At 39.1% G+C, this 57,671-nt stretch carries 51 protein-coding genes and 1 pseudogene (1 of these 52 running past the window's edge); 8 read left to right on the top strand and 44 right to left on the bottom strand.

Features of this window, described 5'->3' with window-relative positions; genetic code table 11:
- On the top strand, positions 1-1,014 hold the 3' portion of the coding sequence (locus HC176_RS07240; protein ID WP_167917527.1) for an HpaII family restriction endonuclease. The gene continues 69 nt to the left of window position 1, outside the view; the window shows 1,014 of its 1,083 coding nt (coding positions 70-1,083); the start codon falls outside the window, past its left edge; it ends in the stop codon at positions 1,012-1,014.
- Between the two features lie 122 nt (positions 1,015-1,136).
- Here the strand turns inward: HC176_RS07240 and HC176_RS07235 are convergent, their stop codons facing one another.
- Together HC176_RS07235 and hflX are read right to left on the bottom strand one after the other, a co-directional pair.
- On the bottom strand, positions 1,137-3,383 hold the full coding sequence (locus HC176_RS07235; RefSeq protein ID WP_167917526.1) for a transglycosylase domain-containing protein: 2,247 nt from the start codon (positions 3,381-3,383) through the stop codon (positions 1,137-1,139).
- Between the two features lie 176 nt (positions 3,384-3,559).
- Positions 3,560-4,753, bottom strand: coding sequence for a GTPase HflX (hflX, locus tag HC176_RS07230; RefSeq protein ID WP_167917525.1), 1,194 nt, complete (start codon positions 4,751-4,753; stop codon positions 3,560-3,562).
- Positions 4,754-4,834: 81 nt separating this feature from the next.
- Between hflX and HC176_RS07225 the strand changes: the two genes are divergently transcribed.
- A complete protein-coding gene (locus tag HC176_RS07225; protein WP_167917524.1) occupies positions 4,835-5,803 on the top strand; it encodes an endonuclease/exonuclease/phosphatase family protein in 969 nt (322 codons plus the stop codon).
- Positions 5,804-5,940: 137 nt separating this feature from the next.
- Here HC176_RS07225 and HC176_RS07220 read toward each other — a convergent pair whose 3' ends face one another.
- From HC176_RS07220 to HC176_RS07210, 3 genes are all read right to left on the bottom strand, one after another.
- On the bottom strand, positions 5,941-6,333 hold the full coding sequence (locus HC176_RS07220) for a hypothetical protein (protein WP_245234859.1): 393 nt from the start codon (positions 6,331-6,333) through the stop codon (positions 5,941-5,943).
- 18 nt (positions 6,334-6,351) lie between these two features.
- The gene (locus tag HC176_RS07215; protein ID WP_167917523.1) at positions 6,352-7,788 is read right to left on the bottom strand and encodes a DUF5689 domain-containing protein; all 1,437 of its coding nucleotides are present in this window, start codon (positions 7,786-7,788) and stop codon (positions 6,352-6,354) included.
- A gap of 193 nt (positions 7,789-7,981) precedes the next feature.
- Entirely contained in the window at positions 7,982-10,783 is a 2,802-nt protein-coding gene (locus HC176_RS07210) for a carboxypeptidase regulatory-like domain-containing protein (RefSeq protein ID WP_167917522.1), read from the bottom strand.
- Between the two features lie 107 nt (positions 10,784-10,890).
- On the opposite strand from HC176_RS07210, the gene HC176_RS07205 reads away from it, so the two are divergent.
- Positions 10,891-11,952 carry an endonuclease/exonuclease/phosphatase family protein gene (locus HC176_RS07205; RefSeq protein ID WP_167917521.1) on the top strand — a complete coding sequence of 354 codons (1,062 nt, stop codon included), beginning with the start codon at positions 10,891-10,893 and terminating at the stop codon, positions 11,950-11,952.
- Positions 11,953-12,013: 61 nt separating this feature from the next.
- On the opposite strand, the gene HC176_RS07200 is transcribed toward HC176_RS07205, so the two are convergent.
- The 15 genes from HC176_RS07200 to HC176_RS07130 all read right to left on the bottom strand — a co-directional run bounded on the left by HC176_RS07200 (position 12,014) and on the right by HC176_RS07130 (position 28,230).
- A complete protein-coding gene (locus tag HC176_RS07200; protein WP_167917520.1) occupies positions 12,014-12,454 on the bottom strand; it encodes a hypothetical protein in 441 nt (146 codons plus the stop codon).
- Between the two features lie 106 nt (positions 12,455-12,560).
- Positions 12,561-15,101, bottom strand: coding sequence for a TonB-dependent receptor (locus HC176_RS07195; protein ID WP_167917519.1), 2,541 nt, complete (start codon positions 15,099-15,101; stop codon positions 12,561-12,563).
- Positions 15,102-15,260: 159 nt separating this feature from the next.
- Positions 15,261-16,880, bottom strand: coding sequence for a glucose-6-phosphate isomerase (gene pgi, locus HC176_RS07190; RefSeq protein ID WP_167917518.1), 1,620 nt, complete (start codon positions 16,878-16,880; stop codon positions 15,261-15,263).
- 2 nt (positions 16,881-16,882) lie between these two features.
- A complete protein-coding gene (locus HC176_RS07185) occupies positions 16,883-18,208 on the bottom strand; it encodes a peptidoglycan DD-metalloendopeptidase family protein (RefSeq protein WP_167917517.1) in 1,326 nt (441 codons plus the stop codon).
- Positions 18,166-19,083, bottom strand: coding sequence for a tryptophan 2,3-dioxygenase family protein (locus tag HC176_RS07180; protein WP_167917516.1), 918 nt, complete (start codon positions 19,081-19,083; stop codon positions 18,166-18,168). The genes HC176_RS07185 and HC176_RS07180 overlap by 43 nt, the downstream gene beginning before the upstream one ends.
- A 6-nt stretch (positions 19,084-19,089) precedes the next feature.
- Complete coding sequence (locus tag HC176_RS07175) at positions 19,090-19,872, bottom strand: DUF3108 domain-containing protein (protein ID WP_167917515.1); 783 nt, start codon at positions 19,870-19,872, stop codon at positions 19,090-19,092.
- Positions 19,873-20,075: 203 nt separating this feature from the next.
- Positions 20,076-20,918 (bottom strand): pseudouridine synthase, encoded by an 843-nt coding sequence (locus HC176_RS07170; protein WP_167917514.1) that lies wholly within the window; start codon positions 20,916-20,918, stop codon positions 20,076-20,078.
- Positions 20,919-21,013: 95 nt separating this feature from the next.
- Positions 21,014-21,916, bottom strand: coding sequence for a geranylgeranylglycerol-phosphate geranylgeranyltransferase (locus HC176_RS07165; protein WP_167917513.1), 903 nt, complete (start codon positions 21,914-21,916; stop codon positions 21,014-21,016).
- 65 nt (positions 21,917-21,981) lie between these two features.
- Positions 21,982-22,911 carry a mevalonate kinase family protein gene (locus HC176_RS07160; RefSeq protein ID WP_167917512.1) on the bottom strand — a complete coding sequence of 310 codons (930 nt, stop codon included), beginning with the start codon at positions 22,909-22,911 and terminating at the stop codon, positions 21,982-21,984.
- 66 nt (positions 22,912-22,977) lie between these two features.
- A complete protein-coding gene (locus HC176_RS07155; RefSeq protein WP_167917511.1) occupies positions 22,978-24,108 on the bottom strand; it encodes a diphosphomevalonate decarboxylase in 1,131 nt (376 codons plus the stop codon).
- Between the two features lie 214 nt (positions 24,109-24,322).
- Positions 24,323-24,859: a DUF1697 domain-containing protein gene (locus HC176_RS07150; protein ID WP_167917510.1), complete on the bottom strand. Its 537-nt coding sequence runs from the start codon at positions 24,857-24,859 to the stop codon at positions 24,323-24,325.
- A gap of 90 nt (positions 24,860-24,949) precedes the next feature.
- Positions 24,950-25,348: an endonuclease domain-containing protein gene (locus tag HC176_RS07145; RefSeq protein ID WP_167917509.1), complete on the bottom strand. Its 399-nt coding sequence runs from the start codon at positions 25,346-25,348 to the stop codon at positions 24,950-24,952.
- A 119-nt stretch (positions 25,349-25,467) separates the two neighbouring features.
- A complete protein-coding gene (locus HC176_RS07140; RefSeq protein WP_167917508.1) occupies positions 25,468-26,676 on the bottom strand; it encodes a BaiN/RdsA family NAD(P)/FAD-dependent oxidoreductase in 1,209 nt (402 codons plus the stop codon).
- Positions 26,673-27,341 (bottom strand): glycerophosphodiester phosphodiesterase, encoded by a 669-nt coding sequence (locus tag HC176_RS07135; protein ID WP_342448673.1) that lies wholly within the window; start codon positions 27,339-27,341, stop codon positions 26,673-26,675. Before HC176_RS07135 ends, HC176_RS07140 begins: the two co-directional genes overlap by 4 nt.
- Positions 27,342-27,363: 22 nt before the next feature.
- A complete protein-coding gene (locus HC176_RS07130; RefSeq protein WP_167917506.1) occupies positions 27,364-28,230 on the bottom strand; it encodes an acyl-CoA thioesterase in 867 nt (288 codons plus the stop codon).
- 133 nt (positions 28,231-28,363) lie between these two features.
- Here HC176_RS07130 and HC176_RS07125 point away from each other — a divergent pair, with 133 nt between their 5' ends.
- Entirely contained in the window at positions 28,364-29,176 is an 813-nt protein-coding gene (locus tag HC176_RS07125; protein ID WP_167917505.1) for a hypothetical protein, read from the top strand.
- On the opposite strand, the gene HC176_RS07120 is transcribed toward HC176_RS07125, so the two are convergent.
- The 7 genes from HC176_RS07120 to msrB all read right to left on the bottom strand — a co-directional run bounded on the left by HC176_RS07120 (position 29,173) and on the right by msrB (position 37,644).
- On the bottom strand, positions 29,173-30,462 hold the full coding sequence (locus tag HC176_RS07120) for a DUF2254 domain-containing protein (RefSeq protein WP_167917504.1): 1,290 nt from the start codon (positions 30,460-30,462) through the stop codon (positions 29,173-29,175). The genes HC176_RS07125 and HC176_RS07120 overlap by 4 nt on opposite strands.
- Positions 30,463-30,483: 21 nt before the next feature.
- The gene (locus HC176_RS07115) at positions 30,484-34,209 is read right to left on the bottom strand and encodes a metallophosphoesterase (protein ID WP_167917503.1); all 3,726 of its coding nucleotides are present in this window, start codon (positions 34,207-34,209) and stop codon (positions 30,484-30,486) included.
- 106 nt (positions 34,210-34,315) lie between these two features.
- Complete coding sequence (locus HC176_RS07110) at positions 34,316-34,837, bottom strand: peptide-methionine (S)-S-oxide reductase (protein WP_167917502.1); 522 nt, start codon at positions 34,835-34,837, stop codon at positions 34,316-34,318.
- A complete protein-coding gene (locus HC176_RS07105) occupies positions 34,830-35,090 on the bottom strand; it encodes a peptide methionine sulfoxide reductase (protein ID WP_167917501.1) in 261 nt (86 codons plus the stop codon). The genes HC176_RS07110 and HC176_RS07105 overlap by 8 nt, the downstream gene beginning before the upstream one ends.
- On the bottom strand, positions 35,091-36,653 hold the full coding sequence (locus HC176_RS07100; protein WP_167917500.1) for a protein adenylyltransferase SelO: 1,563 nt from the start codon (positions 36,651-36,653) through the stop codon (positions 35,091-35,093).
- Positions 36,654-37,193 carry a peptide-methionine (S)-S-oxide reductase MsrA gene (gene msrA, locus HC176_RS07095; RefSeq protein ID WP_167917499.1) on the bottom strand — a complete coding sequence of 180 codons (540 nt, stop codon included), beginning with the start codon at positions 37,191-37,193 and terminating at the stop codon, positions 36,654-36,656.
- On the bottom strand, positions 37,186-37,644 hold the full coding sequence (gene msrB, locus HC176_RS07090; protein WP_167917498.1) for a peptide-methionine (R)-S-oxide reductase MsrB: 459 nt from the start codon (positions 37,642-37,644) through the stop codon (positions 37,186-37,188). The genes msrA and msrB overlap by 8 nt, the downstream gene beginning before the upstream one ends.
- A gap of 154 nt (positions 37,645-37,798) precedes the next feature.
- Here msrB and HC176_RS07085 point away from each other — a divergent pair, with 154 nt between their 5' ends.
- Positions 37,799-39,076, top strand: a complete 1,278-nt coding sequence (locus tag HC176_RS07085) for a Pycsar system effector family protein (RefSeq protein ID WP_167917497.1) — start codon at positions 37,799-37,801, stop codon at positions 39,074-39,076.
- Here HC176_RS07085 and HC176_RS07080 read toward each other — a convergent pair.
- Positions 39,066-41,447, bottom strand: a complete 2,382-nt coding sequence (locus tag HC176_RS07080) for a GAF domain-containing protein (RefSeq protein WP_167917496.1) — start codon at positions 41,445-41,447, stop codon at positions 39,066-39,068. The two genes, HC176_RS07085 and HC176_RS07080, sit on opposite strands and share 11 nt — an antisense overlap.
- A 144-nt stretch (positions 41,448-41,591) precedes the next feature.
- The gene (locus tag HC176_RS07075; RefSeq protein ID WP_167917495.1) at positions 41,592-42,599 is read right to left on the bottom strand and encodes a PorP/SprF family type IX secretion system membrane protein; all 1,008 of its coding nucleotides are present in this window, start codon (positions 42,597-42,599) and stop codon (positions 41,592-41,594) included.
- 170 nt (positions 42,600-42,769) lie between these two features.
- On the opposite strand from HC176_RS07075, the gene HC176_RS07070 reads away from it, so the two are divergent.
- The 3 genes and pseudogenes from HC176_RS07070 to HC176_RS07060 all read left to right on the top strand — a co-directional run bounded on the left by HC176_RS07070 (position 42,770) and on the right by HC176_RS07060 (position 44,981).
- Positions 42,770-43,672 (top strand): NifU family protein, encoded by a 903-nt coding sequence (locus tag HC176_RS07070; RefSeq protein ID WP_167917494.1) that lies wholly within the window; start codon positions 42,770-42,772, stop codon positions 43,670-43,672.
- A gap of 191 nt (positions 43,673-43,863) precedes the next feature.
- A pseudogene (locus tag HC176_RS07065) lies at positions 43,864-44,081 on the top strand (DUF1304 domain-containing protein).
- 84 nt (positions 44,082-44,165) lie between these two features.
- Positions 44,166-44,981, top strand: coding sequence for a mechanosensitive ion channel family protein (locus HC176_RS07060; protein WP_167917493.1), 816 nt, complete (start codon positions 44,166-44,168; stop codon positions 44,979-44,981).
- A 53-nt stretch (positions 44,982-45,034) separates the two neighbouring features.
- Here HC176_RS07060 and tsaB read toward each other — a convergent pair whose 3' ends face one another.
- The 15 genes from tsaB to HC176_RS06985 form a co-directional block, all read right to left on the bottom strand.
- On the bottom strand, positions 45,035-45,709 hold the full coding sequence (tsaB, locus tag HC176_RS07055; protein ID WP_342448672.1) for a tRNA (adenosine(37)-N6)-threonylcarbamoyltransferase complex dimerization subunit type 1 TsaB: 675 nt from the start codon (positions 45,707-45,709) through the stop codon (positions 45,035-45,037).
- Positions 45,710-45,711: 2 nt separating this feature from the next.
- Positions 45,712-47,055 (bottom strand): TolC family protein, encoded by a 1,344-nt coding sequence (locus HC176_RS07050; RefSeq protein ID WP_167917492.1) that lies wholly within the window; start codon positions 47,053-47,055, stop codon positions 45,712-45,714.
- The gene (locus HC176_RS07045) at positions 47,048-48,184 is read right to left on the bottom strand and encodes an efflux RND transporter periplasmic adaptor subunit (protein WP_167917491.1); all 1,137 of its coding nucleotides are present in this window, start codon (positions 48,182-48,184) and stop codon (positions 47,048-47,050) included. Before HC176_RS07045 ends, HC176_RS07050 begins: the two co-directional genes overlap by 8 nt.
- A 12-nt stretch (positions 48,185-48,196) precedes the next feature.
- The gene (locus HC176_RS07040; protein ID WP_167917490.1) at positions 48,197-49,441 is read right to left on the bottom strand and encodes an ABC transporter permease; all 1,245 of its coding nucleotides are present in this window, start codon (positions 49,439-49,441) and stop codon (positions 48,197-48,199) included.
- Positions 49,442-49,443: 2 nt separating this feature from the next.
- A complete protein-coding gene (locus HC176_RS07035; protein WP_167917489.1) occupies positions 49,444-50,673 on the bottom strand; it encodes an ABC transporter permease in 1,230 nt (409 codons plus the stop codon).
- Positions 50,666-51,367, bottom strand: a complete 702-nt coding sequence (locus HC176_RS07030) for an ABC transporter ATP-binding protein (RefSeq protein ID WP_167917488.1) — start codon at positions 51,365-51,367, stop codon at positions 50,666-50,668. The genes HC176_RS07035 and HC176_RS07030 overlap by 8 nt, the downstream gene beginning before the upstream one ends.
- A gap of 90 nt (positions 51,368-51,457) precedes the next feature.
- The gene (locus HC176_RS07025) at positions 51,458-51,676 is read right to left on the bottom strand and encodes a hypothetical protein (protein ID WP_167917487.1); all 219 of its coding nucleotides are present in this window, start codon (positions 51,674-51,676) and stop codon (positions 51,458-51,460) included.
- Positions 51,677-51,767: 91 nt separating this feature from the next.
- A complete protein-coding gene (locus tag HC176_RS07020; protein ID WP_167917486.1) occupies positions 51,768-52,301 on the bottom strand; it encodes a DUF420 domain-containing protein in 534 nt (177 codons plus the stop codon).
- Positions 52,294-53,037, bottom strand: coding sequence for an SCO family protein (locus HC176_RS07015; RefSeq protein WP_167917485.1), 744 nt, complete (start codon positions 53,035-53,037; stop codon positions 52,294-52,296). Before HC176_RS07015 ends, HC176_RS07020 begins: the two co-directional genes overlap by 8 nt.
- Positions 53,024-53,746, bottom strand: a complete 723-nt coding sequence (locus HC176_RS07010; protein WP_167917484.1) for a hypothetical protein — start codon at positions 53,744-53,746, stop codon at positions 53,024-53,026. Before HC176_RS07010 ends, HC176_RS07015 begins: the two co-directional genes overlap by 14 nt.
- A gap of 121 nt (positions 53,747-53,867) precedes the next feature.
- Positions 53,868-54,248 (bottom strand): cytochrome C oxidase subunit IV family protein, encoded by a 381-nt coding sequence (locus HC176_RS07005; RefSeq protein WP_167917483.1) that lies wholly within the window; start codon positions 54,246-54,248, stop codon positions 53,868-53,870.
- Positions 54,249-54,266: 18 nt separating this feature from the next.
- Positions 54,267-55,235: a cytochrome c oxidase subunit 3 gene (locus HC176_RS07000; RefSeq protein ID WP_167917482.1), complete on the bottom strand. Its 969-nt coding sequence runs from the start codon at positions 55,233-55,235 to the stop codon at positions 54,267-54,269.
- A gap of 46 nt (positions 55,236-55,281) precedes the next feature.
- The gene (locus HC176_RS06995) at positions 55,282-55,863 is read right to left on the bottom strand and encodes a cytochrome c oxidase subunit 3 (RefSeq protein WP_167917481.1); all 582 of its coding nucleotides are present in this window, start codon (positions 55,861-55,863) and stop codon (positions 55,282-55,284) included.
- 3 nt (positions 55,864-55,866) lie between these two features.
- Positions 55,867-56,760 (bottom strand): heme o synthase, encoded by an 894-nt coding sequence (cyoE, locus tag HC176_RS06990; protein ID WP_167917480.1) that lies wholly within the window; start codon positions 56,758-56,760, stop codon positions 55,867-55,869.
- A 268-nt stretch (positions 56,761-57,028) separates the two neighbouring features.
- A complete protein-coding gene (locus HC176_RS06985) occupies positions 57,029-57,559 on the bottom strand; it encodes a hypothetical protein (RefSeq protein WP_167917479.1) in 531 nt (176 codons plus the stop codon).
- Positions 57,560-57,671: the final 112 nt, after the last annotated feature.

Below are 57,671 nucleotides of genomic sequence, written 5' to 3'. Positions count from 1 at the left end.
CTATTTTCAGCAGACGAAAACTTGCAAAAGACTAAATCTTTTGTCCAACTACTTTCAATCTACAGAAAAGATTCGGGCAAAAAACTAGATTACAATATTGCACCAGATAGAAACATAAATATCATTGACTCCAATTCAGAACAAACCATCTTATCATTTTCTCAAAAGAAAGCGGAGTTAATTGCCGATAGACTTTCAGATGAAATAAGAAGCAAGTCAGGTGTCTCTCAAGATTTAATAGAACTCATTCAAGAACTTTCAATTTCGCAAGTAGCAGACAAAACACTTGGTAAAGGAGATATCAATGTTCATATTTATGACCCTGTCCATGGCATAAGTTCCAATCAAGAGTTCAGTATTAAATCCTTTTTAGGAAGTGATCCAACCCTCTTCAATGCCAACAAAACCACTAACATCACCTATAAAATAACCGACAAATACAATCAACCTATTTCTGATGACGATTTGGCACTTGTAAACTCAATTACATCAGGGCACAAATACATTAAGCGAATGGCTAAATTATCTGAACTGGGATATTCTGTTGATTTTGATTCTTTTGATGATGATACTTTCAAACTGAACTTGCAAGTTATAGATAGTGATTTGCCCGAAATAATCGCCCACATCGTAAAGGATAAATTTGTTAGTAGTGTTGTACGAATGAATGAGGTCATAGAAAAAATAAACAAAGACAACCCTATGAACTATGACCTAAGCCAAGGACATAGGTTTTACGAATACCGTTTGGTTAACTTTTTAGTTGAGGCAGCACTGGGGATGACTTCAAAATCGGTATGGTCAGGAAAATATGATATTGTTGGCGGCATAATTATTATTAAGCAAAACACTGAAATGCTTTGTTATCACTTAATAGATTTTAATAAGTTTAAGCAATATTTAAAAAATGCTTCTAGACTTGACAACCCATCGGGCTCTAAAATGGGATACGGCAAGGTGTATAAAAATGACAATGGCTCATTTATTAAATTGAACTTTCAGATAAAAGCATAAAATTTGTAAAACTTAACTCGACTGTCATTCCGAACGAGGCACGAGGAGGAATCCCATAATCATGAGATTTCTCATCGTTCGTCCCTCACTTCCTTCGAAATGACAAAAAACTTAATATTCAGCTACTCAAACTTCCTACTCTTCTTCTTCCGCCCAAACAAGCGTTTAAAAAAGCCATCGCGTTTTTCGGGTTCGCAGTTTAGGTCTTCCAAAACAGCTTCCGAAGGATTTTTAAATCGAGCATTGGTAATGTTGTTAAACTGGCTGTCGGCATTCAGTTTTTGGTAAAACTTCGCAAAAATGGGCAATGCCGAGTTGGCGCCCTGCCCTAGCCCAGTGGTTTTAAAACCAATACTGTGGTTATCGTTACCCACCCAAGTTATGGTGACCAACTGGGGCGTGATGCCCACAAACCAGCCGTCTTTATTGTTTTGTGTAGTGCCTGTTTTCCCCGCGATGTCGTTGCTTAACCCGTAGCTGCTTCGCAAGCGTGCCGCCGTGCCACTGTTTACGGTTTCCTTCATAATTTCCAACATCACCTCGCGGGTGTAATCACTAAACGCATCGTTGGTGTTCACTTTGGGTTTAAATTGGGCAATCACCTTGCCGTGCCGATCTTCAATTTTGGTTATGCTGTAAGGCCTAACCGCCTTCGAGTCATTAACATAACTCGCATAAGCTCCCGTTAGGTTTTTAAGGTTGATTTCGGCCACGCCCAAAGCCAACGAGGGCTCATGGGGCAATTCTTTTTCAATGCCCAGTTTTTTTACCTGCTCGTGTACTTTGGCAATGCCCACTTTGTCCAACACCTTTACGGCAATAGTGTTGACCGATTGGCTTAGCGCTTTTTCTAAAGTGTAGTTGATGTGCGGATCTTCGTCGTCACTTCCCGAATTACTGGGCGTCCAATCGTCGTAATTGGTGTAAGTGACCTCTGCCAATGAAAAATAAGTACATGGTTTCATACCATCCTCAATGGCAGTCGTATAAACAAAAGGTTTAAACGTGGAACCGACTTGCCTTTCGCTTTGCGATACGTGGTCGTATTTAAAAAAACGGTAATCGATGCCCCCAATGTAAGTACGAATGGCTCCCGTGCTGGGCTCGATGCCCAACATGCCTGTATTTAAAAATTTGAGGTAATGCCGCAAACTGTCTTTTAGCGTGATGTTTTTCACGGTATCGCCCGACCAACTGAACAATTCCACTGGACGTTTTTTAGCTAATGAATCCTGTATGGTTTCTTCGGAAAACCTCTGTGCCTTTAGTTTTTTGTAAATGGGCAGATTTTGCATCGCCGCGTTGATGAGGCGTTCGTTGCTGTTCCATGGTGCGCCTTTTCCATAGGAGGCTTCAAAATCGGCTTGCAATTTCGCCATGTGTTCTTTCATGGCTTCCTCGGCCAAAACCTGCATATCGTAATCTAACGTTGTATAGACTACCAGTCCGTCTTTGTACAAGTCGTAAGCCTCGCCATTGGGCTTTTTTAGGGAATCCAAAACAGCGGACAGCTCTTTTTTTACCTGCTCCCGAAAATAGGGCGCCACGCCCAAATCGTGATTGAACGAACGATAGTTTAAAGCCAAGGTATCGGCTTGATACACATTCAATGAATCTTCCGAGATATAATCGTATTTATACATTTGATGCAGCACCACATTGCGGCGCTCTTGGCTGCGCTGCACATTCAACCGCGGATTGAAATAATGGTTCGCCTTGAGCGTGCCCACCAAAGTCGCGGCCTCGGGAATGCTTAATTCTGCAGTGGTTTTGTTGAAGAATTTTTGCGAGGCGCTTTCTACGCCATAAGTATTGTCGGAAAACGGTACGGTATTGAAATACAGCGTTAAAATATCGTTTTTGGAATAGATATCTTCAATTCGCTTGGCGATAATGGCCTCCTTAAATTTGTTAATGACCAAGCTTAAAAACGCATAATCTTTGCGCCCAAATAAATTCTTAGCCAATTGAAGTGTGATGGTACTGCCGCCTCCCGAAGATTTGTCCTGCAACAAAATACTTTTGAAGAACACCCGTAGTAAACTCACGTTATCTATGCCATCGTGTTCGTAAAACCGAACATCTTCTGTGGCTATCAAAGCTTCAATAAGGTGTTTGGGAAAGTCATGGAATTCCAACGGCTGTCGGTCGTAAATAAAGTATTTTCCAATCAATTTACCGTTTTTATCCAGTACTTCGGTGGCCTCTTCCTGCTTAATGGAACTCAGTTCTTCCTTGGTGGGAATTTTTCCGAAGGCGCCCAAATAAATACTGAAATACAACACGATGAAAAAACCAACAACCGTAACAGCCAAAATGAGCGACCTTTTAATCCATTTGTTTTTAAGTAGGTTTGAAATTCTGTTCATGAATAATAAACTCAATTAATGTCAGGTTGAGCCTTTCGGCTTCGCTCAAGATAAACTAAAATCGAAACCTATAAAAACAACATTATTTAATAACCTTTCGACTCAGCTTAAGGTGACATAGGCACTACTTCATTGAATAACCAGAAAGGACATAATTACAAAACTTCTTTCCAAGTCTAACTTTCCTCCTCGTAATCGGGATACAAAAAGTGGTTGTAAGGAAAACGCGTCACGTGGATTTCCCTAACCTCATCGTACACCCGCTTTTTGAAATCTTCCAAGTTCTGTTTATTTAACGCCGAAATAAACAAAGCATTGTTTCCTACCTTGTTCATCCAGGTTTTTTTCCACTCGGCAAGCGTGTAGTGTTTTTCATTGCGTTCGGTTTCCAAATCATCTTCATCGATAGGTTCGGGTTCATAGGCATCAATTTTATTGAACACCATAATAGTGGGCTTATCGCTACTATCTATTTCACCCAAAATTTTGTTTACCGAATCGATATGTTCCTCAAAATTAGCATGCGAAATATCTACCACGTGCAATAGCAAATCAGCCTCGCGCACCTCATCCAAGGTACTTTTAAAACTCTCAACCAATTGTGTGGGCAGCTTTCTAATAAACCCTACCGTGTCGCTCAACAAAAAGGGCAGGTTTTGAATCACCACTTTGCGCACGGTAGTATCGAGCGTTGCGAACAGTTTGTTTTCAGCAAACACCTCGCTTTTGCTAATCACGTTCATCAAGGTCGATTTTCCTACGTTGGTGTAACCCACCAAAGCCACACGCACCATTTTTCCGCGGTTACCACGTTGCACGGCCATTTGTTTATCGATGGTTTCAATACGCTTTTTCAACAAGGCTATTTTGTCGCGCACAATACGTCTATCGGTTTCTATTTCGGTTTCACCGGGACCGCGCATTCCAATACCCCCTTTTTGACGTTCCAAGTGCGTCCACATACCACGCAGTCGGGGCAGCAAATATTCGCATTGTGCCAATTCCACTTGCGTACGGGCATAACTAGTTTGGGCACGTTGGGCAAAAATATCGAGAATCAAATTCGTTCTATCCAATACTTTTACATTCAGAATTTTACTGATATTACGCTCTTGTGCCGCCGAAAGTTCATCATCAAAAATAGCGGTATCGATATCGTTGTCCTTTATAAACTGACGAACTTCCTCCATTTTTCCCGTCCCAATGAAAGTTTTCGGGTTGGGCATGTCCATTTTTTGCGTAAACCGCTTAATGGCATCACCACCGGCCGTAAAGGTTAAAAACTCCAGCTCGTCCAGATACTCCTTTAATTTTTCTTCGTCTTGATCTTTAGTAACAATTCCTATTAAAACTGCCTTTTCTAAACCCATAAATCTCTTTTCTGTAATGTACGCAAAGTTACATAAATAACTGCATTTTCTTTTTTATATCTTAAAGTCTATTTTTGGTGAATGATTGAGCATACAACAGACACTCCCATCCGGAACGATTTACAGACCATTGCGTTTTACAACCTGGAAAATCTCTTTGACGTTACCGACGACCACCTGATTAACGACGAGGCTTTTTTACCCAATACCAGACGAAAATGGACGCCCAAACGTTACGAAAACAAACTACGGAAACTGAGCTTTGCCATTGCCAATATCGGCAGAAAAGAAACCGGAAAACCTCCGGCCATTGTGGGCTTGGCCGAAGTGGAAAATGCCAAGGTAGTTGAAGATTTGCTTAATGCCAAACATTTAGTTGAGTACAACTACAGCTATGTGCACTATAATTCGCCCGACGAACGAGGTATTGACACAGCCCTGATTTATGATGTTGATGCTTTTAAGGTGATGCATTCTGAAACGTTTAGCGTGCCATTGCTCGATGAGGACGGACAACCCGATTATACCCGCGATATTTTGCTGGTTTCTGGACTGCTGGATAATGAAAAAACCCATGTGATTGTGAACCATTGGTCCTCCAGACGTGAAGGTGCCAAAGAAACCGAATTTAAACGCATTGCTGCAGCTAAAAAAGTGGTAGAAATCATGGACCAACTAAAAGCAGTTGATGAGGATGCTAAAATTGTTATTATTGGCGACTTTAATGACGACCCATCCTGCAACAGCATTGCGCACCTTGTGAACCATGGCCAACTGTACAACCCCATGGACATTTTGCACACCTATTCCAGAGGCACTACCACCCACAATTTTAAATGGAATTTGTTCGACCAGATTATGTTTACCACCAACTTTTTTGAAGCTACCCCAAATACCTTGAGCTTTGATAAAGCCGAAATTTTCGATACCGATTTTTTAAAACTGAATAAAGGAAGGCACAAAGGCAAACCGTTTAGAACTTACGTTGGGCCAAAGTACAAAGGCGGATATAGCGACCATTTTCCAGTGTATGCGATTTTTAGGAAGTGACTTTTATGTCACCCCGAACTCGTTTCGGGGTCTTATCAAAATTCTATTCTAACGGAACAATAGCTCAGCGACCAATATCATGATTTAGAACTAAATTTCAACAGATTCCCACGCTTCGCTTGGAATGACACCAGAAATCAAACCGCTTGCAACAACACAAAAGCCAAACCTAAAATACCTAAAGGCAATAACCACAGTAGCCAAATGCTGTAATTCAGTTTTTTGTTTTTCAGCATTTTGGCATTGAGTACTTTTCGTTTTCGTCCACCGTACTTCATCCAATTTTTAAAATGAATGAAAACTACGGCCAAGGCAAAAAGTGTCCACACTTTTCCGGCCGACATGGTATCGACGTGCATACTCTTAAAAAACCCAGCAAAAAACACACCCAAAACCAACAGTAAACTGCATTGCAAAAAGGTAATATAAAACACGGCAATACTATTGGCCTTTTTACTTTTTCTGTTTTTATAATGCTGAAAAACGTGGTAGAACAGCGCGTCGAAAGTGGTCATCTCTTTTTTTGGCAAATATATTCTTTTAAGAACTCATTCTACATAATCTACACTAATTTCGTCAAGTTCGTAAACACCATCAAAACTATCTTGTCCGCTGCCCGTGTATTTAAAGGCGATGTAAATGGGTCCTGAGGCGCAGGATAAATCTACCGTTCCGGAATTGAACCATTCGGCAAAACTATCGGTATCTTTCACCACATAAGCATCTGCCAGTACTCCCCAAGTGGCCAATGTTATTGTGGCTTCGTTGCCATCCCAATCTTGCGAATAGAGCACTTCCATATAACTGCTATCGGCCAAACTGTTTGAGGTTTTAAACCGAACGGTTACTCCTTGGTGGGCATCTAAATCAATAGGCGGGGTAATGAGCCAACCGATATTGCTCACATCACCCGAACTGGCCGATTGAAACCGCGCCGATCGCCCCAAAGAAGCGTTAGACGAAGTTGATGAATACGCCTCCCAGGCTTCAGTCCCCGCTTCAATATAGTTGGTCCAACCCTCAATTTCTATGGGACGGTTGTTGCGTTGCGGCTCAAAATCTTCATAAAACAAATTGTTCGCTCCTAAAGTGGAAGCGATGCCGCAGCTTAATTCCATAGGGTCGCAACGATCAGTGGTTTCAAAATAAATATCGGCCGAACTGTTTAAAATGAGCACATTAAAATCATCACCAAAATCGCGGCTAAAAATTCCGGCAACGCTTCCTTTACCTTGCGGCACAATTAAAGACTTAAAATCGGCAAAGGTGCTGGTTTGCATCCTAATGGAAATGCCCGATTCGCAACTTTCCAACAGCCGGAAACCATCAAATTCATCGAACGATTCACTTGCAAAAGTGGCTCCCATTTCAAACCGATTGAGTTGCATATTATCCAATTGGATTAGGGTGTTTAAATCGGAACTGCTCAAATGGGCCAACCCAACCGTTTTTGGGATAATTTCAGCAATATCGTTACTTCTTAAAATGATGTTTTTATACTCGGCTGCCTGAATTTGCGACACATTAACCCCATCTTCCTTACCTATGGTTATCACGCCATTTTCCCCACCAATGGCCAATCCGTTTAGTTTTACATATATTTTTTGCCCGAATTGATAGGTATCCGACAGGCTACTCACATTGATACTTACCCGAAATCCCAATCGTGGATCGTTATCGGGACTGCTCCCATCGGTTTTATTTTGAATGATGAGTTCTTCAAAAAAGTTCCCCGCTTTATCAGACGATACCACATAGCCTTCAATATACAAATCGGTTTCGTCATCGATAACGGCCAAACTATTGCCGTTGTTCACCGCCTGCTCGTACAGTGATTTTATAGCCTTAAACGTGGTGATTTGCGTTTGCGGAATTTCGGGTTCAGTAATTGAAATATCGGGCAAACCAAAATCGTCGTCCTGAACACAGGATGCCAAAAGCAGTAAAATTGCAAATAGCTCTAAAATTGATTTTATTTTTGTCATTGTATTGTCTTTTTGAGTATCAAAAGCTCATAATAGTTTTAATTTTCGTCAACCTGAACTCGTTTCAGGTTCTCACTTGAACATGAATATTAAAATTATGAGATTCCGAAACAAGTTCGGAATGACGGCTCTACTATAATTAATATTCATATCATATTTTCAAGTTCCTTTTTTTCAAATGTCGATTATCGACCTAAAACCTAAAGTTCAAATTCAAAAAATAGGTCGTGCCGCGACCATACCAATATTTGGGTCCGAAAACGGGAGTAGCCAAGGCTTTATCGTCGCGCAACTCACGGTAATTGGCGTTTCTGCCTTGCTCAAAACCACCTGTTTTATAAATTTCATCCAAAAGATTGTTCACACTGGCAAAAAGGCCTACATAATATTGCCCGATTTTCCACGATTTGCCGCCCACCAAATTCATCACCATATAATCATCAAAACGCTCTTGTTTCAGTAGTTCCTTTGCTAATGCTTCGTCGTAATCGTTAAATGCATTGCCATCAAAATCGGTATTGAAATTAGATGAGCGCGTTAACGGACTCACATCAATAAAGGTATTGCTGAAAAAATTAGCGGTAGCCCCAAACCACCAATAATCGGGGTCGCGGTACTCAAAGCCCACCGAATAGGCATTTTGCGGCCCGGAAGCGAGTCGGTAATTCTTTAAGTTCGATGTTCCAAAATCTTTAAAGCCATCCACAAAACCAGCTTCGAGAGCTTCGTCGTCAGGCTCGGTGGACAGGTATAAATTCGGGTTGTTCGCATAAGTGAATTGCCCAATGGCTGCCGCACCTTTAAGCTTTATGGTTGAAGTGACTTGAGCTTCAACACCCAATTCCGAGCCGAAATGTTCTTTTTCGATGCCCTGCAAAATCTCTTGCACAAACACGGCATTATCGCCACCAATGCCATCGGCAAAATAGAAGGATATTTCATTGGCATCGGTTATTTTGGTGAAATACCCCGTTAGTTTAGCTTTTACAATGGGCGAACGAAAGATGTAACTGCCATCAAACGAAATGATTTTTTCTTCGGAAATATTGGGTACTACGTTATGGTTTTCACGGGAATTTGAAAAGGTATTTTGAATGGATGGCGGTCGCGACAAATACCCGGTATTGACATTGAACACATGCTTTCCCGAAAGTTTATACGTAAATCCGCCTTTTGCACCAAACCCTGTAAAATTTTGTTTGTCCCCTTTTCCAAAGGAACTATCAGGGAAACCGCCATTTTGGTAAAGACCTTCGCGTTGATACTGCGTATTTTTTAAACTTAACGCACTATAAAAATCAAATTTTTTATAAGTGAATTGCGCTTGGGCAAAGGCATTAATTTCGTTAGCGAAAATGTTGTAATGGTATTTGAATTTTTCGCCTTCGGAAACCAATCGGTTTGGGTTTAATAAATCGTTTTGGGCGGCATCGATATCGGTGGCAAAACCGTCTATATCGAGATATGTTGAAGCCCCCAACAAATCTAAAACCTCAGCGAAATTTTCAGATTTCAAGTTTTTATAATTCACTCCAGCATTGAAAATAATGTGGTCGTTTATGTCTTTAGTTAAAATAGAATTTATAGTAAGTTGGGTATCGTCCACACGGTCTTCGTACAACGCATAAATGGCGTTTCCGCCGTTTTGGCTGTTAGTGATGTTCGCTTGGTACATGCTGCTCCAATCAATTTGCCCGTTATTTTGAAACGCCTTCAACGCACCGTAGGCAAACTGCAAATCGTCGGGGAAATTCCGTTCAAAATAACTGGGCAATTTTTGATAGTAAATGGGACTTGGACTGGCACCGCCACCCTGCGGAAAACCATCCACTAAATCGGTGCCGTTGTAATCCAGTCGGCTATTGCCCATTTTTCCGAATTGATAGGCCACATTGGTATTCAAATTCGTTTTTGCATTCAACCTCCAATAATGATTTAACATCACGATGGGCTCGTTGATTTCCTTTATTCGCGAATTCCGTTTTTCACCATTCTGCCAGCCCCAATATTCATTGTATTTTATACTTTTTAAATCGTAAACTTCTTGGGTGTTGGGCGACGATTTTCCGCGTCGGTTTGGAGTGTAAATGGCCGTGAAGTTCAAACTGTGATTATCGTTGATTTTCTTTTCCGCGGAAGCGAAAAAAGAATTGGCACTATACAGCGTGCCATCCTGATAGCCTTCGTTGCCCCAACGCCTGCCCAACGATACTGTGTATGCCCAATTGTTTTTCAACAGGCCCGAAGCATAGGTAGCCATAAGCCTGTTGGTATAACTACGATTGGAAGATGAATAAGTGATTCGCCCGCCCGGTCGTGCCTGCGATGCCCGAACATTGATGTTTGTCGCCCCCAAAACACCGCCAAAGTTATAGCTTGAAGGCATAAGCCCCAATGCCAATTCCTGATTGCGGAGTACATCGTTTATACCGCCCCAATTACTCCATTGCGGACGGCCGTTGTAGGTTTTGTTCATTTCAATGCCGTTGATAAGCAGTGTACCGTTGTTCGAATCGAGACCGCGCATTCTGAAAAATGACGAACTAAACTCGAAGGCAGCGGTGCGTTGAAACACATCGAGCGAGGAGGCCAAAAGCCCCGAAATGTTATCGGCCCCGCTGGTATCGTCATTCAGTTCATCGTCCGACAATGTTATGGTAAACAAATCGGCGGCATAGGCGGTATTGCGCTCTAAAATCATATCGGAAATGTTCACGGTTTCGCCTTCATTTACCACAATGGGGTAACGGTTGGTAAGGTAGCCTGTTTTGGAAATGCGCAACATCTGCTCGCCTAGGGGCACATTTCCCTTAAACTCGAATTCTCCAAGAACATCAGTGAGCACAAACTCTCCAGTGTCTTCAATGGAAACGGTAACATCTTCAATCGCCTCATATGAAAGTGCATCTTTAACACTACCTTTAATTATAGTTTGCTGTGAAAAAACAGGGATTGAGAACAGGCTAAACAGGAAAAAAAGTAATGTTCTATTCATTATAAAATCCAGGCAAATAAGATGAAAAAAGAAACACTTTGTGAAGAAATTTACAACATTTATAATAAACATGTAAATTTGGCTTAAGATTTGTTTTCAAAAACATTATGAAAAACACTCGATTTAGATTAATAAAAATCAGCCTTTTAGTGACGTTTATTGGTTTTTTCACCAATATCGGTGCACAGGAAAAAAAGTATAAAATACATACGGTAGCTTTTTATAATCTTGAAAATTTGTTCGATACCATTAACGACCCAAAAAAGTTTGACGAATACAGCCCCATGATGGAGTTGAAAACGAACAAACAACAGGCCTACGAACAAAAAATTAAGAATATGGCTCGGGTTTTGGCTGATATTGGCCGCGATGTTACCGGGAATGCGCCCAGTATTATTGGGGTTTGCGAGGTTGAAAACAAAACGGTTTTAGAGGATTTGGTAAACGACTCCCTTTTGGTTGGCAACGATTACGGCATCATCCATTTTGACTCGCCCGATATCCGTGGAATTGATGTCGCTTTATTGTTCCAAAAAAAAGCCTTTAGCCCTACCCATACCAGCACACATGAACTGAAACTTTACGACAACGATACCCAAAAAAGAGACTATACCCGCGACCAACTTTTGGTAAGTGGTTTATTGGAGGGCGAACCAATTCACATTATTGTAAACCACTGGCCGTCGCGTCGAGGTGGTGAGGCTAAAAGTGAGCACAAACGTTTAGCTGCAGCAAAACTGAACAAATATATAATCGATTCGCTACAAGTGATAGACCCTTATGCTAAAATTTTAACCATGGGCGATTTGAACGACAACCCCAACAACAAAAGCATAAAAAGCGTTTTAAAAGCGAAAAACAAACCTAGTAAAGTGGGTTTTAAAGGCATTTACAATCCGTATATGGATTTTTATAAAAACGGATTGGGCACTACCGCGTACCGCGACAACTGGAGCTTGTTCGACCAAATTATGTTGACTAAACCCTTTCTGGAAAAAGACTACTCGACCTTGAGACTATATAAAGCCAGCATTTTCAACAAAATTTATTTAATTCAGAATGATGGCCCATACAAGGGCTACCCCTTTAGAAGTTGGAGCGATAGCGGTTTTAGTAATGGTTTTAGCGACCATTTTCCGGTTTATGTGTTTCTGATAAAGGAGCAATAAAAAAGACCTGATAAGTTTTTAAATCCTATCAGGTCTTTTTACATATATTATTAAAAGTATTCTAGCCTAACCAAGCACTCCAAGGAATTCTTGATAGTAAGAACACCAAGGCTATACTGTAAAAAATAGCAATGGTTTTTAATTTCGCTTTTGAAGTCAATTTCTTTTTATGCTTAGAATAGCCAATAGTTATCAGCGCAACGGCTACAATATTTATAAATGGATGCTCTACCAAATACAAACGGTTAACAGCATCTTTCATTACGCCGCTCATGCCCAATTCACTGAATAATTGCAAACGTGGCGACACAAAATAGAGCACCAAACCTATTAACAATTGAATATGTGAAACAATTAAAGTGAACAACGACTTTCTAAAATCGTTGGCTTCGTATTCCTTGTCTCCAAAGGTTTTGATAATGGCGTTAAACGTGGCGATTACTAAAACTAGTAATACTAAATAAGCCCAATAGGAATGTAATGATAGAACAACTTCGTACATAGAAATATTTTTAGTTAAAGTGATTACAAATGTAACAATTAAAAGCTAAAAAAACCGCTTCGTTTTGAAGCGGTTTTTTTAATCGTATTGTCTTTATAACAGAACTCTAGAAGTTGAAACGCATACTTACGTTCCATGTTCTTCCATAGCCAAATCTACCCGTGTTGTTAATATTAACACCTTTGTAGTTCTCTGCAGGATTAGCAGAAGCAGCTAAATTCCCATTAACAGATTCTAAGTAAACTTCATCAAAAATGTTGTTAACGTTTACTCTAAATTGTAATGAGTTTTGCTTATTATCTCCTACAAGCATTTTATAACTTAAACCTGCATCAACGGTGTCGTAAGATGGTAACTCTAAAGTCGGCTCTGTCAATGACCCTGTAGAATAGAAATTATCATACATGTTCCATGCACCGTCCACACTTAATCTTGGTAAAATTTCATAATCAGCATTTACACCAGCTGTAAACTGGGCAGCACCACCAACGTTAAATCCATCGATTTCAACTGCTGTAGCTGACCCTATTTCGTCTCCATCTTGATTAAAAGACCTTTGGCTCGCATCACCTTTAAATGTCCAATCACCAACAGAAACAAATCCGTTCAATCTTAATTGATCAATTGGTCTTGTAAACACTTCCAATTCAACCCCCATGTGCACTTGCTTTACACCTTGTGTTTGGAAACCAATATAATCTTCTTCTTGTTCTCCATTATCGTTTAAAAGGGTTCTATTGTCCCATGTAGTGTGATAAACGTTAAGGTTTGCTGAAAAAGCGTGACCTCCCAATTGGTAACCTGCTTCAAAACCAGTGATTTTTTCATTCTCTACCTCTGGAACTAAATACTCATTACTTCCTCGGTTATTTCTAAAAAGCACATCGTGGAATGGCTGACGAGAATAGTATCCTGCATTAGCAAATACTTTATGATTTTCAGCCAAGGTATAAGCCAAACCGGTTTTTAAATTAAAACCAGGGTTATTTACTTTATCTGATTCTTCGGAAACACCCTCCTGTTGTACATTTAAAAATTCGGTTCTAACATGAGACTGCGTGGATACTGCCCCTTGAAAGAAAGCAGAAAGATTATCGTTAGCATACTCTAATTGTCCAAATACACCGGCATAGTTAATTTGCTCTTCATAATCATAACCAAACCTCTGTGAATGGTCTGTATTAGGGTTAAAGAACACCGTCCATGGGTTGATACCTCCCTCTCTTGTTAGCTCATAATCTCCGCTATAACCAGAAGATGCGCTTACCGATTCTACCATAATAAGCTCTCTTACATCTCTAAAATGGATTCCATTATAAAAACGGGCATCGGCACCAACGTTGAAGTTTAAATTTTCAGACAACTCGTTGTTGTAGTTAGCCACTAATCCGTACCAGTTATGGTTGTTATTTGATCCTCTCGCGTAAGTAACGCCATCATCATTAGTTCTTGCTTGAGCAAAACTTCCTCTACCCATAGAGCCGTATAGTACTGTTGATAAGCTAGATTTATCGTTTATAGTTAAATCCCAAGTTAGGTTCGCTACAGGTTTATGGTAAATGTTTCTACCGCCTGGGTAAACATTGTTGCCTCCATTTAAAGTATTTGGGCTATCTACACCCGAAAAATTCCAAGAGTTATAACGTCTTCCATTTTCTAGGAAAGAACCAATGCTTCCTCTTCCAGCAGCGGCATGCCATTGTGGCGCCCCTGTAACCAGAAAGTTTAAGATATTATTATCATTTGGTTGATACCCCACAGAAAGGAAATAAGTTTGCCCTTGCCCATCTGTAAAATCTACGTAACCATCACCCTGCCAGTGCCCCAACATAGCAGAAAACGACCAGCCTTTTTCGTTAACTCCCGTAGAGTAGTAAGCCGTAGTTTTGGTATAGTTATCGTTACCGATTAACTGTTGTAAAAAGCCTCCTTCTTTTCGGTCGATTGTTTTAGTAACAATATTTACCGTACCCCCAACTGATGAAATAGCCAATTTAGACGCACCTAACCCTCTTTGCACCTGCACCGCGTTAGCAACATCTAAAACACCACTCCAGTTAGACCAGTACATTTTACCGTCTTCCATACCATTAATGGGTTGCCCGTTAAGTAAGAAAGCCGTATTGGTTTGATCGAAGCCACGTAAAAACATGGCTCCATCTCCAAATCCTCCAGCCTTAATGTTTTGAACCGAAGGTGTCGATTTCAAAAGTTCTGGCAGATCCCAGTTAGCCGCTTTTTCTCTAATCTCGTTAGCTTTTATGGTAGAAACCGCCACAGGCGTTTTTCTGTCTTCGGCTAAATCGATAACCCCAGAAGCTGTAATTACAATTTCTTCCAAAGAATTATCTGCAGATAAATTAACAGTGCCCAAATCCGTATCACCATTAAACTTAACGGTTAATGAACTGTAACCCACAAAGGAAATAACTACCTGTCCAGACGATGCTTGAGTTTGTAAGGTGAATTTTCCATTGAAATCTGTTGTTGTACCATTTGAAGTTCCCTTCTCAACAACATTAGCACCTGGAAGTGGAATATTAGTTCCAACCTCATAAACCGTACCTGAAACAGTACTTTGTGCCATTAAAACTGTAGAAAACAATAACACTACAGCGTACATTAAAAAATGCGTAGTTTTTTTCATAATTAATTATTTGAAATTAGTCGGGGCAAAAATACGCAATATCAATGTAAAAAGATTATGATATTGTTAACAAACTTTAAATTTGCACATAAAAAAACGGTGCAAATGTTTAAAACATTCGCACCGTTTTAGGGTTTTTCCGTTTTTTTTACCTGAAAATTACCGCTTTTCCTTATAATAATTCAACAAATTTTGAGTTGACGAATCATGCTGGTTTGTTGCGCTACCGTTAAATTCTTGTAAAATTTTGTTCGCTAATTGCTTTCCTAATTCTACCCCAAATTGGTCGTAGCTAAAAATATTCCAAATAACACCCTGCACAAATATTTTGTGTTCGTACATGGCGATTAGTTTCCCTAAACTTTCGGGAGTCAATTTGTCAATAAAAACGGTATTTGTTGGTTTATTTCCTTCAAACACTTTGAACGCAATAACATTTGACTGCGTGCTCTCGGCAATAACCTGTTGTTCGGTCTTTCCGTTAAGTAAAGCTTCGGTCTGTGCCAAAAAGTTAGACATCAATTTATCTTGATGGTCTTGGCTGCCATGCAGCGACTCGGCAAAACCAATAAAATCGGCTGGGATTAATTTTGTGCCTTGGTGTATCAATTGGAAAAACGCATGTTGTGCATTGGTACCGGGCTCACCCCAAATAATGGTTCCGGTTTGGTAATCGATAGGCTTTCCGTTTCGGTCTACGCTTTTCCCGTTACTTTCCATAATCCCTTGTTGTAGGTATGTAGCAAACTGGTTTAAATATTGCGAGTATGGAATGATGGCTTCGCTTTCGGCCTTAAAAAAGTTATTGTACCAAACACTAATCAAAGCTAATATAACCGGTATGTTTTCTGAAAAATCTTCATTTTTAAAATGCTCGTCCATTTTATGGGCACCACTAAGCAAGCTATCGAAATTTTCAAATCCTACGGCCAAACTAATACTCAAACCAACGGCACTCCAAAGTGAAAAACGACCACCAACCCAATCCCACATCGGGAAAATGTTATTCTGGTCTATACCAAAGGCCTTAACGTTTTTAATATTGGTTGAAACGGCCACAAAATGTTTAGCAATGGCTTCTTCTGAAGCCGACTTTAAAAACCAATCTTTTATAGTATTGGCGTTTGAAAGCGTTTCCTGTGTTGTAAACGTTTTCGAAACAATAACGAACAGGGTGGTATCGGGGTTTAATTTTTTGATGACTTCGTTTACATGGTCGCCATCCACATTACTTACAAAATGTGTATTTAAATCATTTTTATAGTATTGTAAGGCATCAACCACCATCGCTGGCCCTAAATCCGAACCGCCAATGCCAATATTAACCACATCGGTAAACGCTTTTCCGGTATGGCCTTTTCTTTCGCCATTTACCACTTCGTTAGTAAAGCCTTTTATCTTTTCCTTTACTTCATAAATTTCAGGCATTACATCAACGCCATCTACCTTAAAGTCGGCTGTTTTAGGTGCTCTTAGCGCTGTATGTAACACTGCTCGTCCTTCGGTTTTATTTATAGTCTCACCTGAAAACTGACTTTCTATGGCCGACTTCAAATTCACTTCGTCTGCCAACCGTAACAAAAGTTTTAGGGTTTCATCGGTAATTCTATTTTTTGAATAATCCACATAAAAGTCGTCCCATTTAATGGTAAAGTTGTCCGCTCGATTAGCATCTTTTGCGAATAAATCTTTCATGTGAAGCCCTTTAACGTCTTCAAAATGTGCTTGTAGTTTTTTCCAAGCTTCAGTAGTTGTTGGGTTGATAGTTGGTAATGCCATAATTATGAATTTGCTTGAGTGATTATGGGTTGTTTTGGTTTTTCTTCGTCCTTTATCTGTGGTTTAAAATACAGATTATCCAATTGGTATTTTATTGGAGCTATAAAATCGAGATACTTTACTTTTAAGCTATCTGAAATAGGCTTGGCCTCAGGAAGCTTTTGTTTAAATGGATCGACTTGCTTTCCGTTAACCCAAAAACGATAACACACGTGTGGCCCACCTGTATTTCCCGTCATGCCAACCCAGCCAATAACATCGCCCTGTTTTACAAAATCGCCTACTTTCACCTTTCTTTTTCTCATGTGAAGGTATTGGGTTTCGTAAGTGGCATTATGGCGTATTTTTACGTAATTGCCATTACCCCCACGATATTCCGATTTGGTAACCGTACCGTTGGCCGTAGCCATAATAGGTGTTCCAATGGGTGCGGCAAAATCGGTTCCTTTGTGCGGGCGCACCTTAAAGCCATAAACCGCAATACGGCGTTTTAAATTATAACGTGATGAAATTCTACTGAATTTAACAGGTGCCTTTAAAAAGGCGCGACGTAAATTTTTAGCATCTTCGTTAAAATAATCGACAATGCCTTTTACACTATCGGTCATAAACCTAAAGGCGTAAAAGGGCTCACTGTTATGCTCAAAATAGGCTGCTTTTACATTGTGTATTCCTGTGTAAATACTATCGTCAATATACTTATCGGTATAAATAACCTTAAAACGGTCGCCTGGTTGCAATCGTCTAAAATCGATGGTCCAAGCATAAATTTCATCAGCCAGTTTATTAGTCAAAACCGGACTCACACCTTTCTCATCCAAGGTTACCGAAATACTACTGTTTATAACTCCTGTAACCGTTTTTTCAACATATTTAATGGGCTTTCTATCGGCATAAGCATGGATAGAATCGGCAAAATTTATCACTACATATTCTTCTAAACTAGGCTGGTAAATAAAACTTTTTGGGGTTTCAATGGAGTCTTTGGCACACAAAATCGCATAGGGTTTACCTTTTTGAAAAAACCGAGCTATATTGTAAACCTCTTTAGTTTTTTCAGCGATATGGAAAATTTTAGGATAGCCCACATTGTTTCGCTCCAAAATCTCACCAAAGCTTTCCCCGGCCTTTACCGTATCTCTTTTAACAATGTAGTCATCGAGCTTGAAACCAAACTCTGTGATTTCTTCAACTTCTTCTTCTACAATTTCTTCTGGTTTTTCAACTAGCGCTTTTTCTTCGTCTTTACAGCCCACAAAAAATGCTGCAAACGCCAGTAGCATAATTAAATATCTGTTCCCCACGTGTCTTTCTCGTTCTCTGTCCATAAATCTGGAAAAAATATTCTTTTTTGGTATTTTGGATGCATGTACTTTACCCACTCACTTCCTCCTGTGGCTTCTGCCGTTTGCCCTCCAATGTTCAAATAATGATTTGCTGTATTATAATGTGCCATTACCCATTTTATGTTTACGGTATAATCGTAATGGCGCATGGCTTTTATCAAATCTTTATTGGCTTGCGACGCTTTGGGTAGGGTTTTAAACTTGGTCCACAAATTATTAAACTGATAAAAATTTGTAAATCTAATAAATTCCTCTTTATATCGGTCTTCAAAGGCCGATAATGTATAGGTTTTTTTGCCCGTTTTGAAGTCTTTGCCGGCCGCCTGCCAATACAAATGTTCGAAGGCATGCTCGTAAGACGAATTTCGGTCTATGGTATCCCTAAACCGTTTATCGATAAGGTTAATCAGCTCGGTGGATGCAAACTCTATTTTTCGGTATTGTGCGCTTTGAAATCCGCTTGCCGGAATCAAAGTGGTTCTGAATTGATTGTATTGCTCGAGGTCCATTCCATCTTTCATAATACTGAACGATGACGTAAGTACATCAAAATACCGACTAATGCGCATAATTTTATCGGTAAACACCTCTGTTGTTATGGGGTCGGCTTTTGCGACTTGTTCAATTTCACTCAAAATCATTTTAAACAACAATTCTGAGATTTGATGGTACATAATAAACACCTTCTCGTCTGGAAAAACGGTACGCTGCACCTGAAGGCTCAATAGTACATCAGTTTGAATATAATCCCAATAGTTAATGGGCTTACTATGCAGCAAACCCTCAAGATGAGCCTCGACATCTTGGTCGATAGCCTCATATTTTTCTTTTAGTTTTTTGTTTATGTTGATGCTCAAAATGAGTTAATTGTTAACGACAATCTTGAAGGGGTGTTTTAAACCTTTAAAAGCTTCAAGATCGGCTCTTAGTGACCCCACAGCTAAATCGGCCTTAACACGTAAAGGTATTTTATTTTTGTCTTTAGACACCCAAAGTGTTAAACTTTCTTCTTCCTTAAACACCCGACCAGCCATTACATACGGCCTGAATTTTAAAGATTCTACCTCACCAAAATCGGTATTGATGGTTTCTTCGCCTAAATATATCAACTTAAAACCGTAGCTTTCTTCATCAAAAAACATTTCAACCTTGGCCTCATCGCCCACTTTTATATCTCGGGTATCCATGGTATTTCGCAGATAGTAAAATGCCGACAATAAATCCTGCACATTAGGCTTGGTATCAACCACTTTTTGCACGTTGTGCTTTTTATCGTTTATATGCGCTTTATTATTTGCCTGATCGAAATGAATTTCCAGATTTTTCGTGTACCCTCCTTCATCGATATCCCTTATAAACTTGTAGGGCATTATGGTTTCTTTGTCGAAATAGGTTTCATATCTGTCTTTCACCTTAAAAAACCATTTGATCATTCCGGTAGTCCAACCTTTACCAACTACATGATAGACCTCTTTTTCGTTGAGTTTTGAATCTTTTACCAGCAATGTGGCATTTCCTGCTTTTAGCCAATTGCTATAACTCATCCTAAATTTAAACCATTCGCCATCACCAAATGCTGGTTCTGGTTGGGCCACCAAAAACTGGACTGAAACAAAAGTAATTAGTATGAGTAGTGTATTTTTCATGGTATTTGGGACTTAAGTAATGTAACTTGCTAAAGCAACATTTATTGTTTTACCTTAGAATTTACAATTACTGTTCCAAAAATAAAAATTTTCTCCTAACCCCTTTGTTAAATACTGTTATAGTTGTGTTAGGGTTTTAATAGAAGGCCGTTGGTCATTACAGTTGTTTTACTCAAAACACTCTACCAATAACCCAATGAAAATCAAAGCATTCTTAAAGTATTCACCTCTTGCTCGCTTAAATGTTTCCAGTGGCCACGCGGAATATCCTTTTTGGTTAAGTGGCCAATAGCGACACAATCTAAACTCACAATATCATAGCTGAAATATTCAAATATGGTCCGGATAATGGTGTTTCCTGTGTTTTTAATTTTAAGCCCCACTTCACGTTTTGAGGCGCCATCGATATAACTGATTTCCTCAACTTCAACCAGTTCACCTTCAATTTTGAATCCGCTTTGGATTTTTTTGAAATCATCGTGTTTTAGGTTTTTATCCAATTCAAGATGAAATAAACGCGCCACGCCATTTTTAGAATTCGTAAATTTTTTGGTCACCGCATCATCGTTGGTAAACAACAGCAAGCCTTTTGAATTTCTACCCAAACGCCCAATAGGTTTTATTTTGGCATTGGTAGCATTGGCCACCAAATCCATTACCGTTCTTCCTTTGGTTTCGCTCGTAGTGGTTGCAAAACCTTTTGGTTTGTTTAGTAACACATACGCTTTTTTCTCTGGGCTTATTCTCGAACCATCGTAACGCACCTCATCACCAGGCTTAACTTTATAGCCCATTTCGGTAACCACTTTTCCGTTTACGGTTACTAAGCCCGTTGCGATATGCACATCGGCTTCTCGGCGCGAGCAAATACCAGCATTAGCCACGTATTTGTTCAATCGGATTTCATCAGGGTTCCCCGATTTCTTTTGATTGGCGTTCGACTTTTTAATAGGTGCATTTCCCCTAGCATAACTGGTAAAGCGCTTGTTTCCGCTTCCTCGGCCCGATGGCTTTCCTTTTCCTTTGCCCCCTTGATGTCTGTTCATGTTCTTAAATTTTGTACAAAGATAAAGTTAATATTGTGATTGTGTATTTATCCTTAAGGTTTTGTTTTTTCTGAAAATATTAAAAAACGCGCTTTTTAAATGCGGTTTAAAACCACACTCACCTTTATTAATACAATTGAAAACACCCCAACAACAATAATAAATTTAAGAATATTATGAAGAATGAGATAATGTGTTTTTGTTTGCGATCGCCAAAGAATTAGCAAAAAAACCACCAACAGACCAATGCTCAGATAGAAATACCAATACATATAGCCAACATCATACCGAAATAACAGCAAATAGGTTGGCAACAAGGTTAAGCCCGATAAAATGGTTAACATGATTTTCGACACCCTTTCGCCGTAAATCACGGGGATGGTATTATAGTTTTGAGCCAAATCGCCGGTTATGTTTTCTAAATCTTTAGTGAGTTCCCGCATGGTAATTAGCAAAAACAAAAACAGGGCATGCACAAAAATGACGGTTTCGAAATTTTTGTAATACATAAATATGGCAAAAAATGGTGTTATGGTTAAAATGGCCGAAACCAAATTCCCTACAAAGGGTATTTTTTTGAGTTTGTGCGAATAAAACCAAATGGCAAAAATGTAAATAGCAAAAAACACCACGGCTTTAAACGACACATAACTCGCCATAACCACCGCTAAAAAATTGAGCACGAAATAAAACGACAATTTGGTATTTTGGCTTACCAATCTATCCAATCGGCTTTTAATCGGGCGATTGATTAAATCCTTCTCAGAATCGTAAAAATTATTGATTATGTACCCTCCCGCAATGGTTGCTGCCGAAGCCAATACCAGCACAAATAAATTGATATCGAAAAGCACTTCGTGCAACGGCAAATCGTGCGCCAAAATATAAATGGAAGCTAAATATTGGGCAATTACGATTACCAAAATATTATAGCCACGAATAACAGAAAACATGCTGAAAAACTTAAGAAGAATGTGTTTCTGCCGTCTGCTTAACATAAAATTCAAATAAGATGACTCCTTGCAACGCCTTAGTTACGACGCATTAAATTTGAAAGAATCTATTAGAAATTGTAAACCACTTCCAGTTTATGTGCAGAAAGTGCTTTTTTGGCCTTTTCAAAATCTTCGGTAAATCCTAAAATGTAGCCACCGCCACCAGAGCCACAAAGCTTTAAGTAGTAGGCATTGGTGTCAATTCCTTTTTTCCAAAGTTCATGAAACTGCTGCGGAATCATTGGTTTAAAATGATTCAATACAATTTTTGAAAGCTGCTTGGTGTTTTTGAACAATGATTTTATATCACCCTTTAAAAAATCGTCCACACAAGCATCGGTATGCTTTATAAACTGATTTTTAAGCATATTCCTAAAACCTTCCTGTTTCATATTTTCCATAAACAAGCTTACCATAGGCGCAGTTTCACCAATAATACCACTGTCTATTAAAAATACTGCGCCCTTGCCATCACTTTGCTGTGCCGGGATGCCCGTGGCCTCAATATTATCTTTAGAATTGATAAGTATGGGAATGCTTAAATAACTGTTTAAAGGATCTAAACCGGACGATTTTCCGTGGAAAAACGATTCCATCGCCGAAAAAATCTGTTTTAATTTCAACAGTTTTTCGCGGGTTAAGTTTTCAAGAACGGTAATTTTATCGAAAGCATATTGATCATAGATAGCGGCAACCAAAGCCCCACTACTCCCTACGCCGTACCCTTGCGGAATAGACGAATCGAAATACATACCGGCATTAACATCGTCAGTAAGTTTATCGATATCAAAACGCACTAAATCCTGGTCAATATCTTTAAGGTAAGATGCAAATCGCTTTAAACTTTGGTTAGAGTTCAACGCAGCCTCTGAAGCATTGCCATCATTTTTTAAAGCACCGTTGTAGAAGCTATAAGGAATAGATAACCCTTTAGAGTCTTTAATAATTCCGTACTCCCCAAAGAGTAAGATTTTCGAATAAAATAGAGGTCCTTTCATAAACTAAATGGTTTTCAGGGCGTTGCGTTTAACAAATATAACATTTTTTTAAACAAAAACTTGTGTTTATGAAATGTTTTCAGCCCCCAAACCCGCAACGTCGCAAATATAGTGACCATTTTGGCAATACGCAACTAATTCATTTTTAATGAATTTCAAAACTGTTTCGGTTTCATTTTCTGGATAAAGCACATGTACATTGGCTCCAGCATCTAAAGTAAAACACACTTTCGAGCCTGTTTCGTTTCGGTACGCCCAGATTTTGTTGATAATTTCCAAAGTATTCGGTTTCATCAAAATGAAATACGGCATACTGGTCATCATCATGGCATGCAAGGTCAACGCTTCACTTTCAACCAATTTTACAAAGGTATCCAAGTCTCCAGTTTCTAAAATGGTTTTTATTTCCGAAATATTATTAGCGGCTTGTTTAAAACGCTCTTGAGCAAACGGATGCCCATGCATTAAATTGTGCCCCACCGTACTGCTCACCTGCTTTTCGCCTTTGTCGACCAACAGAATGGTATCTTGATAATTTTTAAAATTATCGTGCACTTTATATGGGTATTTAACGCCGAACAAATCGCTGCTGCCCTCAACCGCTTCATGTTCGCCCCAAACCACAAGAGGCCCTTCAAGGCTTCGGCAAGCACTGCCTGAACCCAATCGCGCCAAAAAGGATGCTTTTTGATTGAAAAATACTTCTGAAAACGATTTTTCGGTCATGCTAAAAGCACCATCTGCTTCCATCAATGCCTTTTCAACATCCATTAAACACAACGCCAAGGCACTCATGCCTGAAGCTGACGAGGCTATGCCCGAACTGTGCGGAAAAGTATTTTCGGTTTCTATTTTAAAATGAAAGGCTTTTAAAAATGGTAAATACGCTTCAACCCGCTCGAAAAACGTTTGGATTTTAGGTTTGAAAGCATCGTTTTGTTTTCCATCTAAAAACACTTCGAATGAAAAATCATCAATCATCTCGAGCCCAGTCGAAAGCTCTCTTTTGGTGAAACCGAGTTTTGTGATGGTTTTACAGTTACTTAAAGTAAAACTGATTGAGGGGTTTTCAGGAATTTGATGTTTTCTTTTCCCCCAGTACTTCACCAAAGCGATGTTACTAGGCGACGACCAAGTAACGGTTCCGGATTCAATGTTCACTGAATACGGTTTTGGAACAAAATGGCTCTCTGTCATGATAAAGGTTTAGCTTCCTAATTTTTGACAAAAATAGTAATTCCCGACTTGATTGTTCTCTTTTAGCCTTAACATCTTGTTGTCGTCATGCTGAACATGATTCAGCATCTCATTTTATTTGTCAATCACTATTTAATAATGCGACCCTGAAACCCGTTCAGGGTGACGCATGCTCATTATTTTCAACAAAAATCCAATACCCAACAGCTTTTCTTCATTCACCGGAAGCCAAAGTTAATAGTTTTGTCATGGTTTTGTAATTTCTGGCGGTTGATGTGATGTTTAGCTTGCGTTCAAAAGTATTGTTGTTCAGTTTTGCTTTACCGTAACCTTGTGCACAATGCAAATACACACAGGCATCGGTTATAACAAAAGTTTCGTTGGGATAAGTCATGCTTTTAACCGCCTCCACCGCTTTATCATTTGGTTTTGAAAATAGCAGCACGAAGTAACTGTTTAATTTCATAGCTTCCGGAAACGGGCAATCGTTCAAAATATTCTTGAAATCGGCGCTGGCCTTTACCAATACAGGCACTTCAAAACTAAAATGTTTTAAAATTGCAGAACGGATTTCATTTTCTAATATTCGGATATCTTCCTCGGAAGATTGAAAAACAACATTACCGCTTTGAATGTAAGTTTTAACGTTTTTAAGTCCCATTTTTGATAGCAAACCTCGTAAATCGGCCATGGGCACTTTCTTTTGTCCGCCAACGTTTATGCCCCTTAACAATGCGATGTATGTAGTCATAATTTTTGTTTCGTCTTTAACACACCCCTTACTCCCCTCTTCTTAGAGGGGAAACTCAAACCCAATTTATTTAAAGTAGCAGTTTCCCTCCTAACAAGGAGGGATTAAGGGAGGTGTAAAACCATTTTCTTCAAATTTAAAAATATAGTCTTCTATTGCCCTAATAACATTATCTATATCGTTCATTATTTGGTAGTCTGAAAATCTCAATACATGGATTTCCAATTCATTTAAACGCTTGGTTTTCTTCACATCCTTCTCATAAACTTCTAAAATCTCATGCGAATACCCATCGCATTCTATGGCCAATTGCAGTTTATTACAAAAGAAATCAACAATGTACTCATCTATTGGTTTTTGCCTATGAAAATCATAACCATGCATTTGGTTTCTCCGTAAATACGTCCAAAGTTTTATTTCAGATTTTGTGGAATTGTTCCTGAGTTGCCTTGCCAATTCTTTTAGTTTCGGATTGTAGTAGATTTTCATTTTTTCTTTTTTTAACACACCCCTTACTCCCCTCTTTTTAGAGGGGAACCTCAAGCCCAGTTTATTTTTAAGCAACAGTTTCCCTCCTAACAAGGAGGGATTAAGGGAGGTGTAACATATTAAGCTATACTATTGGCAACAATGTACGCCCCCGTCCAGGCATTTTGAAAATTGAATCCGCCGGTAACCGCATCAATATTCAACACTTCGCCGGCAAAAAAGAGATTTTCTATTTTTTTACTTTCGAAAGTTTTAAAATTAATTTCTTTTAAATCTACGCCACCCGCCGTTACAAATTCTTCCTTAAACGTACTTTTTCCGTTAACGTTAAAAACGGCTTCCGTCAGTTGTTTGGCCAAGTTTTCCAATTGAGCTTTGTTCAAATCGGCCCAACGGGTTTCGGCAGAAATATTTGAAGCCAAAACCAATTGATGCCAAAGTCGTTTAGGCAAATCGAACTGCGTAGATTTATAAACCGTTTTTTTAGCCAACTCGTGTTTTGCGCTTTTAAGTTGCTCCAAACAGTCTTCAAAAGACTGACGAATAAAATTAATTTCGATTTGGAATTGATAATCACGCTCGGCCAACTCAATCGCACCAAAGGCCGAAAGTTTTAAAATAGACGGTGCACTGAAGCCCCAATGCGTAACCAGTAGCGGCCCTTCGCTCCACAAATTAGTACCCATTACTTTAACTTCAACATGCGGGGCTACCACGCCCGGAATACTTGAAATGCGCTCATCTTTAATATTGAAAGTAAACAACGACGGCACGGGTTGCGAAATAGTATGCCCCAAGGTTTCCAACAAATGCCACATTTTTGGGTTGCTACCGGTGGCGACCACAACTTTTTCAGCTGAAAACATATTTTTGGACGTTTCAATTTGAAAACACTGGTCGGGCTTAGATATTGATTTTACGATGTGACTATAAAACACCTCAACGCCGTGCTTTTCGGCTTCATTTAAAAAGCAATCAATAATGGTTTGCGATGAATTGGACACTGGAAACATCCTGCCATCATCTTCTATTTTTAATTCTACGCCCCGTGTTTCGAACCATTCTATGGTATCGCCCGTCATGAATTGATGGAATGGCCCCAACAACTCCTTTTCACCACGCGGATAGTTTTTTGTTAATTCCTGTGGAATAAACTCGGCATGGGTTACATTACAGCGCCCGCCACCAGAAACTTTTACTTTGGCCAGTCCTTCTTTAGCACGCTCTAAAATAGCAACTTGCAAATGAGGGTGTTTTTCGGCAATGTTAATGGCCGCAAAAAAACCTGCCGCACCACCACCAATTATTATCACGTCTTTTTTTATCATAATCTGTCTGGAAAGTCGGAAATAATACCATCTACCCCATAAGCTTTCATTCGGGCAATGGTGTCGCTATCATTCACCGTCCATGTATTTACTTTAAAACCTTCTTCTTGCGCTTTTCTCACATTTTCGCGAGTTAGCAATGCAAAATTAGGGTGTATTATTTTAGAATTTATAGTTTCGGCAAATTCTTTAGCTTCTGCCACACTCGCTTTAGTTAAAACGGCCAACGGAATTTGTTTATTCAAACTAAACACATCTTCCAGCTCGTGGTGCTGAAAACTTGACACTATAAAATCGGTATATTTCCAGCCTTTTTTACTCACATAAGCATCAATAACCGCACAGGTTTTAGCAGCAGTGCCCCGCCCTTTCAATTCAATATTCACCAAGTATTTTTTATCGAGAAGATCTAAAACCTCTTCTAAGGTAGGAATGGCGTATTTATCTTTCACCTTCAGTTGCTTTAATTCAGTAAGCGTATGCTTTTTTAATTCTCCTGTACCGTTAGTTACCCGATCTAAAGTAAAATCGTGAAACACCACCAGCTCGCCCGAAGCGCACAAATGAACATCTATTTCCACGCCATCCACACCAAAGCCCAACGCCTTTTCTATGGAAGGAATGGTATTTTCTGCAACATATGCCAAGGCGCCTCTGTGTCCCATTTTTAACATATTTAGTGATTTGTTATTTTTTAATTGGCCGCATAAGTCCTTCTTGTGCCACAGAAGCTATCAATTTGCCATCTCGCGTAAAAATATTTCCTCTGGCAAAGCCTCTGGCATTCGAGGTACTGGGCGATTCCATAGAGAACAGCAGCCAGTCATCAAAATCGAAATCGCGGAAATACCACATCGAGTGATCCAAACTGGCCGTTTGTGTGTTGCCCCAATGGGCTTTGCTGGCATGCGGATTTAAGGCCGAAACCAAAATATTGTAGTCTGAAATATAGGTTAAAATTTGCTGTTTTTTAGAAAGATTCAAACCATTTACATTGCCTTTTAACTTAAACCACACATCGGAAAACGGTGGCAAATCTTTAGGCTCCATAGGGTTTGGAATAAAAGTAGGTTTAAAATCTATTGGGCGTTCAATTTCAAAAAACGACTTTAATCCTTTGGGTAAAAAGTCGCCGTATTGGTGCAATATATCGGTCCAACTCAACAATTCCTCTGGTTGTTTTAAATCGGGTTTCATATCAATTTGGTGGTTGTACCCTTCTTCTTCTTTGTGAAAGGACGCCGATAGAATAAATATGGTGGAATCATTTTGGTGCGCCGTAACCCGTCGTACCGAAAAACTGCCTCCATCCCTCACTTTGCTTACATTATAGGTGATACGCTGATTAAGATCACCGGGCTCTAAAAAATACGCGTGCATAGAGTGCAACACCCGGCCGTTGGTTATGGTTCTACCTGCCGCATGTACGGCTTGTGCCAGCACTTGCCCTCCAAAAACAATGGGGCTGCCAACGGTTTTACTTTCTCCGGTAAATTCACTTTCAGTAACTTTTTCTAAAGTGAGCAAATTCAGTAAATCATCAACTGTAGTCATAATCCTTTAGGCTTTTAATCGTATAAATCTAATAAATTACACCAGTGTTTTAGGTAAGTTTTACAAATAGTTTAAGATTTTAAATTTTCCTGTTGGTCTTAAAGTGGGTATTTTGGATTAAAATTGAAATTTTATGATTTATCAGCTTTCAAAACTTTGGGTGCTTTTGTTAATATTCACGTCGTGCGACACTGGCAAACTTCATGTTATTGCCGATTTGCCCATGGGATTGCATGAAGCCTCGGCTGTAGAAGCAGTAAAAGGCTCAAAGTTACTTTGGACGATTGAAGATGCTGGAAACGACAATTATGTTTTTGGTTTTAATACCAACGGCAAAATGATAAAACGTATAAAAATAAATAATGCCAAAAACAGAGACTGGGAAGATTTAACCTCTGACGCCAACGGAAACCTTTACATTGGCGATTTTGGCAACAATAAAAAAAAGCATGACCATTTTACCATTTACAAAGTTTCAGATTTGGAAAGCGATGAAACTAACGCCGACCGCATCGTGTTTCATTTGCCCAAAAAGGTAAAACCAGAAGATTTTGAAGCCTTCTTTCTTTGGAAGGGCTATTTTTATATTTTCAGTAAAGAGAACAAATCGAGCATACTTTTAAAAGTACCTAACACCGTTGGCGAACACACAGCTGAATTGGTCACCGATTTTAATTTGGATGGCAAGCACCACAAAATAACTTCGGCCGATATTAGTAGCGATGGTAAAACCATAGTGCTGTTGAACCACGATAAACTTTGGAAGATTACCAATTTTGAAGAAGACCACTTTTTTAAAGGCAACATAGAAGAACTAAAGTTTGACCACAATTCGCAAAAAGAAGGCATCTGCTTTAAAAATGAAAGCACGGTTTACATTACCGACGAAAAAAACAAAAGTGAAGGCGGCAATCTATATACCTTTAATTTGAATCAAACTGATTAAAGCACCGCGTTAAATTGACTTGAAACCACTTCAACATCCGAAGGATTTTTTATAGCTCGCTTGGCGTCTTCAAGTAAATTTTCCAATTCCTCGCGCACATCGTCTTTGTAATTGGAATGGGCGCAATGATGGTTTTGCAATAAGTGACCTAACATTTTAATTAACTTCTGAACGATAATCACATCTCCTGTGCAATAGGTTCGCAGCGACGACATAACATTGTACAACAACAATTTAAAATTAAGGGTTTTTACATAAATAACGGCTTCGTCATTATCGTTAAAATAATAGCTATGGTCTTGTTTTTGCATGCGTAACATGAACAAATCCATTAAATAATCAATACCATTTAAGGCCGTTCCGGGGTCGTTTATACCAGGCGACATGGCTTTCACTATAATTTCTGTAATGTGCTTAAAAGCCAAAACATAATTGTCTTCAATAAGCTCACTTCGAGAATAGCTAAATGCAGCAAGCAATTTATCTTCCTGCTCGTCTGTAACAGAGTTGCTCACTTTCAACAGTGGCATGCCCTCTAAAACATATTCCCCTTTATAAACCACAATTTCAGCTTTTAACCCATCATCTTTAAGCACTTCGCATATGGCAGGCAAACCCACGTCTTCAATATACCCAGACCTGACCGCTTTTAAAACAGTCCAGTTTTTCGATTCGGGAAAATTCTCTGGTATGTCGTTTTCAGATTTCATAATAGTTTCAAGCCTGCTTTTGGCCTTTAAAAAAATGGCTTTCATGATATTATTAATCTGAATTTCTTGCGATATGGAATGGATAAAATAGATGAAAGCTCCTAAACAGACTGCCATAAAAACAATAGACAACAATACCGAAAAACCTGGAATTTGATACTGTTGGCTATCGGTGGAATCGAGTGCTATTAATGTAAAAATACAGTATAACAAACATGAGTTGAAAATACCCAAAATAATCTGGTGCCTCCGGTTGGATATTAACCCCGGCAACACCCTTGGCGAATAGCTGCTCGAAGCTTGGTTGAGCAAAAGCATTACCATTGAAAAGCTAAATACCATAATAGAAACGAGCCCTGCCACAAAAGTGGTTAGAATAACTCGGGCGGTTTCTATATTTTTAATCACCAGCCAAGGCGTATGTTCTTTTAGATAATTTGAAAGGTTTAGCTCTTCTAAATAATACATTAAAAAAGCAAAAAACACCCCAAGCACACTAATAATGGTTGGATAAAACGCAATTTTACTTTCTAACCTGATGACATACTTAAAGATTTTATAAAAATACGTTTTCATAACTAGGTTTGTTTGTAGGGTTTAAAAATTCAGACCAAAACCAAAGGAAAACCTAAACCCTTCAACACTATTAAAAAAGTTGAATGTACCCGACAAGCTCTCGGCCGCAGTTACCCAAAAACCTCCGCCATAATCGTTGTGCCATTTATCTGAAAAGTCCCCTTTCAACCAAACACGCCCTACATCGGCTCCACCAAACACACCAATTTGCAAGGGCAGAGCTCGCGTTTTAAACGACGGAAAGCTATAGCGTAAATCGGCACTTCCCACCAACGAACTTTTTCCTGTAAAACGCTCGGTTCTAAATCCTCTTAACCCATTATTACCACCAATATTGGCCGCTTGATAAAACACCAAATCGTCGCCCACACGCACTTGCGTACGCACAGCAGTTTTTAAAACTAAGGCTTTGTTTGTAGTTAGTGTGTTGTAAAAGCCTAAATCTGAATTAAGATAGCCGTAGGTGTTTTTGGTGTCCTTAAACTCGGTTTTACCCCCAACTTGCAAATGGAAGGTCATACCCTTTTTCGGGTTAATCTTATCATCAAAACTCTCGTAATTAAATTGAGCTTCCAATCCTCCAAAATAGCGGCGTTCATAGAATTCGGTATTGCTTGAAGACACAAATTCATCTGTAATAAACCTTCCGGGAGTATCATCAATTTCAATACCTTCAAAAACCGTTCTTATGCCGTAATCGCTACCAAAATTCCCTTTTTTAAGGATACCTGCTTTAACAGCATAAATACTGGTCTTTACACGGTTGTAATCCAAATCGAGATTGTCGTCATTATTAGGTGTTTCGTTACCATAACCAAAGAAGTTGTTGGTAAAGTTAGCCGAAGTAAACTTCCCACCAATATGCAGGTTCCAATCGTTCATAATGTTTGCAAATTCACCGTCGTAATTCAACGAAAACCCATTAGTGGCAAAATAATAGCCTCCCTTAAAACGGTGTTGCTGTGAAAACGGATTTCGCTGAAAACCCTTTGTAGTAAGCGAATACGCCATCCCAACCGAAAAACCATCATCTGGATTAAAACCAATGGCCGGAGTGATTAAACTAGTTTTAGTAATGTTTTTGTTAAAATCGAAAAGATTGAGTTTGTAAACATCGGTAAGCCTAATGGAAGCCCCTTTGTTTTCCTTAATGGTGTTTTTCTTGCTTTCGTGGTCATAAACTTTAACACGCCTTCCATTTTTTATAATGTAAGTGTCATTTTCCTGTCCACCAATCAGTCGGGTAAAAATCAAATTATTGGCCTTTCCGCTAACCTCAAATACATCTTTATCGTCCAAACCATAAATCCAAAGTTCTTTGGTAATATCTTTATTGAAGGTACGATCTACCATAACCTTGGCTTTTTCCCCGTCAATAATCCTTGACATTTTTACATGGGTTTCTTTATCTCCGGTTCTGGTAACCTCAATATAGTCATCTTTATCAGTTCCTGTTAAAACCACCAACTCGTTTAAGTGATTATAGTAGCGGGTGGCAATATCCTGAAGGTTCTCTCGACGGCCCTTTAAATGCTCCTTTATTTCCTGTAGCGTTTTATCCTGTACTTCCTTTGGCACTTTCGAAAAAGCGCGCTCAATCACCTCGTCTGTAACATGTTCCTGAATAAATTTAGCATGCTCTAACCACACGTCTTTTCCGGCTTGTTGAATAAGAACACGGTCTAATTTTATACCGGCACTATTCATCCACTTTATGTTTTTAAGCTCATCATCATACACCTGAAGCTGTTTTGTCGAGCCCGAAATGATACGCATAACATCAAGAAGAGCTCCATCGAAATTTGAAAACACTTGATCGCGGTCGCGCGGAATGGGTTTATAATAATGGTCGCCGTTCTCCATATCGAACTGCGCCCAACGCCACTGATCTTGATGGCGATCCCAATCTCCAATCAACATATCGAACAACCGTGCTCGTATAAAAGCATTTTCATCTATTTTATGTTCTTCATCTTCCCTGATTTTTTCGATAATATCGTGGGTGCTTTCAATATCATCGGCATAACCAAAGTTTTTCTCGTTCGAATAGTTTTCTTCGGGGCGTTCTTCAATCATATAAAGTTCGCCACCGTACTCGGCATTGAATTCTCCTAAATGCTTATGCTTGGGAATAAAATACAGTTTAGGATTGGTGTGGTAAATTTTAGCTGCATCTGATAAATCTGGAACCGCCAAAAACGCATACGGATGTGCAGCGGTATAAAAATCCAAAATAAGCTGTTCTACTGCAGTTTGCTCAAAATCATCCTGAATGTAATTATCCTTAAATAGAACCGTTTGCAAATATTGTGTGGCACTTTTGCGCAATGCGCGCATGTTTAACTCACGCCCATCTTTGGTTTTTAATCGTAACGAGCGCGTTTGGTGGCCACCACCTTTGCGCACAACTTCCAGTCCACCATAAAGCGTATCTAAAGTGGCCACTTGTGCCGTTATTTTTGTACTGTACACATCGCGGTAATGGTCGCCCCATACCGATTTAAAGAATCCAGAAACGTCGGTTTCCTCTCTGGAATACACAGACACTTCAACCGCAGGTGGAAAAGTATCTGGAAGATCAGAAACATCGTATGGCGTCTTTGGCGGATACACCTCTTTGGCAAATAGCAATTTGGGTTCGCCATTTTCTTCTCCATAAAAACGCACCCAGCTACTGCCATCTTTAAACACGGTAAGCTCAGCAAAACCTTGCTTACCATACGAAAACAAACCATTGTTGCTCAATTCTGCATACGATTCTTTTGCGCCAGAACCCGAAACTATTTGTTTTATGCTTTCGTTTTCGGCCACACCTTGGTTTTCAATATACTGCAAAGTATGTTCGTGCCCCGATACAAACACCAAATTTTCAACACCAATAGCCATGGTTTCCAATCGGTTCATCAACTCATGGTAACGTTCGTTATAGCGGTCTTGAATAGACACACCGCCTTGGGTTCTAATTTGTGTTATCAATGAAGCGATTCCTGGTAAGGGTATTTTTTTCTGAAAGGGATACAAGTGCTTTTTAAAGGCGTATTTACCACCGTGTGTTCCATTGGTGTACATGGGGTGGTGCATGGCAAACACAATAGTTTTGTTTTGGGCTTTTTTCAATTCACCTTCCAATTCCAACAAAAAGCGTTCTCGGGTTTTAATTTCGCATTTATCGTTTACCGTGGGATGACTGTTCCAATTTTCGAGATACCATTGCGTATCTATAACTATCAACTGAATGGTTTCCCCCACATCAATACTTTCCAGCGGACAACCATTTTCTGGCTGAAAGGTGTTTTTCCCCAAGGCTTCTTCAATATATTTTTCCTGTCTTTTCAAACCCTTTAAACCATTGGAATACCAATCGTGGTTTCCAGGAATAAAAAGTACTTCGCCCTTAAAATTCTTTACAGATTGTATTTGTCCGTTCAAGGCATTTTCGGCCGAGCTACGGTTTTTATCGCCTTTTGATGGCAACCCCGACGGATAAATATTATCACCCAAAAAAAGGGCAAAATCTTTTTTGGTTGCCTTTCCTTCAATATGTTTATTGAAAGCCGTTAAAGCTCCAGACATGCCGCCTGTTGGTGAAATTCCGGCATCGCCAATTAAATAAAAAGTGCGGTCTACCTCCTTATTGGGAAACGTAACCTCATGATGGTTTTTATCAGCATATTGCGGTTTGTACGTAGCACATGCGCTAAGAATCACTAATACGGTTAAAACAGAAAAATATTTAAGTATCTTCATATTTAATTTTATGTGAAAGCGAAATTAAAAGCTTTTTATTTCTAAAGATATTGCATTTAGTTAAATAATTGCCCCGAAAGAAATAGCAAAATTAAGAGTCCCTTCTTTAACCTCGATTACCCATTGCCGTTAAGTGATTTAATTTTTCTGCGTTTACTAATGCGGAATACTTATTTAACAACAACCTTAATTTGGGTGTTATAAAATTTTCACAGAATGGCTTTTCGGGATTTTTATAGTAGTAATCTCGAATTTGTTCGCGCGATGGCTTAAAGCTTTCAAATGGCAAAACCTGTGTTACCAATTGGTTTTTAAATAACGATTGAAGTTCAATTAAAATTTGTTTTGAGACCTTAGTTTGCTGTTTTGAACAGGTGTAAATGGCCGATCGGTATTTTTTACGCATAGAATGGTTTGAAGTGCTTTTATGCGTTTGCAAATGAATTTCTATCAATGTTTTGAGCGTTATTTCATTGGCTTTGAAATGAACAACAACCGCTTCAGACCACGAAGCTTCATCACCGTGTGAAGCCACATAGCCCTGCTCCACTTTATAAACGCCCACCAACGATTGAAACACGGCTTCGGTACACCAATGGCAACCACCTCCAAGTGCTATTTTATCCATTCTCAAGACGTTTATAATGATTTAAAAAATGAATCACTTTCTCGTTGGGCATTTCGCAGGGTTTTAAAAATTCAGACCGCTCGGTGATATAGTAATTCAAACTTATAAAATCGCTGCCGCCCAGCGCTTTGGCAAAAACTTTAAAACTCTTTCCGTTGTTGAAATCCGTGCGGGTAACGCCGTATTTTTTGTTTTGATATTCCACGACCGAGTAGCCAACCGGCAACCCTTTTATTTTATCCAACACCCCCATTTAAGAACTGCAAGACAGCATGGAGCAACCTACTTTATTTCTGGCCCATTCGGGGCGTTTTGCAAACCATTTTTCGTATTCAGGTTGCTCGTCGTAAGGGTTCTTTAGTAGCTGAAACAACTCATCAACTAACTTGTAATCTCCTTTTTCGGCATCGTCTATGGCCAATTGCGCCATATAATTTCGCAACACATATTTAGGGTTAACGGCATTCATTTTCTTTTTTCTTTCTTCATCAGAAAGTTGCTCTTGCTCCAACCTATCGGCGTAGCGTTTAAACCATTTTTGCCACTTTTCTTCAATGTCTTCGGAAAGCTCGTCGAGATTATAAAAAGCATCTTTGATTATTGCCAATCCGTCGGAAACTTTTTCAGTTGAAAAACGACTTAAATTTCTAAAGAAAATGGTCATATCGGTTTCAGCAAGCAACAAGTTGTCTTCCAATTCTTGGATTAGCGACGCATCAAAAGCATCTTCTGTTTCCAAGCCCAATTTAGAGCGCATCATCCTTAAGGACTGGGTTTCGAACTCCGTTTTGTAGCCATCTAAAATCGTCTGAAAAGGCTCTGCCTCCTCCACCAACGGGTACAGCGCATTGGCAAGTTGGTACAAATTCCAAAGTCCGATATTGGGTTGGTTCCCATAACGATAACGCTTATGTTGTCTATCGGTGGTGTTGGGCGTCCAACCATAATCGAAACCTTCAAGCCAGCCATAGGGCCCGTAATCGATGGTGAGCCCTAAAATAGACATATTATCGGTATTCATGACCCCGTGCACAAAGCCCACTCGCTGCCAGTGGACAATCATTTTAAGGGTAAGCTCGGTTACTTCTTTAAAGAAGGCGACATAAGTCTCTTTTGAAGGTGCTCCCAAATGCGGGAAGTGGTGTTTTATCGTAAAATCCACCAAGGTTTTCAACATCCCATGTTCCTGTTGGGCTGCAAAAATTTGATAATTACCAAAACGCAAAAAGCTAGGCGCCACACGCGACACCACTGCCCCGGGTTCGTAGGCCGGATTACCGTTATACATAATATCGCGAAGCACTTTATCGCCCGTCAATGCCAACGATAAAGCTCTTGTTGTGGGCACGCCCAAATGAAACATGGCCTCACTGCACAAATACTCTCTTATGGACGAGCGCAACACCGCTAGCCCATCGGCGGTACGCGAATATGGTGTTTCGCCAGCTCCTTTTAATTGAACCGTCCAGTGTTTGTTTTCATGTTCAACCTCAAATAGATTGATGGCTCGTCCATCGCCCAATTGCCCGGCCCAGTTTCCAAACTGATGCCCACCGTAGCACATAGCATAGGGGTTAGTGTCAGGGTAAACAGCGTTACCCGTAAACACATCCAAAAAGGGTTTAGATTTCGCGTCCTCTTCAGTCAAACCCAAGTTTTCAAGCATATCTGGCGATACGTGAATCAATTCAGGATTCGAAGTTTTTTTGGGAGTAACAAAAGAAAAACAGGCCGATTTTACTTGCCTTCTGGTATTCTCCAAAATTGGGTCGGCTGGTAATTCAACGTTAAATCGGTCTTTTATTTTAAGTTGCATTTATTTTAGTTTATCGGCATGAAGCTTTCTAAGCTTGGCCAGTTTAGGTGTAATTACAAAACTGCAAAACCCTTGTGTCGTATTATTTCGGTAATAATCCTGATGATAATCTTCAGCTTTGTAAAATATTTTTAAGGGAGCAATCTCGGTGACAATAGGGTCGTTGTAATACGGAGCCATTTGTTTCAACACCTTTTCCGCAATGCTCTTTTGGTCGCTGTCGTGATAATAAATCACTGAACGGTACTGTGTACCCACATCGCCACCTTGGCGGTTTAACGTGGTTGGGTCGTGTGTGGTCATAAAAATAACCAGCACGTCTTCATAAGAAATTTGGTTGGCATCAAAGGTTATTTGAACCACCTCGGCATGACCCGTTAAACCCGAGCACACTTCTTTATATGTTGGGTGCCCCGGAGCATTGCCTCCCGAATAGCCTGAAACTACTTTTTCTACGCCTTTTATTTCTTGGAAAACGGCTTCAGTACACCAAAAACACCCTCCACCAACTGTGGCTACTTGTTTATTTTTATCAGTCATTTACTTTTTCTTTTTTTAATGTCATTGATTCTGAATTGATACAATATCGCAATCCGCTAGGCTCGGGACCATCAGGGAAAACGTGCCCTAAGTGCGCATCGCACGTATTGCACATAACTTCTACCCTAACCATTCCAAACGAACTGTCTTTTTCATACTTAATAGCATTTTCCTTAATAGGCTGGGTAAAACTGGGCCAACCTGTTCCGGAATTAAACTTTATAGTGGAATCGAAAAGTGGGGTGTCGCAACACACACAATTGTATTGCCCCGCTTCATAGGCAGTGCAAAGTGCACCGCTATGCGGACGCTCGGTTCCCTTCTCTCGGGTAATCCTAAATTGTTCTGGAGTGAGTTGTGCTTTCCATTCTGCCTCGGGTTTTTCAACTCGCCTATCGGGTTTTGGGTTTCCGTTAACGGAAAAATTTATAATGTCTTTCCAAGTGAGCATACTTTTAAAAATCTTTTGTCGTTTATTTCTATTAAGCGATATCTATGGGTAAGTCGAATTTTTCATCAGTTTCTTACCGTTAAAATCTTTATAGATAAAGCACTCATAATATATTTAAATTTTAGTAATTTGTGATGAAAAATCTATTCCTTTTATGTCAAAATTAATTGAGAAAGCAGAAAAATTTGTTTTTGATTTATTTAAAAATGAATTAGACAGTTCTTATTTATACCATAATTACACGCACACCGAACGTGTTTTGAGAAGTTTGCGTGAAATTATTGAAAATACCGACGTAAGCAAAGAAGACGCCGAAATATTAGAGCTTGCCGCACTGTTGCACGATACCGGATATACCAAAGTACGTGACGGCCATGAAGAGGAGAGCGTAAAAATAGCCACAGCTTTTTTAAAGGAAAACAAAGCTAGCGACGAGCTAATCGAAGCTGTGAGCACCTGTATAATGTCTACCAAATTCAAGAACCCACCAGAAACGGAATTAGGCAAGATAATTCGAGATGCCGATTCATCCCACTTCGGGAAGAAATATTTTGCCGAGGCCAGCGAGTTTTTACGCAAAGAACTCGAATTACAAGGCATAAAAACATATTCACCTTCGGAGTGGCGAGATGAAAACATAAAAGTACTCACCAAAAAACATGAGTTTTATACCGATTATGCTTTAAAAAATTGGCAAAAACAAAAGGAAGACAACCTTGCTAAATTGATAAAGTCTAAAAGAAAGCAAAAACAAAAACTCAAAAAAGAGGAAATGAAGGCCAAGTACAAGGCCCAATACAAAAATGAAAGCCCCGAACGTGGCATCCAAACGTTTTACAGGGTGGCGTTAAGAAACCACATAAAGTTAAGTGATATTGCCGACACTAAAGCCAACATTTTACTTTCGGTAAATGCTATTATTATCTCTTTAGTATTGGCTAATTTAATTTCTAAACTGGATACCAACCCGTATTTAATTTACCCTACGGCCATTTTTACGTTGTCGTGTGTTATCTCCATGGTACTATCAATTATCGCCACTCGACCAAATGTTACCAGTGGCGAGTTCACCAAAGAAGATGTGGCCAACAAAGATGTTAACCTTACTTTTTTCGGGAATTTCCATAAAATGGAACTGAAGGAATACGAATGGGCCGTTAGCGAACTTTTAAAGGATAAAAATTACGTGTACAGCTCGCTCACCAAAGACTTGTATTTTTTAGGAAAAGTACTGGAAAGAAAATATAGAATCTTGCGGATAACCTATACCATTTTCATGATTGGAATGATTATTTCGGTAATTTCATTCGGGGTAGCCCTTAAAAGAAACGGCACCGATATTGAAGATGTTTTACCTGAAGAACCTCCTTTAAGTTCACAACAAATAACTCCTAAACAGGATAATGGGCATTATCCTGTTTTTAGGCTTTAATTTCTTTCATAAGGTCGTCGTAAGTGTAGAAACTCTTATCATCTTCATCTTTAGCGTGGTACAATATACCAACACGCAAAGCCTTAAGTCCTGTTACCCCTTGTAAATCTTCGAGTTCCAAAACCTCAACATCTTCATTCAATACTTTTTTATTCTGAAGGAACTTGATATACCTCATGTATTCTTCCTCGTCCTCTTTTTGCGAATAAACAATCGCAATTTTTCCGTTTTGGGTAATACGTTCTTCAGTACCTTTTACAAAAGCTTTGTCTACCCGTTTTTTTACCACTTCGTATCGAGCATTGTAGGTGCCATCTACATCAAATTGCTTTTCGTCCATTCTAAACCTAATGGATAGCGGCTGATTAAACACTAAAATCATCGAGGCCACATCCAAGTTTATAGGGTATAAATGCTGGTTACCGTAGTACTCATTTTCCATTTCGCACATCACCTGCAATTGCCAAAGCCTTAAATTATACAAGTAAATAGGGTTGAAACTATCGGCTTTTGTAATGGCTTCGCCAATATACATATTGTGCTCTACCCCGTCTGTTTTGTAGCGCTCAAAATAATGCGGATACATGGCCTGGGCGTCTTTCTGTTTTTCATCCAATACAGCTGCCATATTTTTATTGATGAGCATAATGGTATCGTCATAATTTTTTCGGTAATAATAAATGAGGTTTAAATCGCTATCTATTTTCCCAAAATAATCTTCTATTTCTTCTTTTAAACGGTTTTCTTTTTTCAGTTGAAATTGAAATAATGGTTCAATATCCTTCCGTAAAAAAGCTACAATATTATGCTCGCTATCAACCTTAAAATTGGTTTTTAGCTCTTTGGTGTAATTGTTTACCTGAAATAATATTTCCTCATAAATAGGCAGTGGTTCGTCTTCATTAATCTGTTCAACAATTTTTCCGACCAACGATAATTGCAACAGAAGATCCTTTTGCGTGGCCAAATTTCGGGCGTCCGAGGATCCTTTTACATCAATTTGCCCAAATAACGGATAAATATCATCAAACACGATTTGTTCAAACGTGGCTTTGCTACCATATTGCATTTTGTTCTTTAAAAATTGGCGTGCGGCAGTCACAAATTTCCAATATACACTTTGGTGAATAGATGTGCATTCCTGCTGAATTACAGCTTCAATAGTATTTTGCTCTTCAGCTTTAGAGCGCTCTACGGCAGAAACAATAAATGGCATAACATCAACCAACCTATTCGCATTAACACTGTTTAACACCATTGGGCGGCCAGAAACGATTTCCAAAACTCCCATAACGCCTTCGTTATTCGCAATGGGAGCAAAAATGGCGCTTTTTATACCTTGTTCGTGTAATCGGGCAATGTGCGGCGGGTGTTCTTCTTCATTGTTAAAAATATGCTCTACATTAGAAACAGATATCGTTTTTTTATCGGTCAACAAACTCTTATAAGACCAGTTGCACAACACCTCTAAGCACTTTTCTTCTTTCTTTTCGCCCAGCAAAAAACTCTGCATACCGGCGCCATGCACACACTCAAAAGTACCTTCTTCTTTATTGAAAATTGAAAAGCCAGCCCTAATATCTTTTATCCCTAAAAGGGAGCGGAAAATTTCTTGAAACCCTTCCATAAAAGTCTCATCTTTACGTTTTCCACCAACAATCAAACTCGATTTGATGTTCGATATGGATTGATCGTCAGTTACATCAAAAATATTTGAAATCACAAACCCCTTAAACACATAGCTCTGTGGCGGAAATTTTTCTTTCCACATGGCTATATCATGGAAATTATCGAGTAATTTTTCAATGTCTTCTTTTTCTAACTTTGGCGCTTTGTCCGTTGGTATAATTTCGCAAAAATCTGCATTGTACAGAATTTTATAATATCGCATTACACCATTGGCATCGGGTATTTCGTAAAAAAAAGGTCGCTTAAAGCTAAGTGTAGAGCCGTAATAAAAGTTTAAAATAATGGTGCAGGCTATGATATAGCTGTGATCGTCGGGCATATTTTTGATTTCAAGCTCGAAATCATCACCCGCTGCTTTTATGATGCTTTTAAATCGTTCGGTGGCATTAAAAATTAAATTATGCATGGGCACCGAAGCTGTTTTAATCTCGTTATTGGTCAATAACGGGCTAAAACTATCTTGAAGGACAATACCAATTTCTTTAGCGCGCTCTTTTAAAACGCCTATTTCAGTAAATCCTTCGCGAAGTTCAGGATATTCCTCAACACTTTTTAAAATGCGCTTGGCCTTTGCCGCGATAAACTCGTCATCGCCTGCAGCCAAAACTTCATATTGCTCCAATAATTTATTGAAGCTAACCTTTAACAATAAAGGCGACTCGATATTTGTGTTAATATCCATACAATTACAATTCTTCTCGTACAAAATTACGAATTATTGGCTTAGTCGTTACAAACTAGACTAGCTAACGGCAAATTTGTTACAAACCTGAAGTTGGATTTTTAAACTGAAGTTTAAAGAAATGATTAAATGCTGCAACCCGTTTTAATTAACCGCCGGACAAAGACAATCGTAGGCTTTACTTCTACAATTAAAATTATAACCTAAGGTTAACTGGTGAAAGCCCCCGTTAGTGAACACCACCGAATTGGTTTGGTAAGTATAGGTGTAAGCAAACATAAAGTTGTTATAGTCAATGCCTAATATGGGGGTTATCTGCTGTAAGCGTTGGCTGTCAGTACCATTTCCGGTAGAAAATTCGGCACCATCAAAACTGTTCCTGTAAGACAGGCCGCCCCAAAGTTTGCCAAATTCCATTTCTTTATAGGCTTTTAAATTAACATCTATAGCAGCTTCTTCTGTAGCATCTCTATATTGAAACATTAATGAAGGTTCGAAGCTCCACGTGCTGCCATATCGATTAAAAACATAACCCGCAGATAACAAATAACGCCTTAAGTTACTGGTAATTTCAACATCTTTATTAACTCCAGAATTATTCAAAAGATTTTTTACCGTGGCATGTGCATAAAAATCGAGATAGTGGTAAGAAAACCCTAAATCTACATTAAAATTGGTTTCATTCTGTATAATGCCATCAATAGCTGGATCGGGAATGGGCGCGTCATTTAAAAAAGACGTTTCGTCCAATTGGTATTGAATAAAACCGGCACTTAACCCAAACGATAACATGTTCAAATCGGCCTCTGTTCTAGAAAACAATAAATGATGTGCGTAGGTAGCATAAGCGCCTTTTTGTGAGTGATAACCGTTTTCGTCGGCAAACACAATACCGCCAATACCAGACTGCGACTCGCCCAACCTACCGTTCATGCTCAAGGTTAAAAGTTTTGGCGCATCCTCTTGGCCAAACCACTGCTGCCGCCCCGTTAAACGCACTTTAGAGCAATTGGCGATACCGGCCATAGACGGATGGATTAAATAGTAATTATCCGTTAAATAATCCGTGTAAATAGGCAAAGCTTCTTGTGATGTGGCCAATTTGGAGCTTAGCACAAGCGTTACCGCCAAAATAAAAGTTATCAGTTTCATAATCAATAACCAAGTAGGCTTGGGTTTACAAAACGCATTTACTTGCTTAAAAATTACATTTACAAACTGCGCTCTTGTTATAATTGTTTGTGTTATTTCAACATACAACAAAACTCAAATATATGATATCTAACGTTTTCTTTTAGTATTTTTGTAAAAAATTAGCTAAAATGAAAGATTATCAGATTTCCGTACAAAAAACATCAAATGATGCTATTGTAAAATTCGAAATAAATCAGTTTGTCACCAAACACCAAAGCTTTGAGTTCAATAACATTGACGAGGCGAAGCATTCGCCTTTGGCGCAACAATTATTCCATTTACCCTTTGTAAAAAAGGTGTACATAAGTAGTAATTTTATAGCTGTTGAACGTTACAATATTGTGGAATGGAGCGACGTTCAGGATGAAGTGGCTGAACAAATTGAAGCTTACCTAAACAATGGCGGAGTTGTGGTTGAAGAGCAAGCGGCTCCTAAAAAAATACCGGTTACCGTTTATGCCGAAAGCACTCCAAATCCAGCGGTAATGAAATTTGTGGCCAACAAAAAAATTGTGAATACTATGTTTGAGTTCACCTCTATAGAAGAGGCCAAGCTCTCGCCATTGGCCACACAATTATTCCATTTTCCATTTGTGAAAAGCGTATTTTTTGACGAAAACTACGTGTCGATAACCAAATACGACATCACCGAATGGCAGGAAATCACCATTCAATTACGTGAATTCATCAAAGATTATATTGAAAAAGGCCAAGAAATAGTGGCTCCTGATGCAGCTCAAAAATTAGAAAAATCGACCGAGCAACTCGACCACCGTTTCGATAATTTGGATGACACCTCAAAAGAAATCGTCAACATTCTGGAAGAATATGTAAAACCGGCCGTAGCCAGCGATGGGGGGAACATCCAGTTTATTTCGTATGACGAGGACACCAAAAACGTTAGCGTTTTGCTTCAAGGGGCCTGTAGCGGTTGCCCATCGTCAACCCTTACCCTTAAAAGCGGTATCGAGAACATGCTAAAGCAAATGCTACCCGGAAAGGTTGAAATGGTTGAAGCCATTAATGGATAAGTTTTTAAAAACATCAAAAAGGAGAGCGTTCATATTATGAACGCCTTTTTTACGCCCTATTTTAACTTACTTTGAAAAAAACAACAACGTTAGTATGGCCATTTCGACTACCCTCTTAATTGCTTTTGTAGCTTTAGAACATATTTATTTTTCTGGTTTTAGAAATGTTTCTCTGAACCAAACCTACTGGCATAAAAACCTTCGGAATAAAATCAAAGGAATTTGCAGAAGACACCAAAGTACTCGCTACCAACCAAGGTCTTTACAACGGGTTTTTAGCAGCGGGCTTATTTTTTTCTTGGTTTGTGTGACTATTACAAGCACTTACGGGTCTTATTCCAAACAAATAAGGATATTTTATTTTCAGGCCATTCCCGCCATTGTGGCTTTAGCTAGTCTCTATTTGTAGAAATTTAACTATATTTTCACATACTAAACACAAAAACCTTTTTTTATAGATATAATTTTGTATCACTAATTAACTTAAAATTTTATGGATTTAGAAAACGTAGACACAGAGAAATGGATTGATTTAATAGTTGAGTACGGCTTAAAGGTACTCGGCGCTATTGTTATTTGGATAGTTGGTGCTTGGGTAATAAAAAAGATACTTAAGGCCACAAAAAGCATTATGTCCAAACAAAACTACGACGAGAGCCTTCAAAAGTTTTTAATGAATCTTTTAGGTTGGATATTAAAGATTATTTTAATTATTGTTGTATTGGGCACCGTAGGTGTTGAAACCACATCGTTCGCTGCTATTTTAGCTGCCGCAGGTTTAGCCATTGGTATGGCCCTGCAAGGTTCGTTAGGCAACTTTGCCGGCGGTGTGTTAATCATGATTTTCAAACCTTTTAAAATAGGTGATTTGATTGAGGCTCAAGGTGAAATTGGCGTGGTTAAGGAAATTGAAATTTTTACCACCAAATTGACCGGCTTATCAAACCGTGAGATTATTATTCCTAATGGGTCGCTTTCCAATGGAAATATTATCAATTACACTACTGAAGGTACGCGTCGTGTCGATTTGGTTTTTGGTGTAAGTTATGATGCCGACATTAAAAAGACGAAAGAGGTGATTATGAATGTGCTCACTTCACATCCAAAAGTACTGAAAGATCCTGCCCCAGCAGTTACCGTATTGGAACTTGCCGACAGTTCTGTAAACTTTGCCACCAGGCCATGGTGCAAATCTGAGGATTATTGGGACGTATATTTTGATGTGACCGAAAATGTTAAGGAAGCCCTTGATGCTGCCGGAATCGAAATTCCATACCCACATCAAGTAGAAATTCAAAAGCAAGGCTAAAACCTTTTTGTAATATTTAAATATAACGCCCTGTTACAGATTTGTAACGGGGCTTATTTTTTTGACTTTAACGCTACAAAATCCTTTAAATAAAAAGGTTCGAAGTAGGCCACATCTTCAGTATCGTTTTGCTTGAATTTTTCATAAGCTAAGAGGCTCATTTCATTAGCAGATGGCAATTCGCCCTCAACAAAAATAGCATTCTCGTGTGTTATTAGGTTTTTGGTCTTTTCAACACCATTGCCTACAAAACACACTTTTCCGTTGTTTAGTTCTTCCGCGAAAGCATGTTCATCTAAAATTTGGGCTTGCGTCTCCCGAATGCTTTCGTGCTCATGATTAAATATTGCCGAATACACTTCTAAACGGCGCGCATCCAGCATAGGTACAATAACGCCGTTTTCAGCTTTTATCTTATGGGCCAAAGCTTCTAAAGTGGGCACCGAAATAAGCGGTTTGTTCAAAGCAAAACACAGGCCTTTGGCGGCCGACACCCCTATACGCAACCCCGTGTAAGAACCTGGGCCTTTGCTGATGGCGATGGCCGACAAATCTTTTGCCGCAATTTTAGCTTCGTTTAAAACTTGGTCGATGTAAACATGCAACCGCTCGGCATGCGAATAGCCTTTATCGTTATCTTCCTTTAAAACTATGGTTTCACCATTTTTTGAAAGTGACACCGAACAATTGGTTGTCGCCGTTTCAATATTAAGTATATACGTGCTCACTATTAATCGAATAAAGATTTTCCGGCGTAAAAGTCTAAAACTTTTGTCTTAAAAACAAAATCGTACTTGGCATTTATTAAAGACGATTCGGCATTTATCAATTGAACTCTAGCTTGCTCTAGTTCGTAAGCCGTCATTACCCCAATATCGTAACGTTCCTTGGAATTATTGAAGGCCAGTTTTTGAGCTTCCAACGATTTTTTAGCAGCTTCGTAAGCCTTAAATGCAGCTTGGGCATCGGTAAAGGCCTGCTGGATATTAGCCTCTAAGTCTAACTTAGCACGCTGTAAATTCAGTTTACTGTTTTCTTCTTGTATTTTCGATTTGGCCACTGCGGTTTTGTTTTGAAACCTCGAAAAAATAGGGATACTTACATTCAAATTGAAATTATGCCCTTTAAGTAAATCGAGCTCCCTAAAAAACGCTTGTTTTATCAGGTCGTTTTTAGATTCACTCCAAACCGACCCAAAACCATAACCAAAACTCACCGATGGATAATACCCCGATTTTGAAATTTCAGTATTCAACTCAGCACTTTCAACCCCTTTTTCAGCTACTTTTATTTCACTTCTGTTTTGAAAAGCATGATTTAAAACTGGAGTTACTTCTTTATATAATACGTTTTCCGAAGGGCTCTCAACGGCAATAATTTCAACATCAAACCCTTCAAACGGTACTTGCAATAATTGAGATAATGTTAACAACGCCAGTGTATAACTGTTTTCGGCCAGCGTCACTTGCTGGGCATCGCGACTTAAAGTGGCTTCGGCATCGTAAATATTGGCTTGAGGCTGCACTCCGGCATCAACCAAGTCTTTTACTTGTTGAAACTGTTTGCTACTGAATTCGTACTGCGCCTTGGCGGTCTGTAAACTCTCTTTATTGAAGGCTACATTCAAATAAGCATTAACCACATTGAGCGACACATCGTCCTTTATTCGGCTAAGTTCCAAAGCATTGGTCTCTTTGGTTAGTTGCGACTGTTTGTACTGATTCAACGTACGGAAACCATTGAATATATTCTGGCTAACGCTTAAATTGTAATTGAACGAATGCGTGGTTTGGTTGTTGATTCGCTGATTGGTAACAGGATCGAAACCCGAACCAATACTCATACGCTGGCCCATGTTACCACTTACCGAAGGCAAAAACTGCCCTTTTGCTGCTAAAATATCCTGCTCGTTACTCAATAAAGTATTTTCACTTTGCTGAATGGTAATATTATGTTCCAAAGCATGGTTAACGCACTCTTGAAGCGTCCACTTTTTTTGCTGCGAAAATGAAAATAACGACACAAAAAGCAACGCCAAGCACAGGCCTATTTTTTGGTATTTATATCTAATCATGTCTCCGCTCTTTTTTGTCCTCCTCATCATTATTATCGTTTGATGCCTTGTTCCAAACTTTAATTTTATCGTCTTCCTTTACACCTTCTTTAATTTCAACATTTATGCCGTCAGAAATACCCAATTCCACATTTTGCTTTTTAAATTTATTGTCGCCATCGAGCACTTCCACAAAGGGTTTTTCGGTAATGCGGTTATACTGAAGTAAGGCTTCGCGAATAGCCAGTACGCTATCTTTGGCCTCAAGGTCGATTTCGGCATTGGCACTGTAGCCCGCTCTAATATTTGTCGTGGTATCGATTTTTACATCGGCTTTTATGGTAAACTGCACGGCACCATTTTCTTCTATCCCTTTTGGGGCGACAAAGGTTAACGTGGCAGGAAATTCTTTGTCTTTTATCGCGCCCAAAACTACTTTAATTTCCTTTCCTTCTTTTAGTTTACCGACTTCTGCTTCATCTACCTTACCTTCAAATATCATTTTGCTCATATCGGCAATAGTAGCAATAGTGGTACCGGCATTGAAATTGTTACTTTGAATCACCTGATCGCCCTCCCGAACCGGAATTTCCAGAATAGTACCTTGAATTTGGGCTACAATATTGGTGTTGGCCGAACTGCCTCCAGAAACAGACCCCTGTTTTATAATTTGATAATCGTTCTGCGCTTGGGCCAATGTTTCCATGGCTTGGTTGTAAGACAGCTCGCTGTTTTCAAAATCCTGTTGTGAAATCACGCCTTTTTCGAAAAGGGCTTTATTCCTATTGTATAAGGTTTTGGCATTATCGAACGATAATTTTGAAGATGCAATCCGGCTTTTGGCACTCACCAAACTTTGCTCGTTCGGCACCACCCTAATCGTGGCAATTAAATCGCCTTTTTTAACCACATCGCCTTCCTCGACCACAATTTTATCGACAATACCCGATATTTGGGGTTTCAGCTCTACTTCTTCCTCGGGATTTAATTTGCCCGTGGCCACAGCTTTAGTGTTTATCGACGTGTAAAAGGGTTCTTCAACCTTATAATCGACGATGTCTTTAGAATTAGCATCCTTAAAATATTTTAGCACAAATGCCAAGGCTATAATGCCCACTAAAACTAAAATGATTCTTACTGTTTTGTTCATTTTTTTGATTGTTTATTCTTCTCTTAATGCTTCAATAGGTTTTACACTGGTGGCCTTAAATGCCGGAATGAGTCCGATTAATGTTCCTAATATGACTAATATGACCAAGGCCACAAAAACTACCGAAATCGACACGGATGCGTTAACGATGGCGGCTTCTTCTCCTTGACCGAAAAAGTGATCTAATGCAATGAGTATCCAGCCTCCGGTAATAATTCCAATCACCCCAGCCACCAAGGTTAAAAATACAGCTTCGACCACTATTTGCCGTTTTATCTCGAACGGTGTGGCGCCCAACGCGCGGCGAACACCTATTTCTTTGGTTCGCTCCTTTACCGTAATCAATAATATATTTCCGATGGCAAAAACACCCGCCACCAAAGTAGCTAACCCCACAAACCAGGTTAAAAACTGCATACCCGTTAAAAAGCCCGTTACTTTAGCAAATTCCTTTCCTAAATTAAAACTCCTGAAGCCCCGCTTATCTTCAGGATGCACGTGGTTTAAGGTTTTTAAAAGTAGAATAGCATCGTTTTCTATTTGTTGAATATCAAACTCGGGCTTACCCGTTATCATTAAAAAACCAATTTTTTCACCCTGATTATACACCTGTTGAAAGGTGGTAAACGGAATGTGGATGTCTTCACTCGGGCCAAAATTAACATTGCCTTGATCGTACATGCCCACCACCATGTAATTGATGTTATTAATTTGAATATACTCCCCAATAGGGTCTTCGTCCTTTTCAAAAAGTTGTTTGTAAATACTTTCGGAAATGACCGCTACCTTTTTATGGTCGTCGATATCACTTTGGTTGATAAACCGTCCATGCACCAATTTCTTCTTTTGAACCTTATCGAGCACCGGATAATCGCCCATTACGTTGAAAGTTCCCGAGAGGAAATTCCGCACTACCAAACCTTGGTTCATATTTCTCGGAACGACAAATTCTATGCCTTCAACATTGGCCTCTACTTTTTCAATATCGGTTAGTGTTAATTGCACCCGTCTACCCTCCTGAAAACCCTTAAATGGCCTCCCGGTTGAGCTGCCCATAACAAATACGCTGTTGGTGGCAAAATCACCAAACAAACGGTTGAATGCGTTTTCCAAGCCCCGTGCCGAGCCCAATAATCCGATGAGTAATAATATACCCCACCAAACACCAACCATGGTCAAAACCGACCGCAGTTTGTTTTTGTTGAAGCTATCGAAAACTTCCTGCCATGTATCTCTATCGAATAAAAATCTGAACATCGCTAATCGTTTCTTAAGGCCACAATGGGTTTAATTTTTGAAGCATGTTTAGCAGGTATGTAACCCGCAATGGCACCCGCTATAATGAGCACAATGGTGGCTCCCACTACCAACCTGTTGCTCACACTGGGGTCTTTTATAAAATATTGTTCCAGATACGGGGCTACCCACTCCAAAACACCAACACCAATTAACAAACCGACATAGCCTGCTATCGCTGTAATGATAATGGATTCCAATAAAATAATGGATACAATAGATCGCGGCGAAGCCCCCAAAGCTTTACGGATACCAATTTCTTTGGTGCGTTCCTTTACAATAAAAATCATGATGTTACTAATACCAACCACTCCAGCGATTAAAGTGCCGAAGCCAATAACCAAAATGATAACTGTGAGTCCAAAGGTCATCATATCTACTTGCTTGGTGCCCTGTGCCATATTTTGAACCCTGATGGCCCTTTGATCACTTCTCGCCACCGAAAAACGCTCTTTTAATTTTCTGGTGATATCGTTTCCAAAAGCCAACGCTTGATCGCTGTTCATTTTTGGATTGTACGTTAAGTGCATAAAATCGATAAAATCGTTATTGCCGTACAAAAACTGGGCGGTAGTCAGGGGCACATAAATAACCCGCTCTTCGTTATCGCCTTCATCATCAGTAAAAACGCCCACTATTTTAAAAGAAATGCCGTTTAAGCTGATGTACTTTCCAATGGCGGTTTCCTTTAAAAACAGTTCGTTATTAACCACATTGCCAATTACGGCTACTTTGGTTTTGTTCTTTAAATCGTTTTGGTTGATGTAACGGCCATCGGTCACTACATTGTTTTCAATAAACATGTATTCAGGGTGCACGGCCCGCATTTGGTAAGTGTTCTTCTCGCCTTTAAAAGTGGCAGTTACGTTTCTGTTGACTTTACTGGTTATGTACTGTACTTTTTCACCAAACTCATCCAATACAAAATCGTGGTCTTCGTTTTTAAATTGGATTTGCCGTCCCGCCTGAAGGCCATTGTGCGCTTTGGTAGTTCGTCCCGGAAAAATAACTATGGAATTATTGGCATCGGTACCAAAGGCTTCAGCAAAAGTGTTTTGCAAACCGTTGGCTATACCAAAAAGAATGGCAAAAAGCAAAATGGCGAAGGCCACCGTAAACCCCGAAAGCAAACTTCGAGTCCGGTTTTTATTGATACTTTGAAATATTTCTCTCCAAAGGTCTAGATCAAACATATTGACCGGCTCTTACCTGATTTATTTTTTTGTCTTCCATAATTACCCCGTCGCGAAGCCTTACAATGCGTTTGCACATATTGGCAATATCCTCTTCGTGGGTAACCATCAAGATGGTTTTACCTTCGTCATTCAATTGCTGAATAAACTCCATAATTTCGTGCGAGGTTTTGGTATCTAGTGCTCCAGTAGGCTCGTCGGCAAGCAACAATTTGGGGTTCGCCGCCAAAGCACGCGCGATGGCCACACGTTGCTTTTGCCCTCCAGAAAGTTCTTTTGGCAGATGTTCGGCCCAGTTGGCCAATCCTACTTTTTCTAAATGGAACAATGCCTTTTCTTGGCGCTCCTTTCGGTTCATGCCTTGGTAATACAGTGGCAATGCCACATTTTCCAAGGCGTTTTTATAATTTATCAAATTGAAAGACTGAAAAATGAAGCCTAAAAATTTATTTCGGTAAACGGCCGCTTTTTTTTCTGTTAGGTCTTTAATGGGGAGTCCATCTAAAATATATTCACCTGAATCGGCCTCATCCAACATCCCAATAATATTCAGCAACGTAGATTTCCCTGAACCTGATGAGCCCATAATGGCTACCATTTCGCCCTCTTCTATATTGAGGTCTATACCCTTTAAAACATGTAAACTGGAATCTCCTATGGGATAGGACTTGTGAAGCTGGTGAATTTTCAACATAACTTTGATGGATTTTAGGATTTTGATAGCCTAAAAAGTTAGACTACCCTCACAAAGAAATGTTACAAATTAAGCAAATAAAACTTTTTATTACTTTTTTAACGTATTGAATTTACGATAAATAGCATAAGCTATACCGGCCACCAAAATGTATGGAATGGCCATGAGGTAAATAATACCATCGTTAATGCCCTCGGCGGCGGTTTGGCTTTCTTCACTTTCCAAAACGGCGCGACACATGGCGCATTGGGCGTTTGTCTCTAAAAATAAGAGAATAGAAAAGAGAAAAAAAACTAGTTTGTTTTTCATTTTGAGTATAATGAGACCCCGATATTCATCGGGGTTAATTCAACTTACTAATTTGTGCTCGTTTTTACAAACTTCACAAATTAGAGTTTCATTAATAATACGGTGAAATCATAATATAAACAATTACCCCCGAAATAGCCACATACAACCATAATGGAAAGGTTATCTTGGCTATTTTTTTATGCTTTTCAATATTATTGGTAATGGCGCGTACGTAAGTAATCAACACAAACGGGATAATGATGATCGACAGCAAAATATGCGTAATCAGCACAAAATAATAAATGTATTTTATGGCACCTTCGCCTCCAAACTTGGTGGAATCGCTGGTCATGTGGTAGGCTACGTACATCACCAAAAACGCTACGGAACAACCAATGGCCGTTTTCATTACATTTTCGTGCAATTTTACTTTTTTGTTTTTAATTGCCACGAAAGCAACAACCAACAAAACGGCCGTAAAACCATTAATAGTGGCATAAATAGGCGGCAAAAAACTTAAAGGCTCTACATTGGGAATTTTAACCCCAAACAGTACCGCTACCGCAACGGGAATTAAAACCGATAATACTACAATTAATTTGTTGTATTTTTTTTCGTCTAAAATTTCTTGTGAATTATTCATTAAGCAACTTTTTTATATCTTCTTTGAGGGCACTTATTTCTTCAGACGTTCCATCGTCATCTACTTTTTCATCTTCGGAAACAATCCCTCTGTAATAAATTATAGGGTTTCCAAAATCATCTTTTCTCGAACGGATAAAACCGTTTTTATCAATCAAGGCGAAATTACCCGAATGCTCAAATCCGCCCGCCGCACTTTCTTCTTCGGCTGTGTAAAGATTAAAACCTTCGTTAGCCAATTTATAAATCGCATCTTTATCACCTGTCATTAAATGCCAATTAGGATTGGAAATGCCGTATTGTTCGGCGTAATTTTTCAAAACTTCGGGGGTATCAAATTGAGGATTAATGGTAAACGAAGCCACTCCAAAATTATCAAACTCACTGAATGCATTTTGAATTTGAACCAAGTTACGATTCATTCTTGGGCAGATGGTTGGACATGTAGTAAAGAAAAATTCAATGACATATACCTTGCCTTCGTAATCTTTATTCGTAATGGTCTTTCCATTTTGGTCGGTAAACGAAAACGGTGGTACTTTTTTGGGCTCGCCGTTAATTTCGATAAAGGCCAAACCAGAATCAATCGATTTGTTTTCATCGGCATAATCGGTCCGGCTCTCCTTTCGGTTGATATCGCCCTCTGAAATTCTATCAACAATCTTCGGAACAAAAATAATCCCAAAAACCAAAATAATAAAAGCGATGCCTATGTACGAATAATTATTCTTTTTCATCGTTGCTGTTTAAATCGTTAGCGCGGCGCGTATCGGAGTTGAATTCTCCTTTTCGTTTTTGTCTGTACTCGGTAAACAAAATACGCATGTCTTCGCTCATTTTGTTCTTTATTTCGGCCACTTCAATACAATCGTAACTATTTAACCCGTAAATGGGTTTATTCTTTTTCAATTCGTTATCGGCACGGTCGTCAATTCTACCACGTTGGTTCAAATCTTTATCAATGATGAACACATGGTTTGTCGAAAAATCTTCTTCAAGCGGTTCTTCACTTTTTAAACTGGCGAACAACTGTTTTATTTCAGAAGGTTCGCCGAAAACAAAATGCCAAAACCTTAAATCTTCGTAAGAGCTTATTTCCGTTTTTAGCTGGTTTACGGCATCTTCAGTCCCAACTGGTGCCACAAGCACTATTTGAAAGCGTTTAAAGCCTTTAAACTTATCGTACACCAATTCTTTGAGGTTTGATGCACTGGTAGCGTTATCCATCGGGTTTGTACCAACAAATCCCAAAACGGTAATATGGTCTTTTAAAACAATATCTTCTTCGGAAGTTGAAGTAAACCCCTCTAAATCGGCTAAGGAATCATTAACAATATCGAGTGGCGTGTAGTTATGTGTTGCCGGATAAAGCATCAATAAAAACGTTACGGGAAGAAAAAACAAAATCCCTAAAACAACGTACCGACTCACTTTTTTGTAATCCATAAAACACTGAGATTTTCGTGCATAAAAATGCGCTGCAAAAATAGAAAAAGGCGGTTGAAAAACCGCCTTTATTACTTTATTTAACACTTAAATTCCAGTAAACTCTTAAGCCGAAACCTGCTTAAAAATCTCTTTTTATAAAGCCTTCGTCATATACTTTAAATACGTATCCACCTTCTTGCAATAAGATGAATATTAAGTAAAGTATCAAGAAAATGGTAGTCCAAACTACCGCGCGTCTCAATCCTTTAGTTTCATCGCGCATGTGCATGAAATCCCAAGTAATGTAGTACGCCTTAACTATGGTTAAAATAATGAAAATCCAGTTCAGTAATTTCATCCCCAAAACTTGGGCCATAGACCATTCTGGTTTGTAAATACCCAATACAACCTCTATCGCCGTAACAATAGATAAAAATATAAGTACACCCCAAATTTTTTGGGTATTGGATTTAAACTTTACTAAACCTCTAAATATTTCTAATTTATGTTCGTGTGCCATTTTTTAAGTTTTTCTTTATTATACTAGGTAGAAGAATGTAAATACAAATACCCAAACTAAATCTACAAAGTGCCAGTATAAACCAACTTTTTCTACCATTTCGTAACTCTTGCGTCTTTCGTAGGTACCCAATACCACATTGAAGAAAATAATAATATTAATGATAACTCCCGAAAGTACGTGGAACCCGTGAAATCCTGTAATGAAGAAAAAGAAATCGGCAAACAACGGCGAACCGTATTCATTTACGTGAAGGTTAGCACCTTCAACAACCAACTTTCCGTTTTCTTTGATCTGCTTTAAAGACTCTTCTCTTGACAAAACTGTTTTGTGTCCGTTTTCATCAAGCAACTGTGTTCTTACCAAAACATTCTCGTGGCTTTCCAATCCTTTTACTACTTCTTCCACAGTAAATGGAGGCAGTGGCGCTTCATCTACAAACCATAATCCGTTTTTACGTTCGTGAACTGCTCTATCGGTGTGCTCGGCCACCACAAAATCCCTTAGTGCTACACGGTGCCCATCGGTATCAACAAATTGAAGGATGTTACCTCCTTTTGTTTGCACGGCACCATAATCGCCTTTTATAAATGTTGCCCATTCCCATGCTTGCGACCCTACGAAGATTAAACCTCCAATAATGGTCAAGAACATGTAAAGGGTTACTTTTGCTTTGTTTAAATGATGCCCAGCATCAACAGCCAATACCATGGTTACAGACGACATAATCAAAATGAACGTCATGAACGCCACATAAATCATTGGCAACTCTTGCCCGTGTAAAAATGGTACGTGTGTAAATACTTCGTCGGCAATAGGCCACTCGCTTATAAACTTAAATCTTGAAAAACCGTAGGCCGCTAAAAAGCCAGAAAAGGTTAAGGCATCAGAAACGATGAAAAACCACATCATCATTTTACCGTAACTTGCTTTTAGTGGCTCGTTACCACCACTCCAAGTTTTGCCTTCTGCTACTGCTGTACTCATATTTATTGGTTGTTGTTTAAAAGTTGCACAAAAATAATCATTTTATTTATCTAACGAAATATAAAAACAAAAAGAGATAGACCCAGAGAATATCAATAAAATGCCAAAAAGTGGCAGCCAGTTCGAAGCCTAGCATTTTTGTTGGCTGATACTTTTGTTTATAATGATTATAAATTACCACCAACAAACACACCATGCCAGCAATAACGTGCAATATGTGCACTACTGCGATTAAATAAATGTACGACATGGTCACATTACTAGTTGGCCCCGTAAAATTATAACCCTGATCTATGATTTGCTGAAAACCTGAAAACTGATTGAAAATAAAAACCACCCCAAAAACCAAGGTAGCCCATAACCAAAGTGTTGTAGCCGTTCGGTTGTTTGCTTTTAATGCTTTTTTAGCCAGAAGGAAGGTTATACTACTCAAAATAATAACCACCGTGCTGATTAAAAAGGCATTGGGCAACACAAAATCCTTTAACCAATCGGGACGCGAACTACTCACTATAAAAGCACTGGTCCAGCCCATAAACGACATAATCAACGAAATAATACCAAACCAAAGCATCATTTTTTTGGCTCTGGCGTGTTTTTCTTCTTGAGTGCCTTGCGTTAAATCCATAGTTTATCCAATAAATTTATCTATAACATATATAATCTGAACCAAAGTGATGTACGACACACTTACCAGCATCAACTGCTTGGCAGCCTTTTCGGTCATGATTCTGAACAACCTTATGGCATAATACAGCATCCAAATACCTGCTGCCAACACCAACAACATCGCCACTATAGACAGCTCCAACCTTTCTGTAAACCCAAATACCGGGATGATCGACACCAAAATAGTCCACACCGTATACATTATGGTTTGCACCGCTGTGCCTTTATCCTGTTTTCCGGTGGGCAGCATGTAGAATCCGCCTTTTTTATAATCGTCGTACAAAAACCAACCAATGGCCCAAAAGTGCGGGAATTGCCAAAAGAATTGCAGTGCGAACAATGTACCTGGCTCGATACCAAAATCGTCGGTAGCCGCTACCCAACCCAACATGAACGGAATAGCCCCCGGAATAGCTCCAACAAACACCGCCAATGGCGTTTTGGTTTTTAAGGGCGTGTACACGCAGGTGTATAAAAAAATGGAAATAGCCCCAAACATGGCCGTTTGCTTATTGATAGTGTACAAAATAACCACCCCGGCCACCGTGAAAATACTGGCAATAATGAATGCCGTAGTTACCGACATGCGCCCTGAGGGGATAGGTCGGTTTTTGGTGCGGCTCATCAAGGCGTCCAAATCTTTTTCTATGATTTGGTTGAAGGCGTTGGAAGCCCCCACCATAAAATAGCCACCAAAGGCCAGTAAAATCAAGGTTTTGAAATCTACGGTTTCCACACCCAACAAATAGCCTGCCAACGACGAAAACACCACACTCAATGCCAAGCGCATTTTGGTGATTTCCTTAAAATCTGAAATTACAGAAGGGTTTGCTAATGAAGATTTTGAGTTACTCAATGGCCTAAATTCTTAACCGCTTTTAAATGGCGAGTGCAAAGATACTCTTTAAAAGCGTTTTGGGCAATGGTTTTGGTGGTGAAATTGAAATGGTTGTAGATTATCGTTTAAACGGGAGGTTTTTAGCTAGTAAGCGTTAAATCTTTTTGTCTCGCGGAACGGCTCGGGCTATGGTTTCGTTGCGGAAAAATCCACTGGACTCTTTCCTCCATAGACCTAAGATAGGAAAAGTGCTTAGGATTTCATACAGAAAATCCTAAGCACAGAACTATAGCCGTTGCTGAGCAACATATTTTTCTATATTAAATAATGCTTTTATTGACATTCCTAAAACTTGCCTCATTTTTTCTACTTTCTCCTTTTCTCGTTGTTCTGGTTTTAACTGGTCTTCTATTGTTGAAAATTCAAGACCGAAAAATTGATAAAAACCAACATAAAATAATAAGGTCAACATATTTTGGTTATGTTTAATCAATTCTTGAATATCTTTTTTGAATTCCTTTGAGTCAATTTGTATTTTTCTACTCTTGTCAAAATAGTCAAGATCTTTTGGTATTGGTTCTTTAATTGGATAACCATCATAATGCTTTACGCAATTACAAATCCAATTTATTTTTCGAGTTACTGGAAAATTATGAGTTGTTTTTTTTAGTTCAATTTCGAATTCGGTTTTTAAATATTCTGTAATGGGTAAAAATTTATTGTTAAAATCAATTTCTTTAAAAAATTCGTCCATCAGTGGAATTAAGTTTTTCAGGAAGCTTTCATATTTGTGAAAAGCACCTGTAGCCTTACCCAATTTAAGACACAGCTAAATTCAATAAATTTTCATTAATATCATTCGATTCGGGGAAGAATTCTTCCCCGAATCGAGGTTTATATTCCCTGGGTGATTTATTGCCCAGGGATTG

The sequence above is a fragment of the Tamlana crocina genome (assembly GCF_012037625.1).
This window is presented reverse-complemented; position numbering and strand designations above follow the sequence as displayed.

Coding starts and splice junctions, on each gene's coding strand:
- HC176_RS07070 (WP_167917494.1), top strand. CDS start 42,770: ATGAAAGATTATCAGATTTCCGTACAAAAAACATCAAATGATGCTATT.
- HC176_RS07150 (WP_167917510.1), bottom strand. CDS start 24,859: ATGACTACATACATCGCATTGTTAAGGGGCATAAACGTTGGCGGACAA.
- HC176_RS07155 (WP_167917511.1), bottom strand. CDS start 24,108: ATGACAGAGAGCCATTTTGTTCCAAAACCGTATTCAGTGAACATTGAA.
- HC176_RS07235 (WP_167917526.1), bottom strand. CDS start 3,383: ATGAACAGAATTTCAAACCTACTTAAAAACAAATGGATTAAAAGGTCG.
- HC176_RS07040 (WP_167917490.1), bottom strand. CDS start 49,441: ATGTTCAGATTTTTATTCGATAGAGATACATGGCAGGAAGTTTTCGAT.
- HC176_RS07010 (WP_167917484.1), bottom strand. CDS start 53,746: ATGGATTACAAAAAAGTGAGTCGGTACGTTGTTTTAGGGATTTTGTTT.
- HC176_RS07215 (WP_167917523.1), bottom strand. CDS start 7,788: ATGACAAAAATAAAATCAATTTTAGAGCTATTTGCAATTTTACTGCTT.
- HC176_RS07045 (WP_167917491.1), bottom strand. CDS start 48,184: ATGAACAAAACAGTAAGAATCATTTTAGTTTTAGTGGGCATTATAGCC.
- HC176_RS07175 (WP_167917515.1), bottom strand. CDS start 19,872: ATGAAAAATACACTACTCATACTAATTACTTTTGTTTCAGTCCAGTTT.
- HC176_RS07015 (WP_167917485.1), bottom strand. CDS start 53,037: ATGAAAAAGAATAATTATTCGTACATAGGCATCGCTTTTATTATTTTG.
- HC176_RS07005 (WP_167917483.1), bottom strand. CDS start 54,248: ATGGCACACGAACATAAATTAGAAATATTTAGAGGTTTAGTAAAGTTT.
- HC176_RS07225 (WP_167917524.1), top strand. CDS start 4,835: ATGATTGAGCATACAACAGACACTCCCATCCGGAACGATTTACAGACC.
- HC176_RS07200 (WP_167917520.1), bottom strand. CDS start 12,454: ATGTACGAAGTTGTTCTATCATTACATTCCTATTGGGCTTATTTAGTA.
- HC176_RS07140 (WP_167917508.1), bottom strand. CDS start 26,676: ATGATAAAAAAAGACGTGATAATAATTGGTGGTGGTGCGGCAGGTTTT.
- HC176_RS07080 (WP_167917496.1), bottom strand. CDS start 41,447: ATGGATATTAACACAAATATCGAGTCGCCTTTATTGTTAAAGGTTAGC.
- HC176_RS07185 (WP_167917517.1), bottom strand. CDS start 18,208: ATGGACAGAGAACGAGAAAGACACGTGGGGAACAGATATTTAATTATG.
- pgi (WP_167917518.1), bottom strand. CDS start 16,880: ATGGCATTACCAACTATCAACCCAACAACTACTGAAGCTTGGAAAAAA.
- HC176_RS07000 (WP_167917482.1), bottom strand. CDS start 55,235: ATGAGTACAGCAGTAGCAGAAGGCAAAACTTGGAGTGGTGGTAACGAG.
- HC176_RS07085 (WP_167917497.1), top strand. CDS start 37,799: ATGTCAAAATTAATTGAGAAAGCAGAAAAATTTGTTTTTGATTTATTT.
- HC176_RS07100 (WP_167917500.1), bottom strand. CDS start 36,653: ATGCAACTTAAAATAAAAGACCGATTTAACGTTGAATTACCAGCCGAC.
- HC176_RS07035 (WP_167917489.1), bottom strand. CDS start 50,673: ATGTTTGATCTAGACCTTTGGAGAGAAATATTTCAAAGTATCAATAAA.
- HC176_RS07050 (WP_167917492.1), bottom strand. CDS start 47,055: ATGATTAGATATAAATACCAAAAAATAGGCCTGTGCTTGGCGTTGCTT.
- HC176_RS07110 (WP_167917502.1), bottom strand. CDS start 34,837: ATGGATAAAATAGCACTTGGAGGTGGTTGCCATTGGTGTACCGAAGCC.
- HC176_RS07165 (WP_167917513.1), bottom strand. CDS start 21,916: ATGTTAAGCAGACGGCAGAAACACATTCTTCTTAAGTTTTTCAGCATG.
- HC176_RS07030 (WP_167917488.1), bottom strand. CDS start 51,367: ATGTTGAAAATTCACCAGCTTCACAAGTCCTATCCCATAGGAGATTCC.
- HC176_RS07115 (WP_167917503.1), bottom strand. CDS start 34,209: ATGAAGATACTTAAATATTTTTCTGTTTTAACCGTATTAGTGATTCTT.
- HC176_RS07145 (WP_167917509.1), bottom strand. CDS start 25,348: ATGAAAATCTACTACAATCCGAAACTAAAAGAATTGGCAAGGCAACTC.
- HC176_RS07120 (WP_167917504.1), bottom strand. CDS start 30,462: ATGAAAACGTATTTTTATAAAATCTTTAAGTATGTCATCAGGTTAGAA.
- msrB (WP_167917498.1), bottom strand. CDS start 37,644: ATGCTCACTTGGAAAGACATTATAAATTTTTCCGTTAACGGAAACCCA.
- hflX (WP_167917525.1), bottom strand. CDS start 4,753: ATGGGTTTAGAAAAGGCAGTTTTAATAGGAATTGTTACTAAAGATCAA.
- HC176_RS07160 (WP_167917512.1), bottom strand. CDS start 22,911: ATGAAAGGACCTCTATTTTATTCGAAAATCTTACTCTTTGGGGAGTAC.
- HC176_RS07060 (WP_167917493.1), top strand. CDS start 44,166: ATGGATTTAGAAAACGTAGACACAGAGAAATGGATTGATTTAATAGTT.
- HC176_RS07205 (WP_167917521.1), top strand. CDS start 10,891: ATGAAAAACACTCGATTTAGATTAATAAAAATCAGCCTTTTAGTGACG.
- HC176_RS07170 (WP_167917514.1), bottom strand. CDS start 20,918: ATGAACAGACATCAAGGGGGCAAAGGAAAAGGAAAGCCATCGGGCCGA.
- HC176_RS07020 (WP_167917486.1), bottom strand. CDS start 52,301: ATGAATAATTCACAAGAAATTTTAGACGAAAAAAAATACAACAAATTA.
- HC176_RS07075 (WP_167917495.1), bottom strand. CDS start 42,599: ATGAAACTGATAACTTTTATTTTGGCGGTAACGCTTGTGCTAAGCTCC.
- HC176_RS06995 (WP_167917481.1), bottom strand. CDS start 55,863: ATGGATTTAACGCAAGGCACTCAAGAAGAAAAACACGCCAGAGCCAAA.
- msrA (WP_167917499.1), bottom strand. CDS start 37,193: ATGACTGATAAAAATAAACAAGTAGCCACAGTTGGTGGAGGGTGTTTT.
- HC176_RS07125 (WP_167917505.1), top strand. CDS start 28,364: ATGATTTATCAGCTTTCAAAACTTTGGGTGCTTTTGTTAATATTCACG.
- HC176_RS07130 (WP_167917506.1), bottom strand. CDS start 28,230: ATGACTACAGTTGATGATTTACTGAATTTGCTCACTTTAGAAAAAGTT.
- HC176_RS07195 (WP_167917519.1), bottom strand. CDS start 15,101: ATGAAAAAAACTACGCATTTTTTAATGTACGCTGTAGTGTTATTGTTT.
- HC176_RS07210 (WP_167917522.1), bottom strand. CDS start 10,783: ATGAATAGAACATTACTTTTTTTCCTGTTTAGCCTGTTCTCAATCCCT.
- HC176_RS07025 (WP_167917487.1), bottom strand. CDS start 51,676: ATGAAAAACAAACTAGTTTTTTTTCTCTTTTCTATTCTCTTATTTTTA.
- HC176_RS07135 (WP_342448673.1), bottom strand. CDS start 27,341: ATGGGACACAGAGGCGCCTTGGCATATGTTGCAGAAAATACCATTCCT.
- HC176_RS07105 (WP_167917501.1), bottom strand. CDS start 35,090: ATGGGGGTGTTGGATAAAATAAAAGGGTTGCCGGTTGGCTACTCGGTC.